The 54,552-nt window shown below is 63.7% G+C and carries 58 protein-coding genes and 1 pseudogene (2 of these 59 only partly in view); 27 read left to right on the top strand and 32 right to left on the bottom strand.

From position 1 onward, the window contains the following. Window positions 1-201, bottom strand: a pseudogene (locus GRI65_RS06850) (magnesium chelatase subunit ChlI family protein); its annotated part reaches 72 nt to the left of the window's first position; the annotation flags it as partial. A gap of 195 nt (window positions 202-396) precedes the next feature. On the opposite strand from GRI65_RS06850, the gene GRI65_RS06845 reads away from it, so the two are divergent. From GRI65_RS06845 to GRI65_RS06815, 7 genes are all read left to right on the top strand, one after another. Continuing rightward, window positions 397-1,188, top strand: coding sequence for an alpha/beta hydrolase (locus GRI65_RS06845; RefSeq protein ID WP_160755801.1), 792 nt, complete (start codon window positions 397-399; stop codon window positions 1,186-1,188). A gap of 62 nt (window positions 1,189-1,250) precedes the next feature. Further along, complete coding sequence (gene rpmH, locus GRI65_RS06840) at window positions 1,251-1,385, top strand: 50S ribosomal protein L34 (RefSeq protein WP_160597292.1); 135 nt, start codon at window positions 1,251-1,253, stop codon at window positions 1,383-1,385. 82 nt (window positions 1,386-1,467) lie between these two features. Beyond that, window positions 1,468-1,836, top strand: a complete 369-nt coding sequence (gene rnpA, locus GRI65_RS06835; protein WP_232844060.1) for a ribonuclease P protein component — start codon at window positions 1,468-1,470, stop codon at window positions 1,834-1,836. Then, window positions 1,833-2,042 carry a membrane protein insertion efficiency factor YidD gene (gene yidD, locus GRI65_RS06830; RefSeq protein WP_160755800.1) on the top strand — a complete coding sequence of 70 codons (210 nt, stop codon included), beginning with the start codon at window positions 1,833-1,835 and terminating at the stop codon, window positions 2,040-2,042. Before rnpA ends, yidD begins: the two co-directional genes overlap by 4 nt. A gap of 47 nt (window positions 2,043-2,089) precedes the next feature. Next, the gene (yidC, locus tag GRI65_RS06825) at window positions 2,090-3,886 is read left to right on the top strand and encodes a membrane protein insertase YidC (RefSeq protein ID WP_160755799.1); all 1,797 of its coding nucleotides are present in this window, start codon (window positions 2,090-2,092) and stop codon (window positions 3,884-3,886) included. 53 nt (window positions 3,887-3,939) lie between these two features. Beyond that, a complete protein-coding gene (gene yihA, locus GRI65_RS06820; RefSeq protein WP_160756515.1) occupies window positions 3,940-4,563 on the top strand; it encodes a ribosome biogenesis GTP-binding protein YihA/YsxC in 624 nt (207 codons plus the stop codon). An 88-nt stretch (window positions 4,564-4,651) separates the two neighbouring features. Beyond that, entirely contained in the window at window positions 4,652-5,002 is a 351-nt protein-coding gene (locus GRI65_RS06815; RefSeq protein ID WP_160755798.1) for a DUF6481 family protein, read from the top strand. A 2-nt stretch (window positions 5,003-5,004) separates the two neighbouring features. Here GRI65_RS06815 and GRI65_RS06810 read toward each other — a convergent pair whose 3' ends face one another. Next, complete coding sequence (locus GRI65_RS06810) at window positions 5,005-5,682, bottom strand: nitroreductase (RefSeq protein ID WP_160755797.1); 678 nt, start codon at window positions 5,680-5,682, stop codon at window positions 5,005-5,007. A 144-nt stretch (window positions 5,683-5,826) separates the two neighbouring features. Between GRI65_RS06810 and GRI65_RS06805 the strand changes: the two genes are divergently transcribed. Then, window positions 5,827-6,492, top strand: coding sequence for a glutathione S-transferase family protein (locus GRI65_RS06805; RefSeq protein WP_160755796.1), 666 nt, complete (start codon window positions 5,827-5,829; stop codon window positions 6,490-6,492). Further along, window positions 6,453-7,358 (top strand): S1/P1 nuclease, encoded by a 906-nt coding sequence (locus tag GRI65_RS06800; RefSeq protein WP_160755795.1) that lies wholly within the window; start codon window positions 6,453-6,455, stop codon window positions 7,356-7,358. Before GRI65_RS06805 ends, GRI65_RS06800 begins: the two co-directional genes overlap by 40 nt. Before the next feature lie 6 nt (window positions 7,359-7,364). Here the strand turns inward: GRI65_RS06800 and GRI65_RS06795 are convergent, their stop codons facing one another. Both GRI65_RS06795 and GRI65_RS06790 read right to left on the bottom strand, forming a co-directional pair. Then, complete coding sequence (locus tag GRI65_RS06795; protein ID WP_160755794.1) at window positions 7,365-7,973, bottom strand: LysE family translocator; 609 nt, start codon at window positions 7,971-7,973, stop codon at window positions 7,365-7,367. 27 nt (window positions 7,974-8,000) lie between these two features. After that, on the bottom strand, window positions 8,001-8,465 hold the full coding sequence (locus GRI65_RS06790) for a cupin domain-containing protein (RefSeq protein ID WP_160755793.1): 465 nt from the start codon (window positions 8,463-8,465) through the stop codon (window positions 8,001-8,003). 66 nt (window positions 8,466-8,531) lie between these two features. Here GRI65_RS06790 and dapE point away from each other — a divergent pair, with 66 nt between their 5' ends. Continuing rightward, entirely contained in the window at window positions 8,532-9,722 is a 1,191-nt protein-coding gene (dapE, locus tag GRI65_RS06785) for a succinyl-diaminopimelate desuccinylase (RefSeq protein WP_160755792.1), read from the top strand. Beyond that, complete coding sequence (locus GRI65_RS06780) at window positions 9,719-11,074, top strand: dicarboxylate/amino acid:cation symporter (protein WP_232843988.1); 1,356 nt, start codon at window positions 9,719-9,721, stop codon at window positions 11,072-11,074. Before dapE ends, GRI65_RS06780 begins: the two co-directional genes overlap by 4 nt. Here GRI65_RS06780 and nth read toward each other — a convergent pair. After that, on the bottom strand, window positions 11,043-11,687 hold the full coding sequence (nth, locus tag GRI65_RS06775; RefSeq protein ID WP_160755791.1) for an endonuclease III: 645 nt from the start codon (window positions 11,685-11,687) through the stop codon (window positions 11,043-11,045). The genes GRI65_RS06780 and nth overlap by 32 nt on opposite strands. 10 nt (window positions 11,688-11,697) lie before the next feature. Then, a complete protein-coding gene (dapB, locus tag GRI65_RS06770) occupies window positions 11,698-12,426 on the bottom strand; it encodes a 4-hydroxy-tetrahydrodipicolinate reductase (protein WP_160755790.1) in 729 nt (242 codons plus the stop codon). 204 nt (window positions 12,427-12,630) lie between these two features. On the opposite strand from dapB, the gene GRI65_RS06765 reads away from it, so the two are divergent. Then, window positions 12,631-13,347, top strand: a complete 717-nt coding sequence (locus GRI65_RS06765; protein WP_160755789.1) for an NAD-dependent deacylase — start codon at window positions 12,631-12,633, stop codon at window positions 13,345-13,347. Here the strand turns inward: GRI65_RS06765 and GRI65_RS06760 are convergent. The 4 genes from GRI65_RS06760 to mutM form a co-directional block, all read right to left on the bottom strand. Further along, complete coding sequence (locus GRI65_RS06760; RefSeq protein WP_202391215.1) at window positions 13,333-14,109, bottom strand: HesA/MoeB/ThiF family protein; 777 nt, start codon at window positions 14,107-14,109, stop codon at window positions 13,333-13,335. The genes GRI65_RS06765 and GRI65_RS06760 overlap by 15 nt on opposite strands. A 110-nt stretch (window positions 14,110-14,219) precedes the next feature. Then, on the bottom strand, window positions 14,220-15,734 hold the full coding sequence (gene dnaA, locus GRI65_RS06755) for a chromosomal replication initiator protein DnaA (RefSeq protein WP_160755788.1): 1,515 nt from the start codon (window positions 15,732-15,734) through the stop codon (window positions 14,220-14,222). Window positions 15,735-16,234: 500 nt separating this feature from the next. Continuing rightward, window positions 16,235-16,495, bottom strand: coding sequence for a 30S ribosomal protein S20 (rpsT, locus tag GRI65_RS06750; RefSeq protein ID WP_160755787.1), 261 nt, complete (start codon window positions 16,493-16,495; stop codon window positions 16,235-16,237). Between the two features lie 405 nt (window positions 16,496-16,900). Next, window positions 16,901-17,716, bottom strand: a complete 816-nt coding sequence (gene mutM / locus GRI65_RS06745) for a bifunctional DNA-formamidopyrimidine glycosylase/DNA-(apurinic or apyrimidinic site) lyase (protein ID WP_160755786.1) — start codon at window positions 17,714-17,716, stop codon at window positions 16,901-16,903. A 69-nt stretch (window positions 17,717-17,785) separates the two neighbouring features. On the opposite strand from mutM, the gene GRI65_RS06740 reads away from it, so the two are divergent. Together GRI65_RS06740 and ubiB are read left to right on the top strand one after the other, a co-directional pair. Next, the gene (locus GRI65_RS06740; RefSeq protein WP_160755785.1) at window positions 17,786-18,517 is read left to right on the top strand and encodes a class I SAM-dependent methyltransferase; all 732 of its coding nucleotides are present in this window, start codon (window positions 17,786-17,788) and stop codon (window positions 18,515-18,517) included. A 4-nt stretch (window positions 18,518-18,521) separates the two neighbouring features. Beyond that, window positions 18,522-20,090, top strand: coding sequence for a 2-polyprenylphenol 6-hydroxylase (gene ubiB, locus GRI65_RS06735; protein ID WP_160755784.1), 1,569 nt, complete (start codon window positions 18,522-18,524; stop codon window positions 20,088-20,090). An 8-nt stretch (window positions 20,091-20,098) separates the two neighbouring features. Here ubiB and GRI65_RS06730 read toward each other — a convergent pair whose 3' ends face one another. After that, window positions 20,099-20,494 carry a hypothetical protein gene (locus tag GRI65_RS06730; protein WP_160755783.1) on the bottom strand — a complete coding sequence of 132 codons (396 nt, stop codon included), beginning with the start codon at window positions 20,492-20,494 and terminating at the stop codon, window positions 20,099-20,101. 228 nt (window positions 20,495-20,722) lie between these two features. Here GRI65_RS06730 and GRI65_RS06725 point away from each other — a divergent pair, with 228 nt between their 5' ends. From GRI65_RS06725 to GRI65_RS06715, 3 genes are read left to right on the top strand one after another with little or no spacing between them, the layout of a single operon-like run. After that, entirely contained in the window at window positions 20,723-22,423 is a 1,701-nt protein-coding gene (locus GRI65_RS06725; protein WP_160755782.1) for a bifunctional phosphopantothenoylcysteine decarboxylase/phosphopantothenate synthase, read from the top strand. Continuing rightward, window positions 22,416-22,862 carry a dUTP diphosphatase gene (dut, locus tag GRI65_RS06720; RefSeq protein ID WP_160755781.1) on the top strand — a complete coding sequence of 149 codons (447 nt, stop codon included), beginning with the start codon at window positions 22,416-22,418 and terminating at the stop codon, window positions 22,860-22,862. The genes GRI65_RS06725 and dut overlap by 8 nt, the downstream gene beginning before the upstream one ends. Beyond that, window positions 22,862-23,197, top strand: coding sequence for a hypothetical protein (locus tag GRI65_RS06715; protein ID WP_160755780.1), 336 nt, complete (start codon window positions 22,862-22,864; stop codon window positions 23,195-23,197). The genes dut and GRI65_RS06715 overlap by 1 nt, the downstream gene beginning before the upstream one ends. 63 nt (window positions 23,198-23,260) lie before the next feature. Here the strand turns inward: GRI65_RS06715 and GRI65_RS06710 are convergent, their stop codons facing one another. The 4 genes from GRI65_RS06710 to secB all read right to left on the bottom strand — a co-directional run bounded on the left by GRI65_RS06710 (window position 23,261) and on the right by secB (window position 27,280). Then, window positions 23,261-23,962, bottom strand: coding sequence for a DUF4136 domain-containing protein (locus GRI65_RS06710; protein WP_160755779.1), 702 nt, complete (start codon window positions 23,960-23,962; stop codon window positions 23,261-23,263). 146 nt (window positions 23,963-24,108) lie between these two features. Further along, window positions 24,109-25,137, bottom strand: a complete 1,029-nt coding sequence (trpS, locus tag GRI65_RS06705) for a tryptophan--tRNA ligase (RefSeq protein WP_160755778.1) — start codon at window positions 25,135-25,137, stop codon at window positions 24,109-24,111. Between the two features lie 21 nt (window positions 25,138-25,158). Beyond that, the gene (murJ, locus tag GRI65_RS06700; protein WP_160755777.1) at window positions 25,159-26,730 is read right to left on the bottom strand and encodes a murein biosynthesis integral membrane protein MurJ; all 1,572 of its coding nucleotides are present in this window, start codon (window positions 26,728-26,730) and stop codon (window positions 25,159-25,161) included. A 25-nt stretch (window positions 26,731-26,755) separates the two neighbouring features. After that, complete coding sequence (secB, locus tag GRI65_RS06695; RefSeq protein WP_160755776.1) at window positions 26,756-27,280, bottom strand: protein-export chaperone SecB; 525 nt, start codon at window positions 27,278-27,280, stop codon at window positions 26,756-26,758. A 249-nt stretch (window positions 27,281-27,529) separates the two neighbouring features. Between secB and GRI65_RS06690 the strand changes: the two genes are divergently transcribed. From GRI65_RS06690 to GRI65_RS06680, 3 genes are read left to right on the top strand one after another with little or no spacing between them, the layout of a single operon-like run. Continuing rightward, a complete protein-coding gene (locus GRI65_RS06690; protein WP_160755775.1) occupies window positions 27,530-28,177 on the top strand; it encodes a Tim44/TimA family putative adaptor protein in 648 nt (215 codons plus the stop codon). A 51-nt stretch (window positions 28,178-28,228) separates the two neighbouring features. After that, entirely contained in the window at window positions 28,229-29,416 is a 1,188-nt protein-coding gene (gene mltA, locus GRI65_RS06685) for a murein transglycosylase A (RefSeq protein WP_160755774.1), read from the top strand. Further along, complete coding sequence (locus GRI65_RS06680; RefSeq protein WP_160755773.1) at window positions 29,413-29,988, top strand: Smr/MutS family protein; 576 nt, start codon at window positions 29,413-29,415, stop codon at window positions 29,986-29,988. Before mltA ends, GRI65_RS06680 begins: the two co-directional genes overlap by 4 nt. A 12-nt stretch (window positions 29,989-30,000) precedes the next feature. On the opposite strand, the gene ahpF is transcribed toward GRI65_RS06680, so the two are convergent. From ahpF to aroC, 4 genes are all read right to left on the bottom strand, one after another. Beyond that, window positions 30,001-31,602: an alkyl hydroperoxide reductase subunit F gene (gene ahpF, locus GRI65_RS06675; protein ID WP_160755772.1), complete on the bottom strand. Its 1,602-nt coding sequence runs from the start codon at window positions 31,600-31,602 to the stop codon at window positions 30,001-30,003. 119 nt (window positions 31,603-31,721) lie between these two features. Continuing rightward, window positions 31,722-32,294, bottom strand: a complete 573-nt coding sequence (ahpC, locus tag GRI65_RS06670) for an alkyl hydroperoxide reductase subunit C (protein WP_160756512.1) — start codon at window positions 32,292-32,294, stop codon at window positions 31,722-31,724. Window positions 32,295-32,442: 148 nt separating this feature from the next. Next, the gene (locus GRI65_RS06665) at window positions 32,443-33,192 is read right to left on the bottom strand and encodes a glycoside hydrolase family 11 protein (protein ID WP_202391212.1); all 750 of its coding nucleotides are present in this window, start codon (window positions 33,190-33,192) and stop codon (window positions 32,443-32,445) included. Then, entirely contained in the window at window positions 33,185-34,252 is a 1,068-nt protein-coding gene (gene aroC, locus GRI65_RS06660; RefSeq protein WP_160755771.1) for a chorismate synthase, read from the bottom strand. The genes GRI65_RS06665 and aroC overlap by 8 nt, the downstream gene beginning before the upstream one ends. An 89-nt stretch (window positions 34,253-34,341) precedes the next feature. On the opposite strand from aroC, the gene ruvA reads away from it, so the two are divergent. The 4 genes from ruvA (at window position 34,342) to GRI65_RS06640 (ending at window position 37,741) form a co-directional block, all read left to right on the top strand. Continuing rightward, on the top strand, window positions 34,342-34,944 hold the full coding sequence (ruvA, locus tag GRI65_RS06655; protein WP_160755770.1) for a Holliday junction branch migration protein RuvA: 603 nt from the start codon (window positions 34,342-34,344) through the stop codon (window positions 34,942-34,944). A gap of 3 nt (window positions 34,945-34,947) precedes the next feature. Beyond that, window positions 34,948-35,415, top strand: coding sequence for a hypothetical protein (locus GRI65_RS06650; protein WP_160755769.1), 468 nt, complete (start codon window positions 34,948-34,950; stop codon window positions 35,413-35,415). Beyond that, window positions 35,412-36,464, top strand: a complete 1,053-nt coding sequence (ruvB, locus tag GRI65_RS06645; RefSeq protein ID WP_160755768.1) for a Holliday junction branch migration DNA helicase RuvB — start codon at window positions 35,412-35,414, stop codon at window positions 36,462-36,464. The genes GRI65_RS06650 and ruvB overlap by 4 nt, the downstream gene beginning before the upstream one ends. 233 nt (window positions 36,465-36,697) lie before the next feature. Next, window positions 36,698-37,741: a PEP-CTERM sorting domain-containing protein gene (locus GRI65_RS06640; protein WP_160755767.1), complete on the top strand. Its 1,044-nt coding sequence runs from the start codon at window positions 36,698-36,700 to the stop codon at window positions 37,739-37,741. A gap of 102 nt (window positions 37,742-37,843) precedes the next feature. Here the strand turns inward: GRI65_RS06640 and acnA are convergent, their stop codons facing one another. Together acnA and GRI65_RS06630 are read right to left on the bottom strand one after the other, a co-directional pair. Continuing rightward, the gene (gene acnA / locus GRI65_RS06635; RefSeq protein WP_160755766.1) at window positions 37,844-40,516 is read right to left on the bottom strand and encodes an aconitate hydratase AcnA; all 2,673 of its coding nucleotides are present in this window, start codon (window positions 40,514-40,516) and stop codon (window positions 37,844-37,846) included. A 185-nt stretch (window positions 40,517-40,701) separates the two neighbouring features. After that, window positions 40,702-41,577, bottom strand: coding sequence for a DMT family transporter (locus GRI65_RS06630; RefSeq protein WP_160755765.1), 876 nt, complete (start codon window positions 41,575-41,577; stop codon window positions 40,702-40,704). A gap of 177 nt (window positions 41,578-41,754) precedes the next feature. Here GRI65_RS06630 and GRI65_RS06625 point away from each other — a divergent pair, with 177 nt between their 5' ends. After that, window positions 41,755-43,167, top strand: coding sequence for a L,D-transpeptidase family protein (locus GRI65_RS06625; RefSeq protein WP_160755764.1), 1,413 nt, complete (start codon window positions 41,755-41,757; stop codon window positions 43,165-43,167). Between the two features lie 9 nt (window positions 43,168-43,176). On the opposite strand, the gene GRI65_RS06620 is transcribed toward GRI65_RS06625, so the two are convergent. The 5 genes from GRI65_RS06620 to ispG are packed head-to-tail and all read right to left on the bottom strand — an operon-like array spanning window position 43,177 to window position 47,741. Beyond that, on the bottom strand, window positions 43,177-43,899 hold the full coding sequence (locus GRI65_RS06620) for a murein L,D-transpeptidase catalytic domain-containing protein (RefSeq protein ID WP_160755763.1): 723 nt from the start codon (window positions 43,897-43,899) through the stop codon (window positions 43,177-43,179). A 23-nt stretch (window positions 43,900-43,922) separates the two neighbouring features. Further along, the gene (locus tag GRI65_RS06615) at window positions 43,923-44,444 is read right to left on the bottom strand and encodes a thioredoxin family protein (RefSeq protein ID WP_332872613.1); all 522 of its coding nucleotides are present in this window, start codon (window positions 44,442-44,444) and stop codon (window positions 43,923-43,925) included. Next, window positions 44,441-45,889, bottom strand: a complete 1,449-nt coding sequence (locus tag GRI65_RS06610; RefSeq protein WP_160755762.1) for an NAD(P)-binding protein — start codon at window positions 45,887-45,889, stop codon at window positions 44,441-44,443. The genes GRI65_RS06615 and GRI65_RS06610 overlap by 4 nt, the downstream gene beginning before the upstream one ends. Beyond that, a complete protein-coding gene (locus GRI65_RS06605; RefSeq protein WP_160755761.1) occupies window positions 45,886-46,605 on the bottom strand; it encodes a hypothetical protein in 720 nt (239 codons plus the stop codon). Before GRI65_RS06605 ends, GRI65_RS06610 begins: the two co-directional genes overlap by 4 nt. Continuing rightward, window positions 46,605-47,741 carry a flavodoxin-dependent (E)-4-hydroxy-3-methylbut-2-enyl-diphosphate synthase gene (ispG, locus tag GRI65_RS06600; protein WP_160755760.1) on the bottom strand — a complete coding sequence of 379 codons (1,137 nt, stop codon included), beginning with the start codon at window positions 47,739-47,741 and terminating at the stop codon, window positions 46,605-46,607. Before ispG ends, GRI65_RS06605 begins: the two co-directional genes overlap by 1 nt. Window positions 47,742-47,884: 143 nt before the next feature. Here ispG and GRI65_RS06595 point away from each other — a divergent pair, with 143 nt between their 5' ends. After that, a complete protein-coding gene (locus GRI65_RS06595; RefSeq protein WP_160755759.1) occupies window positions 47,885-48,895 on the top strand; it encodes a zinc transporter ZntB in 1,011 nt (336 codons plus the stop codon). A gap of 7 nt (window positions 48,896-48,902) precedes the next feature. Here the strand turns inward: GRI65_RS06595 and GRI65_RS06590 are convergent, their stop codons facing one another. The 3 genes from GRI65_RS06590 to GRI65_RS06580 all read right to left on the bottom strand — a co-directional run bounded on the left by GRI65_RS06590 (window position 48,903) and on the right by GRI65_RS06580 (window position 51,238). Further along, a complete protein-coding gene (locus GRI65_RS06590; protein WP_160755758.1) occupies window positions 48,903-50,222 on the bottom strand; it encodes a sensor domain-containing phosphodiesterase in 1,320 nt (439 codons plus the stop codon). Between the two features lie 80 nt (window positions 50,223-50,302). After that, the gene (locus GRI65_RS06585; RefSeq protein ID WP_160756509.1) at window positions 50,303-50,524 is read right to left on the bottom strand and encodes a BufA1 family periplasmic bufferin-type metallophore; all 222 of its coding nucleotides are present in this window, start codon (window positions 50,522-50,524) and stop codon (window positions 50,303-50,305) included. Between the two features lie 198 nt (window positions 50,525-50,722). Further along, window positions 50,723-51,238, bottom strand: a complete 516-nt coding sequence (locus GRI65_RS06580; protein ID WP_160755757.1) for a GNAT family N-acetyltransferase — start codon at window positions 51,236-51,238, stop codon at window positions 50,723-50,725. Window positions 51,239-51,342: 104 nt separating this feature from the next. Between GRI65_RS06580 and GRI65_RS06575 the strand changes: the two genes are divergently transcribed. Then, window positions 51,343-52,368: an isoaspartyl peptidase/L-asparaginase family protein gene (locus tag GRI65_RS06575; RefSeq protein WP_232843987.1), complete on the top strand. Its 1,026-nt coding sequence runs from the start codon at window positions 51,343-51,345 to the stop codon at window positions 52,366-52,368. Here the strand turns inward: GRI65_RS06575 and bla are convergent. The 3 genes in view from bla to GRI65_RS06560 are tightly spaced (at most 13 nt apart) and all read right to left on the bottom strand, a layout consistent with a single transcriptional unit that may run on beyond the window. Continuing rightward, on the bottom strand, window positions 52,358-53,293 hold the full coding sequence (gene bla, locus GRI65_RS06570) for a class A beta-lactamase (RefSeq protein ID WP_160755756.1): 936 nt from the start codon (window positions 53,291-53,293) through the stop codon (window positions 52,358-52,360). The genes GRI65_RS06575 and bla overlap by 11 nt on opposite strands. Beyond that, complete coding sequence (locus GRI65_RS06565) at window positions 53,290-53,757, bottom strand: GNAT family N-acetyltransferase (protein ID WP_160755755.1); 468 nt, start codon at window positions 53,755-53,757, stop codon at window positions 53,290-53,292. Before GRI65_RS06565 ends, bla begins: the two co-directional genes overlap by 4 nt. A gap of 13 nt (window positions 53,758-53,770) precedes the next feature. Further along, window positions 53,771-54,552, bottom strand: partial view of an RDD family protein gene (locus GRI65_RS06560; RefSeq protein ID WP_160755754.1) — the 3' portion only. 139 nt of this gene lie beyond the right edge of the window; the window shows 782 of its 921 coding nt (coding positions 140-921); its start codon lies off the right edge, out of view — the gene reads right to left on this strand; its stop codon occupies window positions 53,771-53,773.

Raw genomic sequence — 54,552 nt, 5'->3', positions numbered from 1 at the left:
CGACAGGTCGGCGATGGTGCGAGCCACGCGGAGCATCTTGGTGTAACCGCGCGCGGAGAGGCGCATGGCTTCGGCGGCCTGGAGCAACAGTTTGCGCCCCGGCTAGTTCGGGGCAGCAAAGGCTTCGAGGCCGTCGCCGTCCAGTTCCGTGTTGGTCCGCGCGCCCCGGCACGATCTGGCACTACGCCTCCACGCTACGCGCCTCCAGTCCGAGATAGGCCATTGTCCGGACGAACGCGATCACAATTACCCCTGTTTGTTCCCGGACCCTTAGGCCGCAGCGGCGGTCGATGTCGAGACATAAGTCGCTGAAATCTGCGGCACCGCTCCGCGTCAACTATTTCGCAACCATCGCCGGTAGCAAAGCGGCAAGGTGGGCAGCCTTAAGACTGGGCTATGCACCGCCTTTTCGCCTTTGCGCTGGCCCTTGCGGCAACCATAGCGTCGCCCCTCCAGGCGCAGGTGCTGTCGGTCGAAACCTATGTTGAGCAATGGGATCCGGCAGCCGGCGAATGGGTGCGCGTGTCGGAGGACGACAGGCCGCGAGCGGAACGGTTGTTGTCCGCACAGACGCAAGTACGCCAGCCCGCGATTGCGGTTTACGGGCCGTTCCGGGTGGACGACCCGAGCCGCGCATCGCTGGTCGGGGTAACCGGCAGCGCCGCTCCGCGGCAGTTCGCGGCGATGTTGCGCGATTTTCCCCGCATTGCCGCGCTCGAGATGGTCGAGTGCCCCGGGACCGAGGATGACCAGGCGAACATGCAGGTCGGCCGGATGATTCGGGCCGCCGGAATTGTCACGCATGTTCCCACCGGCGGGTCCGTTCGTTCCGGCGCGGTGGAACTGTTCCTGGCGGGAGCGGACCGCCGGATCGACGACGGTGCGGAGTTTGCCGTCCATTCCTGGCTGGATGACAGTGGCCGCGAGCCGCGCCATTTTGCATCCGATTCGCCCGAAAACCGGCTTTATCTCGACTATTACCGCGAAATGGGCATGGCGGAGGACGATGCGCGGGCGTTCTATGCCATGACCAACACCGCGGCTCACGCTGATGCGGTGTGGCTGACGGCGCAGGATATGCGCGGGTGGATCGGCCAGAATGACGATCCGGATGCAAGGGTTACGGCGGCTCCTGCGGCGCCAAATCCGGCGATAGCTTATCTTGACTTGTCGCGGAGCTTCCCCTAACCGGCGCGCTGCTAGAGGCAGCCCGTGCATGCGGCCCGCCCGTTTATTCTATTGAGGTTATCATGAAGCGGACTTTTCAGCCCAGCAATCTCGTGCGCGCCCGTCGCCACGGTTTCTTCGCCCGCAAGGCAACCGTGGGTGGCCGGAAGATTCTCCGCGCCCGCCGTGCCCGTGGCCGCAAAAAACTTAGCGCCTGATACGGCTGGGTCCGACGCGGGAGCGCCTGAAACGGCCGATCCTGCATCGATAGCACCCGGGGCGGCTGCCCGCCCGCAAGACCTGGCGGTACTGACCCGCCGCGCCGATTTCCTTTCCGCGAACCGGGGCCTGCGTATTGCACGTCCCGGTTTCGTTTTGCTGGCTTACCCCAACCAAGGGAAGGGCAAGCGATTCGGCATTACCGTCACCAAGAAGATCGGCAACGCGGTGGTCCGCAACCGGATGAAGCGGCGGTTCCGTGAATTGCTCCGCGATGCGCTGCCGCAGGAAGGGCTGGCGGATCACGATCATGTCCTGATCGGCCGCGAAGGCGGGATCGAACGGGATTTCGGCAGGCTGCGGCAGGAACTGACCCGCGCCTTGGCGAAAGCCAACGCCGGTGAGGGCGATCCGCCGCGCAGACATCCAGGAAAGCGCCGCCGAAAATGAAGCATGTTTTCATCTGGATCGCCAAGGGCTGGCAATGGGGCCCGTCACGAATTCTGCCGCCGTCCTGCCGCTATGCGCCGTCCTGCAGCGAATACGCGATCGAGGCGCTGGGAAAATATGGCGCGATCAAGGGTGGATGGTTGGCGGTTAAGCGTATACTGCGCTGCCATCCTTGGGGGGGCCAAGGGTACGATCCGGTACCCTGAACCACTCCCGATTTTGAAACCAATCTAGACGTACGGGATCCGATACATTGGATAATCAGCGCAATCTCCTGGTCGCCGTCGTGCTGTGCGGTCTGCTGCTTCTGGGCTGGGATGCCGGGATGAAGTGGTTCTATCCGCAGCCCGCACCGACGACGCAGTCCGCTACGCTGGAAGCCAGCAACGAAGCTGCCGATGCCGCCGCACCGGGCACGCGCACGCGCGAAGGCGGGCTGACCGATGCCGCCGCGATCGAGCAGGAGCGCACCGATCTGGTCACCTCGCTGGCAGCCCCGTCGCGGGTCAAGATCGATTCGCCCGAAGTTCTGGGTTCGATCAACCTGGTTGGCGCACGGATCGACGACATTACCCTGAAGACGCACCGCCAGACGGTGAAGAAGGACAGCGGCCCGGTGCGCCTGTTCTCGCCCCAAGGTACCCCGGCGCAGCAATTCGCCCAGTTCGGCTGGGTAGGCGAGGGCGTGGCGGTTCCCGACGCGACGACGGTCTGGCAGGCCAGCGCGGGTCCGCTGAGCGAGACCAATCCGGTCACGCTCAGCTGGGATAACGGCCAGGGCCAGCTGTTCCGGATCGCCCTGACGATTGACGAACATTACATGATCACCGCCGATCAGTCGGTGTCCAACGCCGGCGCGGCACCCGTCGTCGTCCGTCCGTTCGCGACTGTAAACCGCACCAGCGCAACCGCCAGCAGCGACACGTGGAACGTCCATTCGGGGCCCATCGGCGCCTTTGGCGATACGGTCACATTCGGCAATGATTATGACGACGTGGCCGAAGCCGGCACGATCACTCCGGAAGGCCGGGCCGGCTGGCTTGGCTTCACCGACATCTACTGGCTGTCGGCGCTGATTCCAGAAAAGGGCACCGATCCGGCGGTGGATTTCCGTTCGCTCGGCAGCAACATTTTCCGCGCCGACATGATCTACCAGCCGGTCACGGTGCCCGCGGGCAAGCAGTTCAGCCGCACCACCCGCCTGTTCGCCGGGGCCAAGGACACCACCGTTCTCGATGGCTACGAAGACGCCGGAATTACCAAGTTCGGCTATGCGATCGACTGGGGCTGGTTCGCCTGGTTTGAAAAGCCGATCTTCTGGCTGCTCAGCAAGCTGTTCAGCCTCGTCGGCAATTTCGGTGTCGCAATCATCCTGCTGACGGTGGTCATCCGCGGCCTGATGTTCCCGATTGCCCAGCGCGGCTTTGCCAGCATGGCCTCGATGAAGGCGATCCAGCCCAAGATGAAGGCGCTGCAGGAACGCTACAAGGACGACAAGCCGAAGCAGCAGCAGGAGATAATGGCGCTGTACAAGAAGGAAGGCGTCAATCCGCTGGCGGGCTGCCTGCCCATGCTGATCCAGATCCCGATCTTCTTCGCGCTCTACAAGGTGCTGATCCTGACCATCGAGATGCGGCACCAGCCGTTCATCCTGTGGATCAAGGATCTGTCCGCGCCCGATCCGGCGATGATCCTCAACCTGTTCGGCCTGCTCCCTTTCACCCCGCCAAGCTTCCTCGGCATCGGCGTGCTGGCGGTCCTGCTGGGCCTGACGATGTGGATGACCTTCAAGCTCAATCCGGCCGCGATGGACCCGATGCAGCAGCAGATCTTCAACATCATGCCGTGGATGCTGATGTTCGTGATGGCACCGTTTGCCGCCGGTCTGCTGGTGTACTGGGTCACCTCCAACATCCTGACGCTGGCGCAGCAGAGTTACCTTTATTCGAAACATCCGCAGCTGCGCGCGCAGGCGGACAAGGACAAGGAAGACGCCGAGTTAGCGAAGGCGCGCGGCGACGGACCTGACGGGAAGCAGAGCAAGACGTGAGCGATAGTGAAGCCCGGCCTGACGTTAGCGGTGCTGAGGAGCGCGAGCGGGAACTGCTTGCCCGCCGCGCATCCAAGTTGTTTTCGGGCCGGGTCGATTTCCTGCTGTCCGCCCCGCAGCTGAAATTCCTGCCCGAACCGACGGTGCCGGAAATCGCTTTCTGCGGGCGCAGCAATGTCGGCAAATCCTCGCTCCTCAACGCGCTGACCGGCCGCAGGTCGATTGCCCGCGCCTCGGTAACTCCGGGCCGCACGCAGGAACTCAACTTCTTCGAGGTTGGTGAACCGACGCTGTTCCGGCTGGTCGACATGCCGGGCTATGGCTTCGCCAAGGCGCCGCCGGCGGTGGTCGACAAGTGGAAGAAGCTGGTCAAAAGCTACCTTCGCGGGCGGCAGGTGCTGCACCGCAATCTGGTGCTGATCGATTCGCGCCACGGCATCAAGGAAGTCGACCGCGACATGATGCAGATGCTGGACGAAGCTGCCGTGGGCTACCGCGTGGTGTTGACCAAGGCGGACAAGATCAAGGCCAGTGAACTCGACGCGGTGATCGAAAAGGTCGCCGACGAAGTCCGCAAGCACCCCGCCGCGTTCCCCGAAATGCACGTCACCAGCGCGGAAAAGGGGATGGGAATTCCCGAATTGCGCGCCGCTGTGCTATCGGACGCCGGGGTCTGACCGCTTCCGACCGTTTACCGGCGCTGCGAACTGACCCGAATCACGACCGACACTCCCTCCGAATTGAACCTTTAGGAAACGACACTTAATGCCGCCATTCAAACAGCCGAGCTTCCAGGAACGCACCGCCATGGCCGAAAAGGCCAAGCTGGCAGCGCTCGAGAAGATGAAGGCCAAGCCCCCTATCAGCGAAGAAGTACTAGCCGAACGCAAGGCCGCCCGTCTCGCCAAGGAAGCCGCGCAGGCCGCTGCCCGTGCCGAGAAGCAGGCCGAACGCGAGCGGGAAAAGGCGGAGCGTGAAGCCGCCAAGGAACAGGCTGCCGCCGAAGCCGCCGCCGCTGCCGCTGCCGCGATCATTCCGGAAGCTACCGAAGAAGAAAAGAAGGCCGCCCGCGACGAGCGTTACGCCGCCCGCAAGAAGCGCAAGAAAAAGAAGTAAGCCTACTGCTCGAACCCGACGAATACCGCCGCTTCGTCCACGCTCTTGCGGGACGAGACGACCGCGTTTGCCGGGAAGTCTTCGTCCGGCCAGCCGAGCGCGATCGACTTCATGATCACCTGGTCTTCGGCAATCCCGGCGTGTCCGCGCACGACCGGGCTCTGCATGATACCCTGGCTGTTGATCACCGCACCCAGCCCGCGTGACCAGGCCGCGTTGACCAGCGCCGTGGCGACCGCGCCGCAATCGAAAGCGGTGTCGTCGCTGCCGCTCAGCACCTTGTCGTAGGTCACGATCACGCAAACCGGCGCATCGAACTGGCGGAACCCGCGCAGCACCCAGTCCTGCCGGCGGTTGGCGTCGTCACGCTCGATCCCCATCGCGCCGAACAATTGTTTCGCCACCCCGATTTGGCGTTCGCGGTGCACGCCGCCGAACGCCTCGCCGGTACGGAATTCCCGGCTCTGGGGCACTCCGGCGATCATCCGCTCGGTGTTGCCCGCGCGGATCCGGTCGAGCGGTTCGCCGGTAATGACATAGAAATTCCACGGCTGGGTGTTCATCGAGGACGGCGTGCGCATGGCGATCTCGAGCACTTCGCGGATCAGCGTCTCCGGCACCGGATCGGGCTTGTATCCGCGGATCGAGCGGCGCCCCAGAACTACGTCGTCATACTTCATCACGGGCCTTTCGTGCTGCCGGAATGCGCGCATCCATACAGCTTGTGCCGGGCGGCGAAAGGGCCTGCGATTTCCCTTTCCCAGTCTCGACACTGCTAGCCTGAACGCCTATCGCGGCGACTTGGCGGGATGTAAGGTGCGCGAATGAAGCTGATTATCGGCAACAAGAACTATTCCAGCTGGAGCCTGCGCGGGTGGCTGGCATGCAAGCAGTCCGGCCTGTCGTTCGAGGAACTGACCGTCAACATCGGCGGCGAGGAATGGGAAACGGTCAAGCGCCAGTCGGGCGAGATCATGCCCGCCGGCAAGGTACCGATCCTGTGGGACGGGGAAACCGTCATCTGGGACAGCCTCGCGATCATGGAATACCTCGGCGACAAGGTCGGGCGCGACCGGTACTGGCCTAAAGATGACGCGGCGCGCGGCATGGCGCGGTCGATGGTCGCCGAAATGCACAGCAGCTTCCTGAGCCTGCGGCGGACCTGCCCGATGAATATGCGCAGCCGCCATGACGGCCTCCAGCTGCCCGACGAATGCAAGGTCGACATCGTCCGCATCCTGCAATTGTGGGCGGAGGCCCGCGCCCGGTTCGGACAGGGCGGCCCGTTCCTGTTCGGCACATTCGGCGCGGCGGACATCTTTTTCGCCCCCGTGGTCAGCCGTTTCGTCACCTACCGCATCGGCGTTCCCGGCTTTGCCGAGGCCTATATGCAGGCGGTGTGGGAACATGAATGGATGCAGAGCTGGGTCAGCGCAGCAGAGGACGAACAATGGGTTCTGGAACAATACGAAGTCGCGCCCGCCACCTGATTGCCGCCCTCGCGCTGGCATTGACTGCCTTCATCGCGGTGCCAGCGGCGGCGTGGGGCGAATTCGGTCACCGGACCACCGCCGATGTCGCGCTGGCCAATGTGAAGCCCGAAACGCGGGCCGCGATCGCGCGGCTGCTTTCTTACGAGCGCCAGATCGGGACCCCGGACTGCGCGCTTCGCAGCTTGCAGGACGCCGCCGTGTGGCCCGATTGCGTGCGGCGCGAAGGTTGGCGCTGGGGCTTTACCGCAGCGTGGCATTACCGGACCGCGCCGATCTGCGAGCCGTATAACGCGCGCAGCAATTGCAGCGGCGGCAATTGCGTTACCGGTCAGATCGAGCGCAACCAACGCATCCTTGCCGACGAAAGTCTGCCGCCCAATGTCCGGCTGGAAGCGCTTACGTTCCTCGTCCATTTCATCGGCGATGTGCATATGCCCCTGCATTCCGGCGACAAGGACGACCGCGGCGGGAATGACCGGGTGACCGAATACGGGATCGTGCCGGGGCTGAACCTGCATTCCATCTGGGACAGCACGCTGGCGGAGCGCGCGATCACTTCGGCCCGGCCCTCGCTGATCCGCCGGTATGACGCGGCAGAACGCGCTGAAATCGGCGGCGGGGATCCGGCGGAATGGGGCCGCGAGAGCTGGCAGCTGGCCCGTGACTTCGTCTATCCGGGCGCTTTCGACCAGGATGTCTGCGCAGGCGATCTGCCCAAGGAAGCCGCGCTCTCCCAGGAGGGTATCGTCGCCGCGATACCCATTTCGCAGCGGCGCATCATTCAGGCCGGGGTCCGGATGGCGGCCATGCTGGACGAGGCCTTCGCGCCCGGTCCGCTGGCGGTCCCGGAACGCCGCGAGTAATCCGGATCAGCGCAGCGCGCCGTAAATAAACCAGCATCCCACGAGAGCCATGATCACTGACAGGCTGCGCCGGAAGCCGGCGTTGGCCGCGGGGCTGGTGACAAAGCCGCGCAATCGTTCCGCGCCAAATACCAGGGCCAGGTGGATCAGCGTGGCGATCACCACGCTGGTCATGCCGAGCACCAGGATCTCGCCAAGTCCCGCCTGCGGGCCGGAGGTGAATTCCGGGACCACGGAAATGAAGAACAGCGCCGCCTTGGCGTTGAGCAGATTTATCCCGACCCCCGCCGCGAAGTCACGCCGGGGCCGGCGGTGGGCCACCGCAATCGGGGAGGATTCGCCGCTTTCCAGCCAGCCGCGCCATGCCAGCCAGAACATCATGGCTCCGGCGGCTATGCCGGCCCAGCTGGCGATTGCGGGGACGTGGGTCAGCAAGGCGTTCAGTCCGGCGCTGGAAAATGCGGCGTTGATGCTGAGGCCAAGCGCAACCCCAGCCACGGCCGCAATGCCCGCGCGCCGTCCGTCGGCAAGCGTCAGCGAGACCAGCCAGGCCATGTTGGGCCCCGGCGTAATCTCGATCAGCAGCACCGCCAGCGCGAAACCGAGCCAGTCCAATCCGAAACCCTCTCTGCCCTCGTCGGGCTACCGTGTGCGTTCCGAACCGTAGGGGGTCCCGTCCCTGCGATAATAGCCATGCTCGTCGAAAATCATGTCGATATCGGAATAGGCCCCGCCGGACAGTTTCTCCCCCGCGCCGACGACCAGGAACACGCAGTCCGTGTCGCCCAGGTTGCGCAAGTGATGCCCGTTCCCGTCGGCCGCGGGAAAGGCCGCGATGTCACCGGGCCGCAGCAGCGTCTCGCCATCATCATCCACCAACACCGCTTCGCCCGAGATAATCACCAGCAATTCGTCCTCGTCATCGTGCCAATGGCGCTGCGATGACCATGCTCCCGGTTTCAGCACGACATGGCTGGCGCCAAGATAGGTCAGCCCCGCAGCCGGGGCGAGCCGGCGGTACCATCGGTCCTTGACGGCGGCATCGAACGGCGGGGGATAGCCGGTCGCGTTGGTTTGCGGAATTGCGGCGAGATCGACTTTGGGCATAGGGCGGTGCCTCCTGATTGGAACTCGTGCTGGAAAGCGGCATCACAGTGCTTTAGGCACATTTCGATGACCGACACCAGCCACGCGCTTTCCGCCGCCGACCATTCCGCCTTGGCCTATGCCCAGCGCCTGATCGCCGCCGAAAGCGTGACCCCCGCCACCGGCGAGGTGTTTTCGGTAATGGAAGCCCTGCTCCAGCCGCTCGGATTCGAGATTATCCGCTTCATCAAGGGCGAAGCGCCCGACGGGCCGGTAGAAAACCTGTTCGCTATCCGGCGTGGGCCAGCGGGCAGCCGCCATCTTGCCTTTGCCGGGCACCTGGATGTGGTCCCCCCTGGCCCGGCCTGGTCGAGCGATCCTTTCATTCCCGCGATACGCAGCGCGCCGGGCGGGGACCTTTTGTACGGGCGCGGAGCGGTCGACATGAAGGGCGCGATCGCCGCCATGGTCGCCGCTGCGGGGCAAGTCCCGGCGGATGCGGGGACCCTCAGTTTCATCATCACCGGCGACGAGGAAGGCCCGGCCACTTACGGCACCAAAGCGATCATCGACCTGATCCGCCAGCGGGGCGATGTGCCGGACCTTTGCCTGGTAGGGGAACCGACCTCGGTCAACCGGATGGGCGACATGATGAAGATCGGGCGGCGCGGATCGGTCAATATCTGGCTCGAAGTGGCGGGCACGCAGGGCCATGTCGCCTATCCGCACCTGGCCGACAATCCGATCCCCCCCATGGTCCGCATCCTGGCCGAACTCGACGCGCTGGAGCTGGACGAGGGCACCGACTGGTTCCAGCCCTCCAACCTCGAAATCACCGATCTGGAGGTCGGCAATCCCGCGCATAACGTCATTCCGGAAACCGCGAAGGCGCGTGTCTCGATCCGCTTCAACGACCGGCACAGCGGGGCGTCCCTGTCCGAAATGGTGACCGCGATTGCCGTGAAGCATGGCGGCACCGCCCTCCCGGTCATTTCCGGCGAGCCGTTCCTCACCCCGCCGGGCGAATTTTCCGTGATGATTGCCGCAGCGGTCAAAGCGGAAACAGGGATCGAGCCGGAAGCCTCCACCACCGGCGGCACCTCCGATGCGCGGTTCCTGCGCGCGCTGTGCCCGGTGATCGAATTCGGGCTGGTGAACGCGACCATGCATAAACGCGACGAAGCGGTGGCCATCGCCGATCTGGATGCGCTAGGCCGGATCTATCGCCGGATCGCGCTTGCGGCACTCGGCCGGGAATTTCAGGGGAACCCAGAATGAGCACTGACGCAGCAGAGATGGCGGCCGAAGCCGCGCCGATCGGCCACGGCAAGCTGCAATGGCGTATCCTGATCGGCTTCGTCGCAGGGCTGACCGCCGGGCTGCTTGCCTATACCTTCGCGCGTGATGCCGAATGGATCGGCACGATCATTACCTATGTGACCGGGCCGATCGGGCAGATTTTCCTGCGCCTGCTGTTCATGCTGGTGATCCCGCTGCTGTTTTCCGCGCTGGTAGTCGGCATTGCCGAAATGGGCGAGATACGCGCGCTCAAGAAGATCGGCCTTCGCACGCTGATCTACACCGTCATCGTGTCGAGCATCGCGGTCCTGATCAGCATTACAGCGGTTAATTTGCTGCAACCGGGCGCCGGCGTCGACCGGGCGGAAGCGCAGGATCTGCTGGCGCAAGGCGGCGAAGGCGCGGCCAGCATCGTGCAGGCGTCTGCGGAAAGCGATGCCGGGGTCAACCAGCTGATTGCCATCGTCCCGTCCAACATCATTTCCGCCATGTCGAACAACGACATCCTGGCGGTGATGTTCTTCGCGCTGTTCTTCGGTATCGGCTTGCTGCTGGTCCAGACCCGCCGCACGGAAACGCTTAAGGATGCCATCGAAGGGGTGTTCGAAGTGGCCATGCGGCTGATCGGGCTGGTCATTCAATTGGCCCCGATCGCGATCTTCTGCTTCATGTTCAATCTGAGCGCGCAATTCGGCTGGGACCTGCTGTTCAAGCTGGCGGCGTTTGTCGGGGTGGTCCTGCTGGCGCTCGGCATCCAGATGTTCGGCGTGTTCCCGCTGCTGCTGAAATTCCTCGGCAAGAAAAGCCCCATCGCCTTCTTCAAGCAGACCCGCGAAGCAAGCCTGATGGCGTTTTCGACCGCCAGTTCCAACGCCACGCTGCCGACGGCGCTGCGGGTCGCGGATATGGAGTTGAAACTGCCGCGCAAGATCGCGCGCTTCGTGCTGACCATCGGCGCCACCGCGAACCAGAACGGGACCGCCATGTTCGAAGGCGTGACGGTGCTGTTCCTCGCCCAGTTCTTCGGCGTCGACCTGACGATCACGGACCAGATTTTCGTGATGATCATCTGCATCCTGGCCGGGATCGGCACCGCGGGCGTGCCGGGCGGATCGCTGCCGGTGATCGCACTGATCCTGGGCGGGGTCGGGGTGCCGCCGGAAGGGATCGGCCTGATCCTCGGGGTGGACCGCTTCCTCGACATGTGCCGCACGACGCTCAACGTGATCGGCGATTTGGTGGCTGCACAGGTCATCTCCGCCACCAGCGGAGAACTCGACGGGGTAACCGGCGGTGAGACTAGCGCGGCGGCTCCAGGACTTTCTTCCTGAAGCTGCACAGGTCCACCACCGGGCAGCGCCAGCATTCCGGGGTGCGCGCCTTGCAGGTATAGCGCCCGTGCAGGATCAACCAGTGGTGGGCATGGCGGCGGAACGGCTGGGGGACGCGCTTTTCCAGCTTCGCCTCGACCGCTTCGGGGGTCTTGCCGCTGGCGAGGCCTGTGCGGTTGCCGACACGGAAAACATGCGTGTCGACCGCGAAGGTTTCGTGCCCGAAGGCGCAGTTCATCACCACGTTGGCGGTCTTTCGGCCCACCCCGGGCAGCCGGGTCAGCGCGTCGCGGTCGGACGGGACTTCGCCGCCGAATTCGTCGACCAGCATCCGCGATAGTTCGATGACGTTCTTGGCCTTGGAATTGAACAGACCGATTGTCTTGATGTAGTCTTTCAGCCCGTCCTCGCCGAGTTCGATCATTTGCTGCGGCGTCTTGACCCGTTCGAACAAAGCCCGCGTGGCCTTGTTAACGCCGACATCGGTTGCTTGCGCCGACAGCGCTACCGCCACCACCAGCTGGAAATTGTTGCCGTATTCCAGCTCGGTTTCCGGTTCGGGATTATCCTCGGCCAGACGGCGGAAAAATTCGAAAATCTGGTCTTTCGTCATCGGATTGCGGTCACAGCCCCAGCACCTGCTCCATGGTGTAGCGCGCCGGAGGCTTGCCGATCAGCCAGGCCGCCGCCTTCACCGCGCCGCGCGCGAAGATCATCCGGTTTTCGGCGTTATGCGTCAGGGTGATGCGTTCCTCGTCGCCTGCGAAAATGACGCTGTGATCGCCCGCAACCGTGCCGCCGCGCAGCGAGGCAAAGCCGATCGCGCCCGCCGCCCGCGCGCCGGACTGGCCGTCCCGCCCGCGCTCCGAATGGGCGGCAAGGTCGATCCCGCGACCCTTCGCCGCTGCTTCGCCGAGCAGCAGCGCGGTGCCGGACGGGGCGTCGACCTTCATCCGGTGGTGCATTTCGACCACTTCGATATCCCAGTCATCGCCCAGCCGCGATGCTGCCTCGCTAACCAGATGCGCCATCAGGGTGACGCCCAGCGAGGTGTTACCGGTTTGAAGGATGGCGACGGTATGCGCCGCTTCCCCGATGGCCGCGTGGTGTTCCGCGTCGAGCCCGGTGGTGCCGACCAGCAACGGAATGCCCGCCGCAATTGCCGCGTCCAGATTGCCCTGCAGCGCGGCGGGAGCGGAGAAATCCACCAGCGCATCGGATTTCGCGGCCAGCGCGGCCACGTCGCCGCCCCTGTCGATACCGCCCGCCAAATCGTGGCCTTCTCCCTTGACCGCTGCCACCAGCGCCTGGCCCATGCGGCCCTCGCTGCCGATAATGCCGATCGCGGCCATGCTGTGTCCCCTTCAGAGGTCTGGATGGGCGCCCAGCACCTGCCTGGCCCCGGTAACGCTGAGATGATGGCTGCCGAAATAGGGCGGATGCCCGCCCGCGACAATGGCGGTTTTTTCGCCCTCATTCGCACATCGGCCGGACCGGGGCCTGCCGCGCTTCGCATAGGGGTTGCGCCCTAACGTTGGATGGTAAACATTCAGGGGATGGGTACAGAAACTTCCAACATCGTGATCCTCACCGGCGCCGGTGTCAGCGCGGAAAGCGGGATCGACACGTTTCGCGCCGCCGGGGGCCTGTGGGAACAGCACCGGGTGGAGGATGTCGCGACGCCCGAAGCGTTCGAGCGCGATCCCGAACTGGTGCTGCGGTTCTATGACATGCGGCGTGAGGCGATCCAGACCAAGCAGCCCAATGCCGCGCATCTGGCCTTGGCGCGGCTGGACCGTGAATGGTCGGCCCAGCCGGGCCGCAGCGTCCTGATCGTGACCCAGAATGTCGACGATCTGCACGAACGGGCGGGCGCGGAGAATGTCCTGCATATGCACGGAACGCATCTCAATGCGTGGTGCACCGCCTGCGACGCCCGGCCGGGCTGGACCGGTCCGCTGATCCACCGCCCGCCCTGCCCGGAATGCGATAGCCCGGCGCTGCGGCCCGACATTGTCTGGTTCGGAGAAATGCCTTACCGGATGGACGAGATCTATGCCGCGCTGGGGCGGGCGGACCTGTTCGTTTCCATCGGCACGTCCGGCGCGGTGTATCCGGCAGCGGGGCTGGTGCGGCAGGCGCGAGACCTTGGCGCCCGGACGCTGGAACTGAACCTGGAGCGGAGCCAGGGTTCGCGCTGGTTCCACGAAACGCGCCTCGGCCCCGCGACCAAGGTGGTCAGCGAGTGGGTGGACGAGTTACTCGGGGGGTGATCCGCAGGCCCGGCAGGCGGGGTCCTTGGCTAGGTTGAGCGTCCGCATCGCGGGTTTCATCCCGTCGAGCAGGTGCAGCTTGCCATATTGCGGATCGCCGAACGCGGCCTTGCCGGACAGCAGCAAGCGCACGGCTTGCAGTGCGGCGAAAGTGCCCGCCCATCCCGCCATCGCGCCAAGCATGCCGTCCTCGGCGCAGGTATCGCAGTCGTCCGCATCGAACGCATCGCCGACGTAGCAGCGGTAACACGGCTGGTCCTGCAGGTGACCGGCAAAGGCGGCAACCTGGCCCTGGAAGCGGCCCACCGCCGCGCTGAGCAGGGGCACGCCCGCCGTGACGCAGGCGTCGGAAATGGCCAGCCGGGTGGCGAAATTGTCCGTCCCGTCGATCACTAGGTCGGTGCCTGCAACCAGCGCCGCGGCGTTACCCGAAGTGACCCGGTCATCGCGAATTGTGACGATGATCCGGTTGTCGAAATTGGCCAGCCAGCCGCGCGCCGCCACCGCCTTGGAATGGCCGATATCGCGCTGGGTAAACAGGGTCTGGCGCTGGAGGTTGGAAAGCTCGACATCGCCGTCGTCGATCAGGGTCAGATGGCCGATACCCGCACCGGCAAGATATTGCAGCACCGGGCTACCGATCCCGCCGAGCCCGACCAGCGCGACATGCGCCTGCACCAGCGCGACCTGCCCTGCGCCGCCCATTTCGGGGATGACGATGTGCCGGGCAAAACGGTCGAGGCGGTCGGGTGACAAGGACATGACGCGCCCTTACGCGGGGTAACCACTGCCTGTCGATATCCCTGTGGAGGGGGATAGGGACAGGCAGTGGTTCACCGGTGGAGCGACCCGAAGCGCTCTCTCTTTATTTCTCAGCTTTCCAGCTGCCGGAGCAAACTGCGGACGTCCCCGTCCATATCGGCGTCGCGGGTGCGCAAATCCTCGATCAGGCGCACGGCGTGGATGACGGTGGAGTGATCCCGTCCGCCGAACTTGCGGCCGATTTCGGGATAGCTGCGCGGGGTCAGCACCTTGGAAAGATACATCGCCACCTGGCGCGGGCGGACCACGGCACGGGCGCGGCGCTTGCTGCTCATTTCGGACCGGTCGATCCGGTAGAACTGGCACACCGTGCGCTGGATTTCGTCGATCGTGATCCGGCGGCGATTGGCGCTGAGGATGTCGGTCAGCTGTTCCTCAGCCAGTTGCAGCGACACGGTCTGGCCGGTCAGCTGGGCGTAGGCGATCAGTTTGTTAAGACCGCCGACCAGTTCGCGGACATTGCGGGTAATGGTCCGGGCGAGGAATTCGATCACGTCGCCAGGCACTTCGAGCGGGGCGAAGCGGGTCAGTTTCGATTCGAGGATCTTGCGGCGCAGTTCGATATCGGCGGGCTGGATATCGGCCACCAGGCCCATCGACAACCGGCTGAGCAAGCGCGGTTCGACCCCGTCGAGCGCCTGCGGGGCGCGGTCGGCGGCAAACACCAGCCGCTTGCCTTCGGCCAGCAGCGCATCGATCGTGTAGAGTAGTTCTTCCTGCGCGGAAGCCTTGCCGATGATGAACTGGATATCGTCCACCAGCAGCAGGTCGAAACTGCGCAGGCGGGCCTTGAATTCCATCATCTGGTTCTGTTTCAGCGACTGGACGAATTCGACCATGAAGCGTTCGGCGCTGCAGTAGAATATGCGCGCCCGCGGATGCGCCGCCAAATAGGAATGGCCAATCGCGTGCAGCAGGTGCGTCTTGCCCTGGCCGGTTGCGGCCTTGAGGTAGAGCGGGGAGAATTGCGGCGTTTCGGTGGCCGCCATGCGCTGAGCCGCGTTGCAGCCGAGAATATTGGTCTCGCCGGTCACGAAAGCGGCGAAGGTCAGCGACGGGTCGAGGCCGACCGATGAGGTAAAGCCTTGTTGCCCGATGGTGCCCGCAGCGATCAGCGACGGATCGCTGCCGTCGTTGGCCGGACGGCGATTGCCTGCATAAGTGCGGCTGCCATAGGCGCCGGACAGATCGTCGGAATAGCCGCCGCCGTGCAGGGTCATTTCCGGCAGCTTGCGGCGACCGGGGTGAACGGCGATGCGAACCTGGCGCACTTCGCTGCGGGCAATTTTCCAGGCTAGCGAAAGGCGGTCGGAAAAACGGTCCTGCACCCAGTTGGCGGAAAAATCGGTCGGCAGGTAAAGATCGAGGGTGCCGGTGTCCTTGCAGAAACCGCCAAGCTGGATCGGCTTGATCCACTGGCTGTGCAGTTGATGGCCCAGATCCTTGCGCAAGCCCTGGCTGATGTCGGACCAATCGGCCGCCAGGTTTACCGCTTCGAGATCTTCCATGCTGTCGTCATTGCCTTTGCGTTTCGCCTCACCCGCGCTCATGTCTTTGCTCGCCATCGATTTTCCAGATCCCACCACTTCATCGCCCGCTTTTGCGCTGGCAACGCTTATCCAAAAAAACTCCGATAGCTACGGCGCAACTGCGCAGGTTCACGGTCAAGTTCCGCGAACACAGCTACGCCGTTCCCGGGAATCTACTTTCCCCGGGGCTGCCCCCTATCGGCAAATGATATTTAGGACTCGGACTGTCCAGTCCCGAGCCGGACTGGTGTTATGAACCGGATTTTCGGTGACGCAATAGTATTGACCGTAAAAAATCTGAAATAAAGCGGTTGACTCGGTTCAACCCCGCAGAGCTGCGTTTAACACCCTGTTTACTCTGGATTTTGACCTTTTTGAGAGCGCGAATCGCGGGATTTCCTAGGGGTGTTGCAAAGTATAGATGTAACTGGGCGGTAACAAAAAAGGCCGGCGCTAAAAGCACCGGCCCAATCCTGATTTCAAAGCCGGCCGATGGCCCGCGATTTTGGTCGATTCTTGACGAATCGTCGTCCGAATCAGAGAGCGGCAACCCGCTTGGACAAACGCGACATCTTCCGCGAAGCCGTGTTCTGGTGAAGGACGCCGCGCGCAACGCCGCGAGCCAGTTCAGGCTGGGCTGCCTTCAGGGCTTCTGCGGCAACGGCCTTGTCGCCGCCTTCGATGGCCGATTCGACCTTCTTCACGAAACCGCGGATACGGCTCATGCGGGCACCGTTGATTTCGGCGCGCCGGTCGTTGCGGCGGATACGTTTGCGGGCTTGCGGCGAATTGGCCATGTCTGTCCTTTATCGGGCCGCCACATGAGCGGCCGGAAGCTTAGAATTTGCAAATACGAAAAACGGCAGTTTCCCGCCGGAAAGCGCGCCCCTTACAAAGCACCGGGCGAATCGTCAAGTTTGTTTGGGAGTTTGGTTTCTCTCACGGCCAGTTCGCTGCGCTCACGCCTCCGAGGGGCGGGCTGGCCGCCCGGCGCGCGGTCGCGCTTGCGGTCCGCTGGTCGCGTACCGGGCAATTCCACACCAACGGCGATGCGCCTGATCTTGGCCGCGGCAGCCGAAGGGCAACTGCCCGCCGCGCGGTTAGCGCGGAAGCCTGAGGGAGCGAATGCGACCGCCGGCGCCTGAGGCCAGACAAAAACCGGTCGAGGTGCCCACGCCCACGCTTGATTCCTCATCCCTCCCTCACTTCTGGCACTTCGGGCAATACCAGGTGCTGCGGCCGCCCTGTGCAATCCGCTTGATCGTGCCGCCGTCGCCCCGTTTGCAAGCCTCGCCTTCGCGGCCGTAGACGTCGAAGCGGGTCGCGAAATAGCCGAGTTCCCCGTCGGGCCGGGCATAGTCCCGCAAGGTGGATCCGCCGTCCTCGATCGATTGCAGCAGCACTTCCCGGATCGCCGGGACCAAGCGGGCGAGCGCGGGGCGGGTTACTTTTCCGGCGGGCTTGTCGGGCCGTATGCCGGCGCGGAACAGCGCTTCGCATACATAGATATTGCCCAGTCCGGCGACGATGCCCTGGTCCAGCAGCAGCAGCTTGACCGCCTGCTTGCGGTCTTTGAAGGCGGTCCGCAGATGGTCCGCCGTCAGGTCCGGGCCGAGCGGTTCCGGACCCATGGCGGCGAAGGCGGGCCATTCATCCAGCGCGCCGGTATCGACAAGGTCGACCCAGCCGAAGCGGCGCGGATCGCATAGCGCGAAGCGGTGATCCGCGGTTTCGAGGATGAAATGGTCGTGCTTGTCCGGAGCTTCGGGATCGATCCGCCAGCGGCCGCTCATGCCCAGGTGAAAGACGATGCTGCGCGCTCGGTCGGTATGGATCAGGCCGTATTTCGCGCGCCGGCCAAGACCGGTGACGCGCGCTCCGGTAATCGCCTGGACCAGGTCCACCGGGAACGCACGACGCATGTCCGCGCGGTTCACCGCCGCGCGCACGATCCGCTGTCCATCGAGGAAACGCGCAAGCCCGCGGACCGTGGTTTCGACTTCGGGAAGTTCAGGCATTCGGGAGTTCCGGCATCAGGCCCTCTAACACCCTTTCCGGCGGGGGCAATTGCCCGTAAGGCGGCGCGTATGAGTGATCAGGTTTCTTTCGGCTACAAAGATGTCGATGCGAGCGAGAAGACCGCCCTGGTGGGCGAAGTCTTTTCCAATGTGGCTGCCAAATACGACATCATGAACGATGCGATGTCGGGCGGGATGCACCGGTTATGGAAAGACCGCTTCGTGCGGCGGGTCAAACCGCAGCCGGGCGAGGCGATCCTCGACATGGCCGGGGGCACCGGCGACATCGCTTTCCGGATGGCGGCGCGCGGCGCGGACGTCACCGTGTCCGACATCAACCAGGAAATGCTCGACGTGGGGATCGAGCGCGCGATGGAACGCGGGATCGACGGGCTCGTCTGGTCACGCCAGAATGCCGAGGAGCTTGGCTTTTCCTCCCGCACATTCGACGCCTACACCATCGCGTTCGGAATCCGCAACGTGACCCATATCGACCGTGCGCTGGCGGAAGCGCACCGGGTGCTGAAACATGGCGGGCGGTTCTACTGCCTCGAATTTTCGACCACCGAATGGCCCGGATTCAAGGACGTCTACGATCTCTATTCGCACCGGTTGATGCCCAAGCTGGGCAAGCTGATCGCAGGCGACGAGGACAGCTACCGTTACCTCGCCGAATCGATCCGCCGATTCCCCCGGATGCCGGAATTCGAAGGCATGATCCGCGCTGCCGGCTTTGCCCGGACAAAGGTCGAACCGATCCTTGGCGGCGCGGTCGCCATTCATTCCGGCTGGAAACTGTGATTTCGTGACGAGACCGGCAACGCATATCTGGCGGCTTCTTAAATGGGGCCGGACGCTGGCGAAGCATGGCGCGCTGCGCGGGATCGAACGCGATCCCAACACACCGTTGCCGGTCAAGCGGCTGGCGCGGATTGCGCGCTTCGGCACTACGCAGCCCAGACAGCCGCGCTATGCAGAGGCCTTTCGCGACATCGGCCCGGCTGCGATCAAGCTCGGGCAATCGCTGGCGACCCGGCCCGACCTGGTGGGCGAGGAAGCCGCGCAGAACCTGCTGTCGCTGCAGGACGATTTGCCGCCGGTCGATTTCGAACTGATCCGGCAGGCGATCGAAGCCAGTTTCGGTCGGCCGCTCGACACGCTGTTTTCCAGCATCGATCCCGATCCGGTGGGCGCGGCTTCGATCGCGCAGGTCCACCGCGCCGTCACCACCGAGGGCGTCCCTGTTGCGGTCAAGGTATTGCGCCCCGGCATCCGCGAAAAATTCGCCAAGGACATCGCGACCTATGAATGGGCCGCGGCGCATCTCGAGGCGATGGGTGGGGAAGCGCTGCGGCTGCGCCCCCGGCTGACGATCGCCAATTTCCAGCGCTGGACCAACAGCGAACTCGACCTGCGGCGCGAAGCGGCCAGCGCCAGCGAATTGTCGGAAAGCATGAAGGCGGTGCCCGGCTACGCGATCCCGGCGATCGACTGGGACCGGACCAACGGCAAGGTGCTGACCATCGAGTGGGTCGACGGGATCAAGATCAGCAACCGCGAAGCCTTGCTCGCGGCGGGGCATGACTTGCCCGAACTCGCCAAGCGGCTGGTGCTGGCGTTCCTCACCCAGGCGATCAGCGGCGGATTTTTTCATGCCGACATGCACCAGGGCAATCTGTTCGTCCGCGCGGACGGGACGATCGTGGCGATCGATTTCGGGATCATGGGCCGGATCGACCGGCGCGCGCGGGCATGGCTGGCGGAAATCCTCTACGGCCTGACCACCGGCAATTACCGCCGCGTGGCGGAGATCCATTTCGAGGCGCAATATGTGCCGAGCTACCATTCGGTCGGCGAATTCGCGACCGCGTTGAGGGCTGTGGGCGAACCGATGCGCGGCAAGCCGGTGAGCGAACTCAGCGTAGGCCAGATGCTCGACGGGCTGTTTGCGATCACCCGCGACTTCGACATGCAGACCCAGCCGCACTTGCTGCTGCTGCAGAAAACCATGGTGATGGTGGAAGGGATCGCCACCCAGCTCGATCCTCAGATCAACATGTGGGACGTGTCGGCACCGTTCGTCCGGGCGTGGATCCGCGACGAACTTGGGCCCGAATCGGCGATTGCGGACCGGATCAAGGAAGACACCGATACCTTGCTGCGCATCCCCGCGCTGATCCGCCGGCTGGAAGAACAATACCCGCCCAAGGGCGGTGCGCCGGACCTGCCGCCGCTGCCGGATATCGAACTGATCCTGGATCCCAAGCGGCGGTTGCGCGGTGACACCCGCAGCAACTGGCCCGGCTACCTGTTGTCCGGACTGGTCGGCGCGGGCGTGGTCGCCGCCGCGATGGTTCTCGGCGTGATCGGATAGCGGGAACTTCAGTCCAGTTCGGTGAAGGCGGTGTGCGGCAGCACCCGGCTGCCAGTCAGGCAGATGATCGTGGCTGCCGCTTCCACCAACATTGGCATCCAGGACCCGTCATAGGGGCCCATCACGATCAAATTTACCGCGCGGCCAATGAATGCAGTCGCGAACAGCGCGGCGGACACCAGTAGGGGGTCGCCCTTGCGCTTCCAGCCGCCCCAGATCATGCATCCGCCGCCGACAACGAAAAACGCGGTGAAATCGGCGCGCAGGCTGGCGTGGCCTATGATCCCGTCCGGAATGACACTGAAATCGGCCCCGGCGGTTGCGGGATTGAGTAGGAACCCTGCCCCGATAGCTACGAAAAACAAACCGCCGACAAACAGCAGCGCAGTAAGGATCAGGCGCATGGAAATTCTCCCCTAGGCGAAGGGGTTACACTGCAATGCCTCTTGCCCGCTAGGTAAAAATTAACCACTACGTTGCAGGGGATTGAAAGACGGTTGTATGGGGGCGGTGACACGTGCGCGCTCGTGCGTACCGATCCATTCGCGCCTGATATCTGGCGTGCACGAACAGGGGAGACCAGAAATGTTGCCGGTAGCCCGCCTGATCGCGGCATTTGCGAAACCGCCCGCATGAGCGCCGCGAAAAGCCCGCGTATCCTGCTGGTGGTTGGCGGCGGCATTGCGGCGTATAAATCCTGCGAACTCGTCCGGCTGATCCGCAAGGGGGCCGGCGGTGTCGCGGGCGAAGTCACCTGTGTGGTGACGAAGGGCGGCCAGCAGTTCGTCACTCCGATGGCGCTGGCGGCGCTCAGCGAAAACCCGGTTCACACAACCCTGTGGGATTTGAAGAACGAAGCCGAAATGGGTCATATCCAGCTTAGCCGGGAGGCCGACCTGGTAGTCGTGTGCCCCGCAACAGCGGACCTCTTGGCGAAGATGGCGGCGGGGATCGCAGACGATCTCGCCACCACTCTGATCCTTGCGACCGACAAGCCGGTGGTGGCGGTTCCGGCGATGAATGTCCGGATGTGGCAGCATGAAGCCACCCAGCGCAACATCGAGTGGTTGCGGCAGGCCGGGGTGACTGTCGTCGAACCGGACGTCGGGCCGATGGCCTGCGGCGAATTCGGACCCGGCCGGATGCCCGAACCCGAAGCCGTGTGGGCGCAGATCGCCGACAAGCTCGGGCTGGAGCACGATTATGCGCCCCCGCCCGAATCCTGGGATGAGGACGAAGGGTATGAAACGGACGAGGCGCTGGAGCCTGAACCCGATATTGCACGACGCGGCGGAGGATTAGGCGGACTGTTCGCTTCGCTGATCCCGCGCAGCATGCCGAAACGATCGGCCCGTGAAATCGAGGAAGAATGGGCTGCCGCTCCCGAGCCCTTGGAGGAAGTGGCTGAAGCTCCCGAAGAGACCGCCGAAGAAGAGACCATGAGTAGCGTGCCGGATGCGCCCTTGGCCAAGCCCGGTTTTGCCGGTTCGCTGCTGGCGACCAAGGGCAAGGCGTCCTCCGCGCCGCCGACAGACCCGCAGGCAATGAACCACATGGTGAAATCCGGCGGAGCTGGCTTCACCCCCGAACCGCTGCCGGGCGATACGCCACTGGCAGCAGACCCGCTTTACGGCCAGCCCGATTTCGACACCGACCCGGACCACCGTCCGCTGTTTGGAAAGCATGTGCTGGTGACCGCCGGACCGACGCACGAACCGATCGACCCGGTGCGCTATATCGCCAACCGTTCTTCGGGGCGTCAGGGCTTTGCAATCGCTGCCGCCGCGGCCAACGCCGGCGCGCGGGTGACGCTGGTCGCCGGCCCCGTGTCGCTCGAGACACCGCCCGGCGTGGAACGGTTCGATGTCGAATCGGCGGAGGAAATGGCGGCGGAGGTCAAGCGGTTGCTGCCTGCCGATGTGGCGGTGATGGTTGCTGCCGTCTCGGACTGGCGGACCAAGGATTTCGCAGAGCAGAAAATGAAGAAACGCGGCTCTGCGCCGCCGGCGCTGATCCTGACCGAGAACCCCGATATCCTGGCGACGGTCGCAGGCGGCACCAACCGCCCGGGCCTGCTGATCGGGTTTGCCGCGGAAACCGAGGACGTGGTCGAGAATGCCAAGATCAAGCGCAAGCGCAAGGGCGTCGACTGGATCGTTGCCAACGACGTTTCGGGCCCAGTGGGCACCGGTGTGATGGGCGGTAACGACAACCAAGTTTACATCGTTACCAGCGAAGGCGTGGAAACGCTTGAGGAAATGCCCAAGCAGGATGTTGCCCGTGCACTGGTCGAACGGATCGCCGAAGCGCTGGCGGGAGACGCACATGAGTGACCCGGTCGGCATCGGGCTTAAGCGCCTGCCGCATGGCGAGGGGCTGGAACTGCCGCGCTACGCGACCGTCGGCGCGGCGGGGATGGACGTTGTTTCGGCGGAGGACGTGACCATTCCGCCCGGCGGACGTCATCCGGTGTCCACCGGCCTGTCCATGGCGATACCGCAGGGCTTCGAAATCCAGGTCCGGCCGCGTTCCGGCCTTGCCTTCAAGCACGGGATAACCGTGCCGAACACGCCCGGGACGATTGATTCCGATTACCGCGGCGAATTGAAGGTACTGCTGATCAATCACGGGGCCGAGGCGTTCGCGATCGCGCGCGGGGACCGGGTGGCGCAGCTGGTGCTCGCCCCGGTTACCCGGGCGCGGTGGGTAGAGGTGGCAGAGCTTGACGATACGGAGCGCGGCGGGGGCGGGTTCGGCTCTACCGGCACCTGATGCTGGACCCCGCCGCCATGTCCCCCGCTGCAGCGCTGCTTGCGCTGCTGGTGCTGGCCATCTGGATTCTGGTCATGGTGTGGGTCGCGGCGCGTATCCAGCAATTCGTGGCGCGGCGGACCGGCTGGCCGGGACTGGATTGGCGCAATCTCGGCTGCACCTTCCTATTGCTGGTGGCGGCCATCCACGTGGGCAATTTTGCGATTGATCTGGTGGACCGGTGGGGACGGGGAGGCGACTATCCGCTCAGCCTGAACTTTCCGGGAGCGTTCCTGATCGGATCGGTGGCAATCGGTGTCGGCATCGCCGCTGTCAGGACCCGGCGCCGCAAATAGCACAAAAAAGGGCGGCTCCGTTGCCGGAGCCGCCCCTTCTCGTTCAATAAGTCCTGGTGCCGGTCAGTCGATCCGGCGCACGGTCGTCTTTTCCGGAGCGATCGAAATTCGTACCGTCTCGCCCGAATTGCCGGGGAAGTCGGTGAACATCGCCTCGACCAAATTAGGCACGAGGTACTGCAGGCGGTTGGACGTCGACATGGCTTCCGCCTTGCCTTCGAACAGCCGTTCGCCCGTCGCGGCACGGTCGATCTTCACGTCGATCCCGCTGGTATAGACGGTGTAGCTACGGATATCCGGTCCCGAATCGAAGAACGGGTCGTAATAGCCAAAGCCCCATGGCCGCCCGTAACTGAGGCGGCTGCGATAGAACGGGTGGCGGTAGCCATACCACGGTCCGTAAAACGGGTCGTAACGTCCGACACTGGTAGTGCGGATACGCTCGCGGCCGTTATCAACCCCGTAATCGAACCGGACCAGCAGGTTGGCATTCTCCGGCGCCGCTTCGGTATAACCGAGACGGAGCATTTCTTCTTCGACCTCGTCGGCATACATCGAGAATTCGAGACCGCCCGCCAGTTTTGGATCATCCGCAACTACGGCGAAGGTCTGTCCCGCCGGCGCCGGAAGCTGGGTCTGGAACCGGGAGACGTCCGCCTTGAACGGCGTCGCGCACGCGGCAAGCCCCGCCAGCAACAGCGGAATTGCCGCCAATTTCGCGGCGCGGCCGTACCGTACAGCCAGCTTTTGAGTTGTGTGTGTCATTCTGCGCCCCTTCGACGAGTAATTGGTTCGCCGCCGAACATGGTACAGACTCGGGCGGCAATTGTTACCGAGCTTATGCTCCACGCCTGCTGAACGCAATTTGAATGATATTTCAGGGGCCTATTGCGGGGACCGGCTTGGCACGCTTAACCGCGTACCAGTCCCAGTGCTTCATAGGCGGAATTCAAGGTCTTGCCGCCGAGTTCACGGGCTTTGGCAGCACCGCGAGCGAGGATGGCGTCGAGCGATTCCCGGTCCTGTTTCAGTTCGTTGAAGCGCTGCGAAATCGGGCTGAGCGTTTCCACAAGCACTTCGCCGAGGGCGGGCTTGAACCGGCCGAAACCCTCGCCGCCATAAGTCGCCAGAACCTGGTCGATTGTTTCGCCGGTCATGGCGGCGTAGATGGTCACCAGGTTAAGTGCCTCCGGACGTCCCGCCAATCCCGCCTGTTCCGAGGGCAGGGGCTCGGCGTCGGATTTGGCTTTCTTGACGGCCTTCATAATCGTGTCGGCATCGTCCGACAAATTGATCCGGCTGCGTTCCGACGGGTCGGACTTGCTCATCTTCGACATCCCGTCACGCAGGCTCATGATCCGGGCCGCTTCGCGCGGCACGATCGGGTCGGGCAGGGTGAACACCGGCGCGCCATCGGCGCAAAAGTCATTGTTGAATTTCTGGGCGATGTCGCGCGCCAGTTCCAAATGCTGCTTCTGGTCCTCCCCCACCGGGACATGGGTCGCCTGATACAACAGAACATCCGCCGCCTGCAGCACGGGATAGGTGAACAGGGCGATGGACGCGCCTTCGCGGTTCTGGCCCGACTTGTCCTTGAACTGGGTCATGCGGTTGAGCCAGCCCATCCGGGCGGTCCCGCTCAGCAGCCATTGCAGTTCCGCATGGGCGGGCACCTGGGCCTGGTTGAACAGCACCGATTTGTCCGGATCGATCCCGCAGGCCACCAAGGCCGCGGTCATCTCCAGCGTTCCGGCCCGCAAATCCTCCGGATTGTAGGGCATCGAAATTGCGTGGAGATCGGCGAGGAAGAACAGGCACTGACTGCCTTCCTGACTCGCAGCAACCACTTCATCCTGCAGCCGGACCCAGTTGCGGATCGCCCCCAGGTAATTGCCCAGGTGCAGATTGCCCGTAGGCTGGATTCCGGAAACGACTCGCATGATGATCTCTCTGCCGCCCCCTCAACCGGGACGTTTGGTAAATTGCTCGATAGTGGACCGGTTGACGACCCCGAGGGCGACCGCAGCCATGAAGTAAACCGCTGCGCCGACAAGCACAAGCGCGAGGATGGCGCCGATCCGTTCAAGCACGCCGCCCGCGTAATACTCCGCTCCCAGCGGCGTGACGAAGTAGAGCGCGGCGCCCATCAGGGCAGCGGCTACGAAGATACGCGCGATCCGACCGTAGACCCGGTTGGTGAGCTTGAAATACCCCTTCCGTGCGAGAAGGATCAGCAGCAGGATCACATTGCTCCACGCCGCCAGTGCGCCGGCCAGCGCCAGCCCGATCACCCCGAGCCGCGGCACCAGTAGGAAATTGAGCGCGATGTTGAGCAGCAGCGATGCTCCTGCGGTATAGACCGGGGTGCGGGTGTCCTTGCGCGCGAAGAAATTGGGGATCAGCACCTTGATCAGGACATAGGCGGGGAGGCCGATGACCAGCGCCGACACCACTGCACCGGTGGTAAACGCGTCCGCAATGCTGAACGCGCCGCCGACGTAGAACGCACGGGTGAATGCGCTTCCGGTTACATAGAGTGCGACCGCTGCAGGCACGGTGAGCAGCATCGCCAGTTCAACGGCATTGCTCTGGAGGCGCGAGGCTCCGCCGGCGTCTTCCACCGCGATCATCCGCGACAGGGACGGCAGGATCGCGGTGCCAAGAGCGATGCCGATGATCCCCAGCGGAAGCTGGTTGAGCCGGTCGCCGTAAGCGAGGTAGCTGTAGGCCCCGTCTGGCAGGGTCGACAGGAAGAACAGGTCGATGAAGCGGCTGATCTGGTAGACCCCCGCGCCGAGCACGGCCGGCAGGATGAGAATTCCCAGTTCCCTGACGCCGGGAGTGATCCGGGGTCGCTGGAAGCTCATCCGGAACCCCGATTTGCGGGCCCACCACCCCAACCACAACAGCTGCAGCAGCCCCGACACCGTAACCGCGATGGACAGATAGAACCCGACCTGCCGCCGCGCTTCGACCCCGTCACCCAGCGTGGTGCCATACACCAGTGCGGTGATCATGCAGATGTTGAGCAGGATCGGGGCCGCCGCCGCCGCCGCAAAGCGTGACAGGCTGTTGAGCACCGCCGCGAACAGCGTCGCCAGGCTCATGAAGGCGAGATAGGGAAACGCCACCCGCGCCATCAGCACCGCGAGGTCCATCAGGGCCGGATCTTCCTCGATCCCTTCATTGGCGAACAGGCCGGCGATCCACGGCATGGCGATTATCGCCAGCGTCCCGAACACCAGCAGGACTGGGATCAGGAAGGCGAGCACTTCTTCGGCGAAGCGGCGCGATTCGGAAATATCGTCGCCTTCCTTCATCCGCCGGTTGAACAGCGGCACGAAGGCGGAGGCAAACGCTCCTTCGGCGAACAGGCGGCGGAAGATGTTCGGCAACTGGAACGCCAGCTGCCAGGCATCGCCCACTCCGCCTGCACCGAGTACGCGCGCCAGCAGCATGTCGCGGGCGAAGCCGAACAGCCGGCTGACCATGGTCAGCCCGCCGATCGTACCGACGTTCTTGAGCAGGCTCATCCGTGCCGCTCGGTGGTCAGCGGGTTCAGGCGGTGCCGGCCGGCGGTGCTTCGCCTGCTGCCTGTTCTTCCGCCTTGCGCTGCAATTGCGCGATATACAGGCCGTTGAAATCGATCGGATCAAGCATCAGCGGCTGGTAACCGGCATCCCGGGTTGCATCGGCGATGATCCGGCGGGCGAAGGGAAACAGGATCCGCGGCGCCTCCGCGTACATGAAGGCGTGCATCTGGTCGTCCGGCAGATTGCGCATCCCGACGAGGCCGCAATAGGACAATTCGATCAGGTAGGCGTTGCCCTGTTCCGCCTTGGCGGTCACGTTTACCTTCAGTTCGATTTCGTGGATCTGGTCATTCACCGGGCTTGCGCCGATATTGAACTGCAGGTCGATCTGCGGCTGGTCGGTCCACTGGTAACTGGCCGGGGCATTCGGGTTTTCGACCGACAGATCCTTGATATATTGGGAGATGATCCCTGCAACCGGCTGGGTGTCTTCGCCGTTCGGGGCGGGATTCATGTTGAGGTCGGTGAGTACGTCGCCTTCGTCGGCCATGATGAACTGTGCTTTCTACTTCGTCAGGTGAAACAGTGTCTGCGCGGCGAAATCCAGGCCCCGCAGGCTTCGGCGCGGCGCGTAGCACTCAAGCGCGTGTCAGGCAACTTTGGAGATAGGGCGGACGCCCCGCGTGGCGGACCGCGCACGGCCGGACGTTGTTCATTTGTAATCGATCCCTATTTAAGGCACTATCAGAGTTAATCGGGCAGGCGCGTGCTGCGCCAGCCAAACTGCGGGTAGTCTTACGTGATAATTCAAATCGTCATCCTCGCCATGATCGCCGCGTTTCTTGGCATGCGGCTGTATTCGGTGCTCGGCCGCAGGGCGGAGCACGAGGAGGAATCGATTCCGACCCGGTTCGACGACCAGCTGGCTCCGCCGACCACGCCGCAAGCGGCCCAGGCTGCCATGCCGCGTCCGCGCGAACTGATCGGCGTGCTTCCCGCAGTGGAACAGGGCGTGCGCGAGATCGCCGCAGCCGACCGCCGCTTCGACATCACCGCCTTCCTCGAGGGCGCGAAGGCCGCGTACGGCATGGTGCTGGAAGCGTTCTGGAATGGTGACAAGGCGTCGCTTCGCGAATTGTGCGACGATGATGTCTACGCCAGCTTCGAAGCCGCGATCGACGCGCGTGAAAAAGCCGGCGAGACGCTCGACAACCGGCTGATCCGGATCGAGGACACGGTGATCCACAGCGCCGAACTGGACGGCAGGACAGCCCGCGTAGCCGTGCGGTTCGTGGCGGATATCGCCGCGGTCACCCGCGACAAGGACGGGACCATGATTGCCGGTTCGCTGGATGATGCGATCGAAACCTGCGACATCTGGACGTTCCGCCGCGATGTCACATCGTCGGCACCAGACTGGATCCTCGATGAAACGGACGAAGGCTGATTATGCCGCGCCGGCCTCGGATGTGTCCTTTACCGGCCTGATCAGGGGCGAATGATGAAGCGCCTCTCGGTACTTGCCGCGGTTGCCCTCCTGGCAGGATGCGCGGGTATCATTCCTTCATCGAGCGGCCCGGCAGTCACACCAGGACCCGACGCTTCGATAATCAGCGCTTCCCTAGCGGGTCTACAGCGCGGGCCAGCCGTCGCAGCCCTGGGAATGAACCCGTTGGACGCTGGCACGGCGCTGGGCTCCTTCCGGGAAAGCTGCCCTAAATTGCTCCGCCGAACCGATGCGAGCGGCTTGACGCGGCAAGACGACTGGCGCGGCGCATGCGAAGCCAGCGCAACCTGGCCGGCTGGCCGGGCACCTGCGTTCTTCGACCAGTTCTTCGAAACCGCGCGGGTCGGCGACGGTGCGGCTTTTGCCACCGGCTACTTCGAACCCGAGATCAAGGGCAGCCGCACACGCCGGCCTGGTTACGATACGCCGGTCTATGCGGTGCCCGCGGATCTGGTCCGCGGATGGCCGGATGATGTCTCTGCCGAAAACCGGACCGGGCGCCCCCCGCTTGGGCGTTACGATTCGCGCGGCAAATTCGTGCCCTATTACGACCGCGCCGAAATCGAGAACGGCGCGCTGGCAGGCCGCGGACTGGAAATCGGATGGGCGCAGGACCCGGTGGAGTTTTTCTTCCTCCAGATCCAGGGTTCCGGCCGTTTGGTCGCGCCCGATGGTACGGTGACGCGGATTGGATATGCTAGCCAGAACGGCCGCGAATATATCGGCATCGGCAAGATCATGCGCGAACGCGGATTGCTGGGCGATGGCCCCGGTAAATATGCCGGCAGCATGCAGGGCATCATGCAGTACATTCGCGAAAATCCTGTCGAAGGGCGCGAACTGATGCGGCTTAACAAGAGCTGGATCTTCTTCCGGGTGCTGGAAGGTGACGGTCCGCTGGGCGCGCTGGAAGTGCCGGTGCGGCGCGAATCCTCGGTTGCCGCCGATCCCAGTTTCGTCCCGCTGGGCGCGCCAGTATGGCTCAGTATGGACCGCCGGGAAGCGAACGGCATGTGGATCGCTCAGGACACCGGCGGCGCAATCAAGGGCGCCAACCGCTTCGACACTTTCTGGGGCGCGGGTGAGGATGCCCGGCAAATCGCTGGCGGAATGAGCGCGCGCGGGCAGGCGCTGGTCCTGTTGCCAAAGGGCACGGTAAAGCGCCTCACCGGACAATGAAGCCGCCGCGCGGCCTGAGCGCCGAAGAAGCGGAGGCGTGGGCGCGTGTCGCCGCGTCAGTGGTGCCGTTGGTGCGGAGGCGTTCGGAAACACCGATGACCAAAATCGCGATATCTCCCGCTCCGATCAAGGTCGCCCCTGCTCCGAAGCCCGAGAAGCGCGCACTGCCTCCGCCGCCCAGGCAGGCCGCTGCCATAATCGCTCCCGTCCGGGCTGCCCGGCCGATTGGTGCCGGGGGCCTCGATTCGCACTGGGACAAACGGCTCAAGAGCGGCAGTATCGATCCGGATGTCACTCTCGATCTGCACGGTCACGGTCTGGATGCAGCGCATGGGCGGCTGGAAAACGGCATTGGCCAGGCCCGCGCCATGGGGGCGCGGCTGGTGCTGGTGGTGACGGGGAAGCCGCGCCCGGTCGATGCGGCGGACCGGGCGAGCCGGCGCGGGGCGATCCGCTCCAAGATTCTCGACTGGCTGGCGGCGGGGCAGCATGCCGACGCCATCGCCGCCATACGAAAATCGCACCGCCGCCACGGGGGCGACGGTGCGATCTATATCGTCCTGCGAAGGTAGGCTGGCCGCCGGTCAGGCCGCCTGGAAAGCCTGCGCGATTTCCTCGACCGGTTCGGTGCGGATCAAATAGTCGAAGGCGGTCAGTCCGGCCTTCGATCCTTCCCCCATCGCAATCACGATCTGTTTGTATGGCACGGTGGTCACGTCCCCCGCTGCAAATATGCCGGGAATGTTGGTCGCCGCGCGGTCATTGATGGCGATTTCACCGAACTTCGTCAGTTCCAGGCCGGAATCTCTGAGCCACTCGGTGTTCGGCACCAGCCCGATCTGGATGAACACGCCGTCCAGTTCGACATGGTGTTCCTCGCCGCTGCCCGTATCCTGATAGGTCAAGCCGTTCACCTTCTCGCCGTCTCCGGTCATCTCGGTGGTTTTGGCAGAGGTGATGATGTCGACATTGCTCATGCTGCGCAGCTTGGCCTGCAGCACTTCGTCGGCACGCAATTTGCTGTCGAACTCGACCAACGTCACATGACCAACGATGTTGGCGAGGTCGATGGCCGCCTCAACCCCGGAATTGCCGCCGCCGATCACCGCAACGCGCTTGCCCTTGAACAGAGGACCATCGCAATGCGGGCAATAGGCCACGCCCTTGTTGCGGTATTTGTCTTCGCCCGGAACGCCCAACTGGCGCCAGCGCGCCCCGGTGGTCACAATCAGCGACCGCGCCTTCAGCGATGCGCCATTGGCCAGCACAATTTCGTGGTAACCGCCCTCGCGCGCTGCGGGGATCAGCTTTTCTGCCCGTTGCAGATTGATCACGTCGATATCGTAATCGCCAACATGCGCTTCCAGCTGCGCAGCCAATTTGGGCCCTTCGGTGTAGGTCACGGACGGCAGGTTCTCGACGCCCATGGTGTCGAGCAGCTGCCCGCCGAACCGCTCCGCCGCCACGCCGGTGCGGAATCCTTTGCGCGCAGTGTAGATTGCCGCCGACGCTCCGGCCGGCCCGCCGCCGATCACCAGCACTTCGAACGGTTCCTTCGCAGCGATTTTGGCCGCAGCCTTGTCGCCCGCACCGCTGTCCAGCTTGGCGAGGATTTCGGCCACTTCCATCCGGCCATTGGCGAAGGGTTCGCCGTTCAGGAAGATCGACGGGACGGCCATCACCTGTCGGCTGTCGACTTCATCCTTGAACGCCCCGCCTTCGATCAGGGTCGCGGAAATACGGGGATTGTGGATCGCCATCAGCGCCAGCGCCTGCACCACGTCGGGGCAGTTCTGGCACGATAGCGAGAAATACATCTCGAACTCGAAAGCACCGTCTAGGCCGCGGATCGTGTCGATCACCTCGGCGTCGACCTTCGGCGGGTGGCCGCCGGCCCACAATAGGGCGAGCACCAGCGAGGTGAATTCGTGGCCCATCGGCAGGCCGGCAAATGTCACGGCGGCGTCGTGGTCCGACGCGCGGCGGATCAGGAAACTGGGCGCGCGGCTGGCAGTGCCGTCGAACGCCGCGCTGACCATCGGATGCAGCGCCGCGATATCTTCCAGCAGGTCACGAGTTTTCATGGAATTGGGATCGCCCTCGGCCAAGGTCGCGACCAGTTCGATCGGTTCGCGCAGATTGGCAAGGTAGGTTTTCAGCTGTTGCTGCATTGCAGGATCGAGCATTGAAATTCTCCAGCGGGAAGGGCGGGCAGAGGGCAGGGAAACGGCCCGAGGCGGGAGGGGAGCCCCGGGCCGTCCCTTGGGCCGCAGTCGAAACCGCGGCTAGGGGTATTCAATCAAACCTAGAGCTTGCCGACGAGGTCGAGCGAAGGGGCGAGGGTATCTTCGCCTTCTTCCCACTTTGCGGGGCAGACCTGGCCGGGGTTGGCACGGACATACTGCGCGGCCTTGATCTTGCGGACCAGTTCCTTGGCATTACGGCCAACGCCTTCGCTGGTGATTTCCATCACCTGGATCACGCCGTCCGGATCGACCACGAAGGTCGCACGGTCGGCGAGGCCCTGGCCTTCACGCAGCACGCCGAAATTGTTCGAGATCGTGTGGTTCTGGTCACCGAGCATCGGGAAGCGGATGCCGCTGATCTTGTCGGAGGTTTCGTGCCAAGCCTTGTGGCTGAAATGCGTGTCGGTGGACACCGAATACACTTCGACGCCCATCGCCTTCAACGCGTCGTACTGTTCTGCAAGGTCCTGCAGTTCGGTCGGGCACACGAAGGTGAAGTCGGCGGGGTAGAAGAAGAACACGGCCCAGTTGCCGCGAACGTCGCCGTCGGTCACGTCGACGAATTCGCCCTTGCCCGGTGCGGTGGGCTTGAAGGCGGTGGCGACGAATGGTTGGATTTCCTTACCGATCATGGTGGTCATAAATTGCTCCGTTGTGTTGCAGTTGCGAGGTAAAATGTTGCAAGTGCGAGATAGGGGGCATTACCCGAGCTTTAAAGCCGAGTTTTCCGATGCCACTGATCGGATAAATTGTTGATTGATGATCGGGGTTTGCGGGAACTCAATCGAGTCGAGGAGCAGCTGAATCGGGTGCGGTCGAGGGTTGCTCCCAGACCGTGATGTCGGAATTGCCGGTGCTGCCGAATCCCTCGGTCGCCATGACCTGGTAATCCATTGTGCCAAGTTCCATCCCGGCCCTGCGCCAGCCTTCGACATGATTGGAAAAAGTAATCGTCGCGACCTCGCCGTGGAGTCGCCGGTTCGTTCGGACGCTCCAGAACTGGGCGAAAGTCGCGGTGCCCCGGATCGATGGCTGCCGGACGCGGGTGGTGTGGTAGATGCGGTAAGTCCCGCCATCGCTCTCCACAGTGCCGAGCGGCTTGGCGCCGGATCCGGGCGGGGTGAAGTTGCTACCCCAATCGTCAACCACGTAATATTCGACCAGCGGGTCTACCGACCAGCCATACAACGTCAGGTAGCTGTTGGTCCCGGCCTCGAATACCCGTGCCTGGTAAGTTACAGTCCGGGCCGGCGACCCGACCCGCCAGCCCTTGCCGAGCACGAGATTTTCGCCGGGCCCCAGACGGTAGGTGCTGGTGTAATGTCCCGCGTCACCCAGCCCCATGCAGGCATCGCCGCTGCTCTTCCAGAAAGTATAGAAATAACCGCCCTGTTCGCCTGTGCGATTGGTGCAGATTGTGTTCGCCTCGATAACGCCGGCGCCGCTCATACTGGCGACATTGGCGCAGCTCGCCAGCAGCAGGAGCGGCGCGCAGGCCAGCGCCGCCGTCCGGATCGTCAGCCTAGCCACACTGCGCCCGGTGGAGCAGTTTGTGGTCGGCCAGCACCAGCGCCATCATCGCTTCCACCACCGGGGTGCCGCGAATGCCGACGCAGGGGTCATGGCGGCCCTTGGTGCGGATCTGCGTGTTCTCGCCGTCGCGGTCGATAGTGTCGACGGCGGTCAGGATCGAACTGGTCGGCTTGAAGGCCACCCGGCACACCACCGGCTGTCCGGTGGAGATGCCGCCCGCGATCCCGCCCGCATGGTTGGCTTCGAATTCCGGCCCGCTTTCACCACTGCGCATCGGATCGGCGTTCTGTTCGCCGGTCAGTGTGGCGGCGAGGAAACCGTCGCCAATTTCGACACCCTTGACCGCGTTGATCCCCATCATCCCGCCGGCCAGATCCGCGTCGAGCTTGGCATAGATCGGCGCGCCCCAGCCTGCGGGGACTCCGTTGGCGACGCATTCGACCACCGCGCCGAGCGAGGATCCGGCCAGCCGCGCCTCATCGACCAGCTTCTCCCACCGGACGGTAGCGGCAGGGTCGGGGCAGAAGAACGGATTGTTGCCGATTTTGGCGAAGTCGATGGCAGCGCGGTCGATTTCGTCGCCGCCGATCTGGCTGATGTAGGCGGTGATCGTCACCTCGGGGATGACCAACCGCGCGACCGCGCCTGCTGCGACCCGGGCGGCGGTTTCACGGGCGGAGGACCGGCCGCCGCCGCGGTAATCGCGAAACCCGTATTTGGCATCATAGGCGTAATCCGCGTGGCCGGGGCGATAGGCCTTGGCGACTTCGGAATAATCCTTGGACCGCTGGTCGACATTCTCGATCATCAGGCTGATCGGCGTGCCGGTGGTGCGGCCTTCGAACACGCCGGACAGGATGCGAACCGCGTCGGGTTCCTGCCGCTGGGTGGTGTATTTCGATTGGCCGGGCCGGCGCGCATCCATGAACGGCTGGATGTCCGCTTCCGACAAGGCGAGCCCCGGCGGGCAGCCATCCACCACCGCGCCCAACGCCGGCCCGTGGCTTTCCCCCCAGGTGGTGAAGCGCAAGGCCCTGCCGAATGTGTTGTAGCTCATGGCTGCATCCCTTGTCGCATGATCGCCGCGCTGTCCATAAATGTCCGTGAAGGGTGGACCAAGCGCAGCTTTGCGCGCAAGAACAAACCATGATTGCAAAGCTGAAGGGCCTGCTCGACGAAACCGGTTCTGACTGGGCGGTGATTGACGTCCAGGGTGTCGGCTACCTGGTGCATTGCAGCGCCCGCACCCTGACCGCGCTGGGCAAGATCGGGGAAAGCTGCACCGTCTATACCGACTTGCAGGTCAGCGAAAACGACATGCGCCTACTCGGTTTTGCCGAAGGTTCCGAACGCGACTGGTTCCGGTTACTGACGCAGGTGCAGGGCGTCGGCAGCAAGGTCGCGCTCGCCATCCTGTCGGCGCTGTCGACCGCCGAAGTCCAGACCGCCTGCGCCAATGGCGATGCGGCGATGGTTGCCCGGGCGAACGGCGTGGGGCCGAAACTGGCAGGGCGGATCGTCAACGAATTGAAGGACAAGGCCGGCGGAATGCCCGGCGGCGGCGCTGCGGTTGGCGCAGTGGTAATGCCCGCCGGTTCCGCCAGCGCGGATGCGGTGTCGGCCCTCCAGAACCTCGGTTTCAAGCCTGCGATCGCGGCGAGCGCGGTGGCGAAAGCGCAGGGCGAGCTGGGTGAAGGCGCGGATTTGAACGCGCTGGTGCGCGTCGCGCTGAAGAGGGCGGCGGGGTGAACAATGAATGAGGAACGCGCTACTTTAGGTGCTTACATGGAATCTAAGGCAAACTCTTGGGTTCAAAGTGCTGGCAATCTCGAAGAACAAGCAAATTCGCTACACAAATGGATACTGGCATCATGCTTAACGATTAACGGCGGCGGTGTAGTGCTTGTTTTGTCCAACGAAGAAGTAACCGCACGACCTAGCTATTTTGCCGCACTTTGGTTTGCGATAGGCATCATATCGTGCGTTTCATACGCCATGGCCCATGTCTCCCTTTTGAACCATGCCGCGTCTAAAATCCGCGAATTATCGAGACATTTCGAAGAGGCGGGGAGACGCGGCGAAAATATGCCGTCGCAAGAAGAAGCATTAAAACCGATCCAGCGCATATGGCGAATTAACATCGCTATTGATTTCTTTCAGTACGTTTCTCTCTCATCGTTTATAATTGGTGCGGTGATTGTTGGTTTAGAACTCCGATGACCGCCAACCCCGACCTCACTCCGACGCGTCAGCCAGAAGACCCCGACGCAGCCTTGCGCCCGAAAAGCCTTGCCGAGTTCGTCGGGCAGGAAGCGGCGCGGGACAACCTACGCGTGTTTATTGAGGCGGCGCGGGGCCGCGGGGAGGCGATGGACCATGTGTTGTTCTTCGGCCCGCCGGGGTTGGGCAAGACCACGCTGGCGCAGATCGTGGCCAAGGAACTGGGCGTCGGTTTCCGAGCGACTTCCGGTCCGGTGATCGCCAAATCGGGCGACCTGGCAGCGCTGCTGACCAATCTGGAACCGCATGACGTGCTGTTTATCGACGAGATCCACCGGCTCAATCCCGTGGTCGAGGAAATTCTCTACCCGGCGATGGAGGATCGCGCACTCGACCTGATCATCGGCGAAGGGCCGTCGGCGCGGTCGGTGCGGATTGACCTGCCGCCTTTCACGCTGATCGGCGCGACCACGCGGCAGGGGCTGCTGACCACGCCGCTGCGCGACCGGTTCGGCATCCCCGTCCGGCTCAATTTCTATACCGAGGCGGAGCTGGAGCGCGTCGTGACCCGCGGGGCCGGGCTGCTGGCGATGAGGATCGAGCCCGGCGGCGCGCGCGAAATAGCCCGCCGGGCGCGCGGTACGCCGCGGGTGGCCGGGCGGCTGATGCGCCGGGTGCGCGATTTCGCCCATGTCGCGGGTGACGGGACGGTAACCGCCAAGGTGGCGGACGAGGCGCTGACACGGCTGGAGGTTGACCGGCTCGGCCTCGATGCGATGGACCGGCGGTACCTGATGATGATCGCGGACATTTACAAAGGCGGTCCGGTGGGCGTGGAAACGCTCGCCGCGGGCCTTAGCGAACCGCGCGATACGGTAGAAGAAGTGATCGAGCCCTACCTGATCCAGCTGGGTCTGATTGCCCGCACGGCGCGGGGGCGGTGCCTTAACGATCTCGCGTGGCAGCACCTCGACATGTCTCCCCCGCCAGCCCCCAAAACCGGAGAAGAGCCGATTCGCCAGACCGGTCTGTTTGACGGCAAAGGTTAACGCCGCGGCCCCGTCCGCTCAGCTTTTACCCTGCGATCGGTTCCATAGTGGGACAACTCGCCCAGATGCGGCAATTTCAGGTCCGCTAATCTCGCCAAAACGCCGCAAATCATGGTTAACCCGATTGCGGGACACGGGCGGCTGCGTTCTGTTGCAATGACAGGGAAGTGATGGCTGGCGGTTCGCCGCTGCCGGAACATGCCCGATCACAGAAGTAACAAGAGAGCTTGCTCATGTCGGTAAAAATGGCCCTGGCAAAATTGTCCGCAACCGCAGCGGGCGGCGCACTGCTCGCAGGCGGCGCGGTCCATGTCGCGGAGAAGCCGGCAGCGGCCGGCATGCACATCAAATCCAGCAAGTCGGTCAAGGCCGAGCCGGTGAAGTATGTGAAGCAGCGCACTGCAGAGCGCACCATACCCAAGAAGGTGCCGGTCAAACGCCGGATCGTGAAGCGGGTGATCGAATGTGAGCCCGTCGGTCCGGGCGGCCTCGCTCCGCATGGCGGCGGCACCGTGATAACCGATGGCAGCGAGAATTGCGCGCCGACATACCGTATGGCTTATGCCGCGGTTCCGGCACCGCTTCCGCAGCTTCCCGCGTTCCAGGGCGGCGGCGGCAGCGATGTGACCGTGATCGGCGGCAGCGGCGGGTTTGGCGGCGGCTTCGGCGGTGGCTTCTTCGGCGGATTTTTCGGCGGCGGCGGTTCGAGCGGCGGCAGCGTGAACATCACTTCCACCACGTCGACCTCCGGTTCGAGCAGCGGATCTTCCGGCGGCGACATCATCATCGATATCGACAATTCTTCCGGTGGCAGTTCGACGTCGACATCCACCGGCGGCAGTTCGACCACCACGGGTGGGGTCAGCACCTCCACCGGCGGCGTAAGCACTTCGACCGGCGGCGTGACAAGCACCACTTCGACCAGTTCGGGCAATGTCACGAGCAGTTCGGGCAATAACGCCAGCTCGTCGACCTCGGGCAATGTCTCGAGCAGTTCGTCCGGCAACGTTTCGAGCAGCTCGTCGACGTCCTCGTCCACCTCGACCTCGGGTAACGTGTCGACCAGCACGTCGACCTCGGGCAACGTCTCGAGTTCGACATCGACCAGTTCGTCAACCTCGACATCCACCTCGGGCAACGTCTCGACCACATCGGGCATGACCACGAGCGGCGATCCTGGCACCCCGGTCCCGGCACCGCCGGTGACGATCCTGTTCGGCCTCGCGGCGGCAGCGGTCCTCGGGCGGCGCAAGCTGAAAGCTACGAAGGCGGCGTAAATCTCGCCATCCGGCGTGCGACAAAAAAAGGGGCGGCTCCGCGAGGAAGCCGCCCCTTTTGTTTTGGGCCCTTTTGTTTTGGAGTAGTTCAGTCTGGCGGGATCAGGCGGCCAGATTGCGCAGCACGTAATGCAGGATGCCGCCGTTGCGGTAATATTCCATCTCGTTGGCAGTATCGATCCGGCATTTCGCGGTGAAGCGGAACGTTTCGCCATTCGCACGGGTGACATCGACGGTCACGTCCTGTCCCGGAACCAGGTCGGCCAGCCCCTGAACGGTGAAGCTGTCATCGCCCTTCAGGCCCAGCGTCTCGCGGGTATCGCCGCGCGCGAACTGCAGCGGCAGGACGCCCATGCCGACCAGGTTGGACCGGTGAATCCGCTCGTAGCTTTCCACGATGACCGCGCGGACGCCGAGCAGGTTGGTGCCTTTCGCCGCCCAGTCGCGGCTGGAACCGGTGCCGTATTCCTTGCCCGCGATCACCACCAGCGGCGTGCCGTCGGCCTTGTGCTTCATCGCGGCGTCATAGATCGGCATGGTTTCGCCGCCGTAGGTGGTCATGCCGCCCTCGACGCCGGGGACCATTTCGTTTTTGATCCGGATGTTGGCGAAGGTGCCGCGCATCATCACTTCGTGATTGCCGCGGCGCGAGCCGTAGGAATTGAAGTCCGCCTTCGCGACCTGGTTGGCCATCAGATATTCACCGGCCGGGCTGTCTTCCTTGATCGAACCGGCGGGGGAGATGTGGTCGGTGGTGACCGAATCGCCGAGCATCGCCAGCGGCTTCGCCTCGATGATGTCGGTGATTGTCTCCGGAGTCATGCTCATGCCCTCGAAATAGGGCGGGTTGGCGACATAGGTGCTGCCCGGACGCCATTGGTAGGTGTCCGAACCGGTCACGTCGATTGCCTGCCAATGCTCGTCGCCCTTGTAGACGTCGGCATAGCGGGCTTCGAACATGCCCCGGTCGATCGAGCTGGCGCGCAGGTCCGAGATCTCCAGGTTGGTCGGCCAGATGTCCTTGAGATAGACGTCGTTCCCGTCGCGGTCCTGGCCGATCGGGGTCGAGACCATGTCGGTCGTGACCGTACCGCGCAGCGCATAGGCCACCACCAGCGGCGGGCTGGCGAGGAAGTTGGCGCGCACGTCCGGCGATACCCGGCCTTCGAAATTGCGGTTGCCCGACAATACGCTGGCAGCGACGATGTTGTTGTTGTTGATCGCGGCGCTGATCGGCGGGGCCAGCGGCCCGGAATTGCCGATGCAGGTGGTGCAGCCGTAACCTACCAGGTCAAACCCGAGCGCGTCGAGATCGTCCTGCAGCCCGGCCTTGACCAGGTAGTCGGTGACGACTTGCGAACCCGGGGCGAGACTGGTCTTGACCCACGGCTTGGGCTTCATGCCCAGCGCGTTTGCCTTGCGCGCTACCAGGCCGGCAGCGATCAGCACGTCGGGGTTGGAGGTGTTGGTGCAGCTGGTGATCGCGGCGATCACCACGTCGCCGTCGCCAATGTCGTGCTCCTTGCCCTCGACGTCGACCCGCTCCGCCGCGGATTTGCTGTAGATCGAGCCCAGCTCGTCGTTGAACAGATTGTCCACGTCGGGAAGCGCGACCTTGTCCTGCGGACGCTTGGGGCCGGCGAGGGAGGGGACGACGCTGCCCATGTCGAGGCTGAGGGTCTTGGTGAAGACCGGCTCGTGCGCGGGATCGAACCACATGCCCTGTTCGCGGTAATAGGCTTCGACCAGTTGCAATTGCTCTTCGCTGCGCCCGGTCAGGCGCAGATATTCCATGGTCTTGTCGTCGACGCCGAAGAAGCCGCAGGTGGCGCCGTATTCGGGCGCCATGTTCGCGATGGTCGCACGGTCGGCCAGGCTCAGCATGCTGACGCCAGGGCCGTAGAATTCGACAAAGCTGCCGACCACGCCGACTTCGCGGAGCATCTGGACACAGGTCAGCACCAGATCGGTGGCGGTGATGCCTTCGGCCATTTCACCGGTCAGCTTGAAGCCGACCACTTCGGGAACCAGCATGGAAACGGGCTGGCCCAGCATCGCGGCTTCCGCCTCGATCCCGCCAACGCCCCAACCCAGCACGCCGAGGCCGTTAATCATCGTCGTGTGGCTGTCGGTCCCGACGCAAGTGTCGGGATAAGCGACGGTCGCCCCGCTCGGATCTTCGCTGGTCCACACGCATTGCGCGATGTTTTCCAGGTTCACCTGGTGGCAAATACCGGTGCCCGGGGGCACCGCCTTGAAATTGCTCAGGCTCTTGGAACCCCACTTGAGAAAGTCATACCGTTCCGCGTTGCGCTGGTATTCCATTTCGACATTGTGTTCGAACGCCTTGGGGTGGCCGAATTCATCGACCATAACCGAATGGTCGATCACCAGATGCACCGGCACCTGCGGGTTGATTTTCTGGGTGTCGCCGCCGAGCTTGGCAATCGCGTCCCGCATTGCGGCCAAGTCGACCACGCAAGGAACTCCGGTGAAATCCTGCAGCAGCACGCGGCCCGGGCGGTACTGGATTTCTTCGCCGGTCGAGGGGTTGTTCTGCCAGTCGGCAATGGCCTGGATGTGATCGCGGGAAACCGTGAAGCCTTCATCCTCGAACCGGAGGAGGTTTTCCAGCAGGACCTTGAGCGAGGTCGGCAGCCGGGAAATGTCGCCGATCGTTTCTGCCGCCTTGGCGAGCGAATAATACGCGATTTCCTTGTTGCCGACGGTCATCGTGCTGCGGCTGCTGAGGGTGTCTGTTCCGACCTGGGTCATGCTGCTGGATCCTTTTAATCTGGATGCTCGACCGGCCTGCAAACAGGGTTAGTGTTCGCGTATTGGCGGGCGACGGGATATTTGCCACGCAACTGCGCGTTCAGGGGCTGTTGGTCAAGGGTGGTACCCGCGTAAAATGCCAAGAAAACGGCGCTCGCAACGGGTTTTCATAACCATTCAAACAGCTAGAGCGCGCTTTGTTCCGTTTGCGGGACTTTAGGCCGCGGCCGGGCGACAATCCAGCAACCGGCAACGATCAGCAGGGTTCCGGATATCGTGGTGGCGGTGATTGGTTCGCGGAAAAACAGCCAGCCGAACAGCGCGGCCCATAAAAAGCCGCTGTATTCCATCGGCACCAGCGCCTGCGCCTCCGCGCGGGCATAGGCCCACGTGATCAGCAGCGAGCCGAGCAGGGTCAGGATCGCCGCCAGCGCGATATCCCCCATCGGGCTAGGTGCGGGCAGGGTCAGGAACCACGGCGCGAACACCAGCAGCACGGCGCCGCCCACGCCGCTGTGGAATGTCGTCGCCTCCAGCGGGCTGGATACCTGAGCCTGCTGGCGGATGATGATGAAATTATAGGCGTAAAGGAGCGCCGAGAACAGGATTGCGCCAAGGCCCTTGAGTGTTTCGGGGTCGTAGTCGGCGCTGCCGAGACGTCCGCCGACGATCACGCCGGTACCCGCCAGTCCAAGCAAAGATGCGATAATCGCCTCGCGCCGGATTTTCTCGCCGAGCAGGACGGCCGCGAGGTAGAGCGTGATCAGCGGCGCGACAAAACTGATCGCGATGGCCTCTGCGATCGGCAATTTGGTGAGCGCGTAGAAAAAACTGAGTGCCATGAAACCCGATACGGTGCCGCGGATCAGATGCAGCCGTAGCACCCTGCGTTCTGGCCACCGTCCGCCGGTACCCAGCCAGATCGGGGAGATGATGCAGGCTGCGATGGCCGAACGGAAAGCCGCGGCGCTGTACGCTCCGGCAGCCAGCGCAGCGGTTTTCATATAAGCGTCCATCAGGGACAGGAAGGCGACCCCGGCCAAGGCCGCAAGAAAAGGCATGAAGGCGCGAAATTCCAGCACACCGCGCCCATATCTGCTACCGGCCCAGCCGTCACCAACTCAGCGCGATTCACCACAGATACAGGCTGGCTAGTTGATGTAGAGACTGAATCTGGGTTAATTTACGATTCGACCGGCAGGTCGAACACGTTTCCGCTATTGGGGCTAAGTGTTGTTATGAAGAATTCTCTGCGTTTCTCGTTGCTTGCGGCTGCAGCCTTGGCCGGGTTCGGGGCGGTTCCGGGCGCGGTAATCGCGCAGCAATCGGCGCCAAGAGATATTCTTCCGCCCGAACGGACCATCCCGAGCCAGCCGGTCGAAGCCGAAACGGGCGTCGTGGTGTCCGGCCAAACTGCAAAACCCCAGTCGGTTGCCGAAGCCTTTTCGGAAGAAGTGGTCCAGGAAGTTCCTTCGATCACCCAGCCGTGGCCGGTGAAGCACGCCAAGACGCTGCTGACCATGATTGAGGGTATCGGGTCCGAAGGGCTCGACCCGGTGGATTACAATCTCGTCGCCTTGCGCGCCGCGATCCAGGCGGGGCCGAGCGCGGAACTGGACGAGATCGCCAGCCAGAGCTTTGCCTTTCTGGTCGAGGACCTGCGCGATGGGCGCACGCCGATGGACGCGCGCAAACAATGGTTCGTGTTCGATCCCGACGCGGACCGTTATCCGACCGCGAAACTGATGGGTGACGCCCTGGCGAGCGGTGACCTGGCCGCTACGCTGGCCCGGATCAATCCGGAACATCCCGACTATGCGCGGCTGAAGGAAGAGCTGGCCAAGACACCGGCTGCAAACAAGAAGCGCCGCCAGATGATACGGGCCAACATGGACCGCTGGCGCTGGCTCGCCCGCGATCTGGGTAGCCAGTACCTGATGACCAATGTGCCCGAATTCCAGCTGCGGCTGACGGTCAACGACAAGATCATGCGGACCTACAAGACGGTGGTCGGCAAGCCGGGCCGGACCGCTACCCCGCAGCTCGCGGAAAGTGTCGAAGGGGTGATTTTCAACCCGACCTGGACGGTACCGCAGTCGATCGTGAAGGGCGAAGGCCTCGGCGCACGCGTGCTGTCCAACCCGTCATGGGCACGCAGCAACGGTTACAAGGCGACCAAGGGCGAAAACGGCTGGGTAACGGTCGTCCAGCAGCCGGGGCCGGGCAATTCGCTTGGCCTGATGAAGCTCGACATGCCCAATCGCCATGCGATTTTCCTGCACGATACGCCCTCGCGCCATCTGTTCGCCACCGACAACCGTGCGCTCAGCCACGGTTGCATCCGTACCGAGCGCGCGACCGAACTGGCGATCACGCTGGCTATCCTTCAGGGCGGCATGACCGCGCAGGAAGGTGTCGACCTGATCAAGGGCGGGGAATACACCAAGGTCGCATTCCAGAAGCAGATGCCGGTCTACATCACCTATTTCACCATGGCGCAGGATATCGACGGTAAGCTGTCGACCTTTGCCGATATCTATGGCCGGGATGCGCCGGTTCTTGCCAGCTTCGACGCTCCGCGCCAGCCCAACCGCGCGCGTGTTACCGGCGAGCAGGTGATCGTGATCGAGGACGACCTGCGAATCTCGTAAGGTCTGGGGTTAGTAAACGCCGGGGTTGAGCTGCTCGAGCCCGACGGGGTTCTCAGGCATCAGCACTTCGATTTCGCGCCGCTGGTCTTCCGGGATCACGCTGCCATCCGCTTGCAGCCCGAGACTGTCGGCGTACAGCACCCGACCTCCGCCGAGGTGGAGCAAGGCGAGCTTGAAATCGGCGTCGCTCATCGCGAAACAGCCGTTCGATCGCCCGAGCCGGCCCCATTTGGCGAGGAATTCCGGTTCCGCATATTTGGCGCGGTGCATCACGATCGCACGGTCCAGCGCGTTGGAGTTCGTCGCATCCAGCCCTTCGAGCCGGATCGAGGTGCCATACCGACCAGTGTACCAGCCGTAGGTCATATAGGCGCCCTTGCTAGTGCAATGGGACCCGTCTTCGTTGGAAAACCAGTTCAGCCAGCCGTCGTGCTCCGGATCCGATCCGTCGCCGTGGCTGACGAGATAGGAATCGACCCTGCCTGCCTCCAGATTGACGAAGTGAAACCTCGGTTCGGACGAACGCAGGCCGAAATCGGCAATCCCGACGAAATCGGTCCGCCACAGCATGCTGCCGGCCTTCGCCTGCTGCTGCTTCGCGATCTCCATCAATTTCCGGTCACGGAGCCCCAGCGACGATGCCTGGGCAAATGCCCGCGGTATGCCGACAAGGCCTGCACCGAGCGAAAGCCCGGCGGCCACACTGCCTACAAGAAGTTCACGCCGTTTCATGGTACCGCTCTACCTTACCAAACCTATCGGGTTGGTGAATATGCTTTTTCGGCGGCAAGGCTGGCCAGTTCGTCGAAGATTGCATCCTCGCTCCGGCTGGCCGCATTGCGCCAGCTTTGCGCGGTATCGGCATTGCGCAGCACGCCGTCCTGCCCGATCACCAGCACGGCGGGGGTACCGGTGATCCCGTCCAGCCCGAACCGGCGGGCGATGTCTTCGTTATGGCCATCGCTGGTTTGCGGCATCCCGACATTGACGTAAACCACCTCGTATCGATCGGCCAGCAGGGCGGTAAAGCGGGGCGTTTCCAGCCAGCCCGCGAGCGCGCGGCTGTCATGGCACCAGTTAGCGCCCATCACCAGCAGCACGTTTTTCCCGGTTAGCTGCGCCCGGGCCAGTCCTGCGTTGAGGTCGGCAGACGCGTCCCTGCCTGCCACATAGGCGCGCGCCTCCGGATGGGACTGGGCCATGTCGCTCGTCGCGCAGCTTGCCAATGCCGGCAAGGCGAGGGACGCCAGCAGGAACCGCACCGCGATACTTCTCACTTGGCGTTATGCTCCGCGCGCGCGGCCACCGCGAGCCGCTGAAGGGCGGGGATCCCCTTGGCGATCGCAGCCTTGAACGGACCCAGCGCTGCCAGCTTCGGACTGCCTTCCTGCGCCAGAGCGGCAACGGTCGGGCCGGTCGGGTCGAGCCGTGATTTCGCCAGCCAGCTGCTGACCTGTGGATTTTGCGACCAGCCCCCTCGGTTCATCATGTTGGCCAGCAGGGCAAGGGCGTAGGTGTTGGGGGTGTCGGTGAGCGGGCCCGGGCGCGCCAGCGCGTTCTTTGCCTCGTCGTCCTCGAAATTCGCTTCAAGAAACGCAGCCACCGCGGCGCTCAGGGTAACCAGCGGAACGTGCAGGGCTAGCAGGGTAATCCGGTCTCCATCGAACAGCGGAAGCTGGGCGTTGTATTCGTGAAAATCGACCGCCGTGGCTGTGCAGTCGATGAACAGGGCATCGTCCGGTACGGTCTCTTGCTGGCCCGCAAAGGTCATCATGCCGGGCGCAATTGCCTGGACGCGGCCGTGACGGATTACGCGGGTGATCTGGCGCAGCAGGGCGACTTCGCCTTCCGAGATGGTCGCGAAATGGAACATCTCCGGTTTCACCGACGGATCGAGGCGCAGCATGTATCCGCCGCGCCCCAGGATTTCGAACATCTCGTCGCCGGTGGCCGCTTCTGCCGCGGCGTTTAGCTGGGCGATCTGGCTTTCGATCACTGCCTCGAAGAAATCCGGGCCCGGCTGGGTATAGGTCCGGTTGATCAGCCAGGAATCGCGCGGCCGCACCCAGGTGATCCGGTCGGGTTCCACCCCGGCTTCCAGCAACCAGACGCCGGCGTCCATCGCCGTCTTGCCCGCGCCGAGGATGACGTAATGTCCGGGCAGATCATCTCCGCGCATCCACAAATCGGGCAGCTGCCCGGGAATGGCTAGCGGGGTGCCATCGGCCACGTCGAACTTGCGGGTGTGCGTGGCGGGGACCGAGGTCTTGTAGAAGGTCGCGTCGACCAGCTTGCGGCGGACCGTCACGTGGCTTTCCTTGCCCGACAGGATCGACCTGAAGCGGGCCACCCCGTCTTCCATGCCGAGATATTCCGACAGCGGGTGATAGCTCACCCGGCCGCTTGGCAGCAGGCGGCGGTTCATCAGCCGCACGAAATAGGCGGACACTTCGGCTCCACTGGCGAGGGGGAACAGGCCTTTATTCGGACCGGACAGATCCACCGTATCATCGCCGAATTCCATCGAATTGACGCCGTAGAACGCCGATGGCTGGTGCAACGCGACAAACGAATAAGCATCGTTCCAGTGGCCGCCGGGCTTCGCGTGCTTGTCCACGAAGGTGATGTGACAGTCCGGGTCTTCGTCCAGCAACGTATCGGCGAAGGCCAACCCGACAGCACCAGCGCCGATGATCAGGTAGTCGGTCTCTGGCGCGGTCATGATGGTTCTACCTGCAAACGGTCCGCTTCGTAGCCATGATGAAAGGCGGTCCCGGCTATTGCTGCCAGCAAACCCACCACAAGCGCGTCGAAAATCATCAGAGACCAGACAATCGAACTGTCCGCGCCGAGAGCCCAATCGTGATTTTTGCCGTGGAGCCACTGTAACGGCACCCACGCAACCGCAGCGAAAACCAGGATCCGCAGGGACGCGAGCCAGCCGGTTCGAAACACGGATTTCAAGCTGGCCTGCCGGTCGCCAACAAGGCCCGCGACCAGCAACGCAATAAGGGGCAGTGTGGCGATGCTGATGACCACGCCCAGAATTCCCGCCGCGTCATCTCCGATAACCGGGCCAAGCGCCATGCTGGGTATTCCGGTGACGATGATCAGGACCAGCGCAAGGGCAAGATTTGCCCAGGCAATCGTACGCAGGTCCCACCATTTCTCGCCTCGGGAACGCGCACCCCAAAACCGGGTGGCAGCCAGGATAGCGAGCAACAGGCCGGCAAGCTTCAGATAACCCCACACCATCCGGCGCGGATCATCGGCCATGGCCCTGAAGGCTTCCTTGCTGTCGAACATGCCGATCCGGATTTCGGCAACATGCTGGATGAATTCGGGAACGACGATCAGGGCGACGATCACCGGAGCCAGCCAGAACAGTGAAACACCGTCGCGCAGGGTCTGAACCAGGCGAACGAATGTGGCCCGCATTACTCCGCGGCTTCGGTCAAATTGTCGGCATCGGTCATCCCGGCCTCGATTTCGGCCGCCTTTGCCTCGACCAGTTCAACAATGTGGTCGAGCATGACGCCGGATTGCACATGATGGTCGGTAACCCCCGACAGGTAGACCATGTGCTTGCCATTGCCGCCGCCGGTGATGCCGATGTCGGTTTCGCGCGCTTCGCCGGGGCCGTTGACCACGCAGCCGAGGACGGACAGCGACAGCGGTGTCTTGATGTGCTGCAGCCGTTCTTCCAGCGCCTGGACGGTGCGGATGACATCGAAGCCTTGCCGCGCGCAGGACGGGCAGGATACGACCCGCACGCCGCGGGTCCTGAGACCCAGCGCCTTGAGCATTTCAAAACCGACGCGGACTTCTTCTTCCGGTTCGGCCGACAGCGAGACCCGGATCGTGTCGCCAATCCCGGCCCACAGCAGATTGCCCATTCCGATGGAGGATTTGACCGTCCCGCCGATCAGCCCGCCGGCCTCGGTAATACCCAGATGCAGCGGGCAATCGACCGCGTCGGCGAGTTGCTGGTAGGCTGCAACTGCGAGGAACACGTCGCTGGCCTTTACCGCGACCTTGTATTCGTGGAAATCGTGGTCCTGCAGCAGCTTGATGTGGTCGAGCGCGCTTTCGACCAGCGCTTCGGGGCAAGGCTCGCCGTATTTTTCCAGCAGGTCCTTTTCGAGACTGCCGGCGTTGACCCCGATACGGATTGCGCAGCCGTTGGCCTTGGCGGCGCGAACCACTTCGGCGACCCGTTCGCTCGATCCGATATTGCCGGGATTGATCCGCAGGCAGGCGGCGCCGGCATCGGCGGCTTCGAGGGCGCGTTTATAATGGAAATGGATGTCCGCCACGATCGGGATTTTCGCCGCGCGGACGATCTGGCCGAGCGCCGCGGTGCTTTCGACGTCGGGGCAGGACACCCGCACAATATCCGCCCCGGCATCTTCGCAGCGGCGAATCTGGTCGATGGTGGCGGCCGCGTCGGACGTCAGCGTGTTGGTCATGGTCTGCACGGTAATCGGCGCATCCCCGCCCACGGGGGTGTTCCCCACCATGATCTGGCGGCTCTTGCGGCGTTCGATGTCGCGCCAAGGTCTGATTGATGACATGCCCGCCTTATAGATTGAATAGGTTTCAGGTGGAAGGCCAAGTTCGCGGCGGAGATTTCTCCCGGAAACTGCGGCCCGGCAAGCGCCAATTGCCCCGCGCAAATGTGCATTGTCTAGTGCGGTGTAATCCGCAAGAAGGCCCAATGACCGAAGCTGTATTCCTGACCGACGCCGGCCTTGGCCCCACGCCCTTGCTGTTCGGCCGGGTTCTCGACGGAAAAGGCGGGGGCCGCCCGATCGACTGGGCGCAGGCGCTGGAATGGAAACCGGGGGCGCCGGGCGAAGTCCTGTGGGTCCACCTCAATCGCAGCCGCCCGGGGGTGAGCGAATTGCTCCAGAGCGAACTCGGCATCTCCCGCACGACGGCGGAATTGCTGGTCAGCGACGAGACGAGACCGCGTGCGTTTCGCGAAGGGGACACGCTGGTCTCGACCTTGCGCGGGATCAATTTCAATCCCGGTGCCCAGCCGGAAGACATGGTCTCGATGCAGCTGTGGTCGGACGGCAAGCGCCTGATTACGCTTCGCCGCAACCCGCTGCAGACGCCGCGCGATACGCTGGCGCTGATCGATGCGGGGACCGGACCCAGCGATGCAGGCGCGCTGGTCACTTCCCTGGTCGAATTCATGATCATGCGGATGAACCGGTCGATCGTCGATATGAACGCCCATATCGACGCGCTGGAAGAAGCCGATACCGGGGAAAGCGCGGAGCAGGTGCTGGAAGAAATCTCCGTGATCCGGCGCAACTGTCTGGGCCTGCAGCGCCATATGGGACCTCAGCACGAAGCGCTTGAATCGATTTCCCGCGATGCGCCAGAATGGTTCGAAGAGCATGACCGGCGCGAGATCTTCGAAACCATCGAACGCCTGCGCCGCTATCTCGACGATATAAATATCAGCAAGGAAAGCGCGGTGATGGTGCAGGACGAACTGCGCGCGCGCGCTGTCGCCCGGTCCGGCCGGACGAACTACCTGCTGACGATAGTCGCGGCGGTTTTCCTGCCGCTGAGTTTCGTCACCGGCTTGCTCGGGATAAACGTCGGGGGCATGCCGGGGGTCGCAAGTGACCACGCGTTCTGGATCGTGGTCGCGCTATGCCTGGGTATCTTTATGGTCCAGCTGTTACTGTTCTGGAAATGGAAGTGGCTATAGCTCTACGTCAGGCCTGAAGCCGCAGGTTCCCGACCGTCACCCCGGTGCTGTGACCGCCGGTTCCCGGCAGGCTGGCGGTGGTCGTTACTTCACCGCATTCCACCCCGAGCAGGAGCTGCTGCGAGGCGACGACCGGCAGCGGCGGGCTGTAGAAATAGCCTTGGCCATACGTAATCCCGAGATCCGCCAGAATATCGCGTTCGGCGGCGCATTCGATACCCTCGGCGACCAGCGAACAGCCGATTTCTTCGGAGAATTTAACCAGCGCACCGGCCAGCGCCCGGCGGGCCGGATCGCGGAAGATGTCGCGCGTCAGGCTCATGTCGAGCTTGAGGATATCGGGCGCCAGATCGACGATATGGCGCATACCGGCATATCCTGCGCCGACATCGTCGATGGCGATCCGCGCCTTGGGGCTGAGTGTTCGCAGGGCCTTTGCCAGCGCAGCGAAGTCGGTGACTTCCTGGTGTTCGGTAACTTCGATAACCAGCTGTGATCCATCGTGATCCGCCAGCGCCAGTTCCAGCGCGCCCGAGATGATCGTGGCGGGGGAGGCGTTGATCGACATGTAATGCCTGGCCGGCACATAGGGCAGCGTCGCCAGTGCGGAACGGACGGCGAGCATGTCCAGCTCCACCCCCATGCCGATCTCGTCGGCTTCGTTGAACCAGCAGTCCGGCCCGCGCGTGCCCGCGTCGGGAAAGCGGGCAAGGCATTCCACCCCGGCAGGCAGGTTGTCCGCCAGGAAGTGGATCGGCTGGTGGAAGATCGTCAGCCGCTTGCCGTCGATCAGCTTGCCGATGGTGTTCTGCAAGGCGGACCGGCGGACATCGACCTCCAGGTTGCTTTCGATCTGTTCGGTCGCCAGTGCGGCGAAGGCCCGCAGCACACCCACATCGCGTTCGGTCATGCTCCGGTCCGGGGTTCGGCTGAGCGCGCAGAAACTGCCGTAGACGGTTCCGTCGGACAGCCGGAGCGGGACGTTGAGATGGCAGCCGACTGGCAGCATATGGGTGACTGCCAGGTCCTGCGTCATCGGAAAGTCAGCCGGGTCCTGGATCAATTCGGGCAGATTGCCCTGGAGCACATGCCAGCAATAGCCGTTTTCCTTCGGCTCCCGGTAACCCGGGCCCATCGGCAGGTCGAGGTCGGAACTGACGTGCATCAGCTCGCGGTCGTCATCGACATAGCGGGCGACAAAGGCGATCTCGACCCCGAGATGATTGCGCACTGCGCCAAGGATCCTGTCGATCCGCGAATCCTCAATCAGATCCCCATCCGGGATCCCCTCGGCGAACGCGTGTTGCAGGCTGGGTACATGAACCATGTCCGTAGGTATCGCTGGGAAATGCTAACACCTCGCAAAGTATGCACTTCAGGCCATGCTCCCAGTCTGCAATCATCGATTCAGCGCTTGATGGGCGTCAGTGAGCCCTTGCCCTTGGGTGTTTCCATCTTGGTGCAGGTACCCTTGTCGACCAACTTCCAGGCGTTCCCCTGATAGTCGGTCTTGGACGTGCCGGCGCAGCTGGTGCCCGGTCCGGCCGCGCAATCGTTCTTGCCGGCCTTGGCCACGCCGTAGCATTTTTCCCTGTCCCCGCTTTTGGCGGCGACAGGGGTGGTGGCCATGCCAGCGGCGATTCCGGCGGCCAGCGCGATCCCGGCGAAGCGTCCTACAGAAGTCTTGATCACAGTCTTTCTCCAGCTTTCGAAGTTCAGGAAGCACGGTCCCGTAGACAGGAACAGTGCAGTTCCGGCGTTGGCCGGGACTGCCTCGGAGTTCGCAAGACGTTTTGAGAAAGTTACAGCGGCCGCGGCCCCCGGGCTTCAATCCAGCCGCAGTTCGTACAGGAACTCGGCGTCGCGTTGTTCCCCGACCCAGAAGCCGATATCGGCGATCTTGGAAAAGCCGTAACGCTGGTAAAACCGTTGCCCGCCGAAATTCTCGCTGTAGACCGACAGCTGGACCGCATCGCAGCCGCGCGCGCGGGCTTCGGCCAGCGCCCACTCCATCAGGGCCGCGCCGATGCCAAAGCCGGTCTTGTCCGGCGCTGTGTACAGCTGGCCCAGTGCGATCGGATTGCGGGCGTCCGAATGTTCGGCGTACCAGCTCGGCTGACGCAGCTTGCAAAAGCCGGTCAGACCGCCGGCGTCCTCGGCCAGTTGGTGGATATATTCCGGCGCGGCAACCTCGGCCGCCACGGCGGGTTCGGAATAAGCCTGCTCGAGAAATATCGCCAGGTCCTCGGGCCGGTACAGGCCCTCGAACGCGGCGCAGAAACTGTCCCGGCCCAGCGCGGCAAGGGCGGGAACATCTTCGGGAGTGGCGGGGCGGAGAATCATGGTGAAGCGGCCACTACAGCTATTGGCCGTGCGAATGAAGCCCGCTGGCCGCGCCGCGGCAATTGGGGCTTTGCGCGGGGCGATTGTGTGTTAGCTATCAATGCATGAACCGCACCCCCAACCGCGTCCCGACGCGCTTCGCCCTGATCGCCGCAATGGCCCTTTCCGCGAACCTCACCCAGCCAGTGCGCGCTCATGACAGTACCGACGCAGCGCCGGGTTGGACTTTCGCGATCCACGGCGGCGCTGGCACGATGGACCGGGGCCGGATGACGGCGCAGCAGCAGGCAGAATACAAGGCCGCGCTGCAGGCAGCGCTCGATGCGGGCAGCGCCGTGCTACGCAATGGCGGCAGCGCGCTGGAGGCCGTCCGCGCCGCAATTCTCCTGATGGAGGACGATCCGAAATTCAACGCCGGGCGCGGGGCGGTGTTCACTTGGGAAGGCGCCAATGAACTGGACGCGGCGATCATGGACGGGCGCGACCGTTCCGCCGGCGCGGTCACTGGCGTCACCAGTGTGCGGCATCCGATCCTGCTCGCCGACGCTGTCCGGATGGACGGGCGGCACGTGTTTCTCAGCGGCGCGGGTGCCGAGGAATTCGCCAGCGACAAGGGCCTTGAAACCATGCCGCCAGAATGGTTCGCGACGGACGCCCGCCGCGATGCGCTGGAACGGCTGAAAGCGGAAAAGCTGTCCGCGATGGATGTCGACCACAAGTTTGGCACCGTAGGGGCGGTGGCGCTCGACAGTGAGGGCCATCTTGCGGCAGGTACGTCCACCGGCGGCCTTACCGGCAAGCGCTGGGGCCGGATCGGCGATGCGCCGATGATCGGTGCGGGCACCTATGCGGATGATCGGGTCTGCGCGGTATCCGCCACTGGCGCGGGCGAGTACTTCATCCGTGCTGGTGTGGCGCATGAAATCTGCGCCCGGATGCGGATCGGACGCGAGGGCCCGCAGGTTGCCGCCGACGCGGTGATGGCAGAGGTCAAGGAGCTGGGCGGCGACGGCGGGGTAATCCTCGTAACGCCTGCGGGCGAGGCGGTCTTCTCCTTCAACACGACCGGAATGTACCGCGGCCGGGCGACCAGCGGCGGAGTGAACGAAGTCGCGATTTTTACGGAGTGACGCCGGAAGGCGCGGTGCCTTGCGCGAATTGCGCCAGCACCTCGCCAACCTGCCGCAGGACATTTTCGGACACCGGGTCTGTTCCCTGCTGCGGCTTGGGTGATCGGTAATACGCCGCAAAGGTGTTGGCGTCCCCGCCGGGCGGTACGGCGAAACCGATGTCGACATAGAGGCCCCCCATCCCGGGCCACGTCGACGTGCCGGTCTTGTCGCCCGCATTCCAATCTTTTGGCAGACCTGCCCGAACCCGCCGTGCGCCGGTTTCGGTTTCTTCCATCCATTGCCGCAGAAGCGCGCGCCGCTCGGCAGCAAGCACATCGCCGAACAGGATCCGTTCGTTCGTAAGCGCCATGGCGTGGGGGGTGGTGGTGTCGCGCACTTCACCCGGCGGCACGTTGTTGAGCGCCGGTTCCGTCCGGTCGAGCCGACTGGCCTCGTCTCCGATATCGCGCCAGAACCGGGTCAGTCGCTCCGGTCCGCCCAGCCGCCCCAGCAGGAAATTGGCGGCGGCGTTGTCGCTTGTCTTCTGGGTGGCCTCCGCCAGTTCAAGCAAGGTCGCGCCTTTGTCTACTCTGCTGGTAGTGAACGGCGAAACAGGCATCAGGTCGCCCCGGGTCCAGCGAATGCGTTCCTGCGCGTTCACGGTGCCGTCCTGGTCCAGCTTCAGCACCAAGGCGGCGAGTGACATCTTGAACGAGGAGCAATGACCGAACCTCTGGTCCGCCTTGTACCCCACCGTCTGGCCAGTCGCGGTGTTGCGGATGGAGACTCCCAACGTGCCGCCCGCCGCGGCTTCGATGATCCGCAACTTTGCCGCCAACCGGCCCGGCGGGCCTGGATCCAGGGGAACGCAGCCTGAAAGAAGGCCGACGGTTGCGAATCCGGCGGTCGTTCCCACCAGCACGGTACGGCGGTCGCAATTCATAAATGCTTCTCCATGCAGATGCTGAAATCATCGGAGACGTACTCACCGAACGCGGGGCACTCGCGAAAGCCGAAACTCTCGTAGAGTTTTCGTGCAGGCAAGAACGGTTCCGCGTTGCCGGTTTCCAGTCCAAGCCAAGTGTAGCCCCGGTTGCGGGCTTCGGTCATCAGGTGGACCAAAATAGCCCGCCCCGCACCTTGGCCGCGGAATTTCGGCGCTGCTCGCATCGATTTGAGTTCGCCCCGGCCCGGCCGCAATTCCTTCAGCGCCCCGCAGGCGGCCAGCGCGCCGCCGTCCCACGCCGAATAGAACGTCACGTCGGCTTCGCGGAGCCGTTCGGCGGGCATCGCGTGCACCTTGCAAGCGGGCGACCACCGGTGCATTTCGGCCAGGTGAAGCGCGAGCAGTTCGGTAATCGCTGCGCCGGTCAGATCGTCCCGGATAATCGTGAACCTGTCACCCATCGCCATTCCCCGATCAGGAAAACTTGTCCGCCTTGCGCTTGCCGAACCGCATGCCCCCTTCCAGCCGCGCGCGCAACTGGGCGTAGAACGCTTCTAGGAAAGCCCGCTCGTCACCCACGCCGGGATGCCAGCCGATCTTGCGGCAGATGGTTTCGGCCACCGCCGCGATTGCTTCGGGCTTGTCGTCGCGCAGGACCCGTTCGAGCGTCTGCAACTCGTATTCTCCGTAGACCGCCAACTCGCCCTCGCCGAATTTGTATTCCACTCCGGTGATATCGCTCGATCCAAGCCGCGCTGCGCCTTCGGTGGATAGCGCGGCGGCGAGGGTCTTGCGCGGCGCTTCCACTACCCAGGTCCCGGCCACCAGATCGCCCGCGCGCATCGCATCCCGGTTGAACACCGCGAACAGCATGAACACCAGGAACCACAGCATCGCGGCAATCCCGGCTGGCCCACCTTCGCCGCTGGGAGCGGTCAGGACAAACACCAGTGGCAGGAAAATCTCGATATCGCGCAGCAGGTTGCGGGCGATCACCGCCTCCGCCGTCAGCCGCCCTCCGTCGCGCGCCGCAACCCGCAGGCCGACCAGCCGCTTGCCAGGGGTGGCTCCGCGCGGCCCCATCTCGAATGCGAGGAAATAGCCGTACCGCGCGAGGAACAGGAAGATGATGTAAGCGATGAAGATGAATTCAGCAGCGCCGCCGAGGTTTTCGGCATCGCCAACCCGGTCGATCAGCCCGCTGAATGTCCAGCCAAGCAGCAGGCTGACAGCGACAACGGTCATGGTAATGATCA

Source organism: Allopontixanthobacter sediminis, assembly GCF_009828115.1.
Classification (GTDB): domain Bacteria; phylum Pseudomonadota; class Alphaproteobacteria; order Sphingomonadales; family Sphingomonadaceae; genus Allopontixanthobacter; species Allopontixanthobacter sediminis.
The sequence above is the reverse complement of the archived record's forward strand: the minus strand, read 5'-3'. Positions and strand labels throughout refer to the sequence as shown.

Bases quoted from the DNA above. Each gene is read 5' to 3' on its own strand.
- GRI65_RS06845 (WP_160755801.1), top strand. From the start codon at position 397: ATGCACCGCCTTTTCGCCTTTGCGCTGGCCCTTGCGGCAACCATAGCG.
- rpmH (WP_160597292.1), top strand. From the start codon at position 1,251: ATGAAGCGGACTTTTCAGCCCAGCAATCTCGTGCGCGCCCGTCGCCAC.
- yidD (WP_160755800.1), top strand. From the start codon at position 1,833: ATGAAGCATGTTTTCATCTGGATCGCCAAGGGCTGGCAATGGGGCCCG.
- GRI65_RS06815 (WP_160755798.1), top strand. From the start codon at position 4,652: ATGCCGCCATTCAAACAGCCGAGCTTCCAGGAACGCACCGCCATGGCC.
- GRI65_RS06810 (WP_160755797.1), bottom strand. From the start codon at position 5,682: ATGAAGTATGACGACGTAGTTCTGGGGCGCCGCTCGATCCGCGGATAC.
- GRI65_RS06805 (WP_160755796.1), top strand. From the start codon at position 5,827: ATGAAGCTGATTATCGGCAACAAGAACTATTCCAGCTGGAGCCTGCGC.
- GRI65_RS06800 (WP_160755795.1), top strand. From the start codon at position 6,453: ATGGGTTCTGGAACAATACGAAGTCGCGCCCGCCACCTGATTGCCGCC.
- GRI65_RS06790 (WP_160755793.1), bottom strand. From the start codon at position 8,465: ATGCCCAAAGTCGATCTCGCCGCAATTCCGCAAACCAACGCGACCGGC.
- dapE (WP_160755792.1), top strand. From the start codon at position 8,532: ATGACCGACACCAGCCACGCGCTTTCCGCCGCCGACCATTCCGCCTTG.
- GRI65_RS06780 (WP_232843988.1), top strand. From the start codon at position 9,719: ATGAGCACTGACGCAGCAGAGATGGCGGCCGAAGCCGCGCCGATCGGC.
- nth (WP_160755791.1), bottom strand. From the start codon at position 11,687: ATGACGAAAGACCAGATTTTCGAATTTTTCCGCCGTCTGGCCGAGGAT.
- dapB (WP_160755790.1), bottom strand. From the start codon at position 12,426: ATGGCCGCGATCGGCATTATCGGCAGCGAGGGCCGCATGGGCCAGGCG.
- GRI65_RS06765 (WP_160755789.1), top strand. From the start codon at position 12,631: ATGGGTACAGAAACTTCCAACATCGTGATCCTCACCGGCGCCGGTGTC.
- GRI65_RS06760 (WP_202391215.1), bottom strand. From the start codon at position 14,109: ATGTCCTTGTCACCCGACCGCCTCGACCGTTTTGCCCGGCACATCGTC.
- dnaA (WP_160755788.1), bottom strand. From the start codon at position 15,734: ATGGCGAGCAAAGACATGAGCGCGGGTGAGGCGAAACGCAAAGGCAAT.
- rpsT (WP_160755787.1), bottom strand. From the start codon at position 16,495: ATGGCCAATTCGCCGCAAGCCCGCAAACGTATCCGCCGCAACGACCGG.
- mutM (WP_160755786.1), bottom strand. From the start codon at position 17,716: ATGCCTGAACTTCCCGAAGTCGAAACCACGGTCCGCGGGCTTGCGCGT.
- GRI65_RS06740 (WP_160755785.1), top strand. From the start codon at position 17,786: ATGAGTGATCAGGTTTCTTTCGGCTACAAAGATGTCGATGCGAGCGAG.
- GRI65_RS06730 (WP_160755783.1), bottom strand. From the start codon at position 20,494: ATGCGCCTGATCCTTACTGCGCTGCTGTTTGTCGGCGGTTTGTTTTTC.
- GRI65_RS06725 (WP_160755782.1), top strand. From the start codon at position 20,723: ATGAGCGCCGCGAAAAGCCCGCGTATCCTGCTGGTGGTTGGCGGCGGC.
- dut (WP_160755781.1), top strand. From the start codon at position 22,416: ATGAGTGACCCGGTCGGCATCGGGCTTAAGCGCCTGCCGCATGGCGAG.
- GRI65_RS06715 (WP_160755780.1), top strand. From the start codon at position 22,862: ATGCTGGACCCCGCCGCCATGTCCCCCGCTGCAGCGCTGCTTGCGCTG.
- GRI65_RS06710 (WP_160755779.1), bottom strand. From the start codon at position 23,962: ATGACACACACAACTCAAAAGCTGGCTGTACGGTACGGCCGCGCCGCG.
- trpS (WP_160755778.1), bottom strand. From the start codon at position 25,137: ATGCGAGTCGTTTCCGGAATCCAGCCTACGGGCAATCTGCACCTGGGC.
- murJ (WP_160755777.1), bottom strand. From the start codon at position 26,730: ATGAGCCTGCTCAAGAACGTCGGTACGATCGGCGGGCTGACCATGGTC.
- secB (WP_160755776.1), bottom strand. From the start codon at position 27,280: ATGGCCGACGAAGGCGACGTACTCACCGACCTCAACATGAATCCCGCC.
- mltA (WP_160755774.1), top strand. From the start codon at position 28,229: ATGATGAAGCGCCTCTCGGTACTTGCCGCGGTTGCCCTCCTGGCAGGA.
- GRI65_RS06680 (WP_160755773.1), top strand. From the start codon at position 29,413: ATGAAGCCGCCGCGCGGCCTGAGCGCCGAAGAAGCGGAGGCGTGGGCG.
- ahpF (WP_160755772.1), bottom strand. From the start codon at position 31,602: ATGCTCGATCCTGCAATGCAGCAACAGCTGAAAACCTACCTTGCCAAT.
- ahpC (WP_160756512.1), bottom strand. From the start codon at position 32,294: ATGATCGGTAAGGAAATCCAACCATTCGTCGCCACCGCCTTCAAGCCC.
- aroC (WP_160755771.1), bottom strand. From the start codon at position 34,252: ATGAGCTACAACACATTCGGCAGGGCCTTGCGCTTCACCACCTGGGGG.
- ruvA (WP_160755770.1), top strand. From the start codon at position 34,342: ATGATTGCAAAGCTGAAGGGCCTGCTCGACGAAACCGGTTCTGACTGG.
- GRI65_RS06650 (WP_160755769.1), top strand. From the start codon at position 34,948: ATGAATGAGGAACGCGCTACTTTAGGTGCTTACATGGAATCTAAGGCA.
- ruvB (WP_160755768.1), top strand. From the start codon at position 35,412: ATGACCGCCAACCCCGACCTCACTCCGACGCGTCAGCCAGAAGACCCC.
- GRI65_RS06640 (WP_160755767.1), top strand. From the start codon at position 36,698: ATGTCGGTAAAAATGGCCCTGGCAAAATTGTCCGCAACCGCAGCGGGC.
- acnA (WP_160755766.1), bottom strand. From the start codon at position 40,516: ATGACCCAGGTCGGAACAGACACCCTCAGCAGCCGCAGCACGATGACC.
- GRI65_RS06630 (WP_160755765.1), bottom strand. From the start codon at position 41,577: ATGCCTTTTCTTGCGGCCTTGGCCGGGGTCGCCTTCCTGTCCCTGATG.
- GRI65_RS06625 (WP_160755764.1), top strand. From the start codon at position 41,755: ATGAAGAATTCTCTGCGTTTCTCGTTGCTTGCGGCTGCAGCCTTGGCC.
- GRI65_RS06620 (WP_160755763.1), bottom strand. From the start codon at position 43,899: ATGAAACGGCGTGAACTTCTTGTAGGCAGTGTGGCCGCCGGGCTTTCG.
- GRI65_RS06610 (WP_160755762.1), bottom strand. From the start codon at position 45,889: ATGACCGCGCCAGAGACCGACTACCTGATCATCGGCGCTGGTGCTGTC.
- GRI65_RS06605 (WP_160755761.1), bottom strand. From the start codon at position 46,605: ATGCGGGCCACATTCGTTCGCCTGGTTCAGACCCTGCGCGACGGTGTT.
- ispG (WP_160755760.1), bottom strand. From the start codon at position 47,741: ATGTCATCAATCAGACCTTGGCGCGACATCGAACGCCGCAAGAGCCGC.
- GRI65_RS06595 (WP_160755759.1), top strand. From the start codon at position 47,885: ATGACCGAAGCTGTATTCCTGACCGACGCCGGCCTTGGCCCCACGCCC.
- GRI65_RS06590 (WP_160755758.1), bottom strand. From the start codon at position 50,222: ATGGTTCATGTACCCAGCCTGCAACACGCGTTCGCCGAGGGGATCCCG.
- GRI65_RS06585 (WP_160756509.1), bottom strand. From the start codon at position 50,524: ATGGCCACCACCCCTGTCGCCGCCAAAAGCGGGGACAGGGAAAAATGC.
- GRI65_RS06580 (WP_160755757.1), bottom strand. From the start codon at position 51,238: ATGATTCTCCGCCCCGCCACTCCCGAAGATGTTCCCGCCCTTGCCGCG.
- GRI65_RS06575 (WP_232843987.1), top strand. From the start codon at position 51,343: ATGAACCGCACCCCCAACCGCGTCCCGACGCGCTTCGCCCTGATCGCC.
- bla (WP_160755756.1), bottom strand. From the start codon at position 53,293: ATGAATTGCGACCGCCGTACCGTGCTGGTGGGAACGACCGCCGGATTC.
- GRI65_RS06565 (WP_160755755.1), bottom strand. From the start codon at position 53,757: ATGGGTGACAGGTTCACGATTATCCGGGACGATCTGACCGGCGCAGCG.